Consider the following 51,264-nt stretch of genomic DNA (forward strand, 5'->3'; position numbering starts at 1 on the left):
GATGCGCCCCCGAGCGGCGAAAGCGACACCGCAGGGCTGGCGGTCGCCGGAAGTTCCGCGCCAACCATGCCGATCGCGAGCGCTGCGACCATCACGCCCCCGACGCCCAATCCGGTCAACCGTGCGACGGGCTGCGCACCGATGCGTGCGAACACCTGCGCTTCGATCCCGTCCAGCGATGCCGGCACGGGTGCGCCCGCGAGCCTCGCCAATGTTCTGTCTAGATCGTCCATGCTGTCCACTCCGCGCCTCTACCACTTGTTACGCAGCGATGCCCATCACCCCTCGACTTCCGTCATGAGGGGCGAGCGGCCGGGCCGCGTAGAACAGGCACGAACCTGATCGGAGTATTCCCATGCGTCGCGTCTTCCTTCCTACCGCTGTCGTCCTTCTCGGCCTTGCCGGAGCCGCCCAGGCCCATCCCAAACTCGTATCCGCATCCCCGGCACCGAATGCGATGGTCGCGAAGCCCGCCAATGTCACACTGCGCTTCAGCGAGAAGCTGATGCCCAAGTTTTCCGGTGCGGATCTGATGATGACCGGGCATGGCGGCATGACGCACGCACCAATGAAAGTCGTCGGGACCGCAACTGTCGGCTCGGACGGTCGCACCCTCGTCGTCACGCCCAAGTCGCCGCTCGGCGCGGGTAGCTATAAGCTTGCCTGGCATGTGGTCTCGACCGACACACACCGCATCACCGGAAACTACGCCTTCACGGTGAAGTAAGGTGGAAGCCGACTGGCCGCTGATCGCGGTTCGCTTCGCGCTTTACGTGACGCTGAGCGGGCTGTTCGGCCTCTCGGCATTCGGCCTCTACGGGTTGAAGGTCGGTGAGCGCGGCAACGCGCTTGCCTTCCGCCCTTGGCTGTTCGGGACCGGGCTTCTCGCCCTGCTATTCTCCGGCATAGCGGTCGCGCTGCTCGCAGCCGCGATGGCAGGTGCACCTCCGTGGCCGATCGATCGGGAAGCAGTCGGAATGCTGCTCTCTGACTCCGCAACGGGCACGGCATGGAAAGTACGCATGATCGCGCTCTTGGTGGCGTCTATCGCTGCCCTAATAGCGGCGCGGCGCACGATGCCGCTTGGCTTGGTCGCCATCTTTTCCGGCGTCGCTCTCGCAACGCTCGCCTGGACGGGGCACGGGGCGATGGACGAAGGCGCGACCGGGTGGGTGCATCTGGCGGCCGATATCCTCCATCTCCTGAGCGCTGGTGCGTGGGTGGGAGCGCTGCTCGGGCTTGGGCTGCTGGTGACACGACCAGCGCGGCGCACCGATGCCGCCCACCTCGCACTGACCTATCGAGCGCTGCACGGGTTCGGTCTGACCGGCACGATTGTCGTCGGTACGATCGTCATCACCGGCCTCATCAACGCTTGGCTGTTGGTTGGCCTTGGCAATCTCCCGACCCTCGGCACGACGGTCTACGGCAGGCTCTTGATCGCCAAGCTTGTGCTGTTGGGTGGGATGCTCGGACTCGCTTCGCTTAACCGCTTCCGCTTTACACCGGCATTCGAACGATCGGTGTCAGCAGGCGATTATAAAGGCGCGCTGCGAACCTTGCGAACAAGTCTTGCAGTCGAGGCTTCGTGCGTGGTCGCGATCCTCGTGCTGGTAGGTTGGCTCGGCACGCTCGAACCCCCTGCGTCGGCCATGTAGCTATTGGTTTGAGGGCAATCGAGCTTTGCGACGTAATTTAATTAGGTGCCGTGAGTCGTTGGAAGGGGGGCTTGACCCTGACACGGTGTCAGACCCTACATGCTCTCGGGTTGAAGGAGTTTTTCTATGAACGACCCTGATTTCCACGCCCATTTGGCCGGGGGCTGCGGGTGCTCGAACAAGCAAGCTGATAAAGCTGCTGCGATCGAGCGCGAGGCGGGCGCGTCCTGCTGCTCGTCCTCCAAATCTCCGGCTGTTCCACAAGCTGCCAAGGAAGGATGCTGCTCAGGGAAAGCGGGCGGAGAACCTTCTGCCACAGTGACCGACCCGGTATGCGGCATGACCGTTGATCTGGCAAAAACAGCGCACCATGCCGAGCATGCCGGGCACGAGTATCATTTCTGTAGTGCAGGGTGTCGAACCAAGTTCGTCGCTGACCCTGATGCCTACCTTGGGGCCAAGCCAAAGCCCGAGCCGGTGGCAACCCCGGGAGCGATGTGGACGTGCCCCATGCACCCTGAGATTCGTCGGGAAGGGCCGGGAACGTGCCCCATTTGCGGCATGGCCCTCGAACCGGAAGAGCCGTCGCTCGATGACGGTCCCAATCCAGAACTAGTCGATTTCACCCGGCGTTTGTGGGTAGCAGGAGCGCTCACCGTTCCGCTGCTCATTGTTTCGATGTTCGCCGAGATGTTTGGGCTCCATGTTGTTAGCCCTACCGCTTCGCCTTGGGTCCAACTCGCACTCACTGCGCCAATTGTGCTGTGGGCGGGATGGCCGTTTTTCGAGCGGGGGTGGATGTCGCTTCGCACCCGCCATCTGAATATGTTCACGCTGATCGCGATCGGCGTCGGTGCGGCATTCCTCTACAGCCTGGTCGCAACACTCGCGCCCAGCATCTTCCCTGCGACGTTCCGGATGCACGGGGGCATGGTCCCAGTCTATTACGAAGCTGCCGGCGTCGTCGTGACACTGGTGTTGCTCGGACAGGTTCTCGAATTGCGCGCCAGAGCGGCGACTGGCCGCGCGATACGCGCCCTCATGGACCTCGCTCCCAAGACAGCGCGACGGTTGCGGTCTGACGGGTCAGAGGAAGAAGTCAGCCTTGCCGACGTGGCAACCGGAGATCGGTTGCGGGTCCGCCCCGGCGATGCGATCCCGGTCGATGGCGTGGTGGTCGAGGGTCGCTCCTCGGTCGATGAATCCATGCTCACCGGCGAGCCGGCCCCCGTCCTCAAGGAAGTCGATGCCGCAGTCACGGGGGGGACGGTGAACGGCACGGGCAGCCTCGTTATGGAAGCCGGCGCGGTCGGTTCGGACACGATGCTGGCGCGCATCGTCCGCATGGTCGCGGAAGCGCAGCGCAGCCGTGCCCCGATCCAGGCGGTCGCCGACCGGGTATCGGGCTGGTTCGTACCTTTGGTCGTGCTGATCTCGGTCGCGACCTTCGTGGTGTGGTCGCTGGTCGGTCCCGAGCCACGCATGGGTCACGCCCTTCTTAATGCGATCGCCGTGCTGGTGATCGCCTGCCCGTGCGCGCTCGGGCTCGCGACCCCTATGTCGATTATGGTTGGCACCGGCCGCGGCGCGCAGGCCGGCGTGCTCGTCAAGAATGCCGAAAGCCTACAGGCACTCGATAAGGTCGATACGCTGGTCATCGACAAGACGGGCACGCTAACGGAAGGCAAGCCGTCGCTGGTCGCGATCGAGGCAACCGGCACCGTTGGAGAGAACGACATGCTCGCGCTCGCTGCGGCTGTCGAAGGACAGTCCGAACACCCGCTAGCCCACGCGATCGTCGTCGCCGCCAAGGAACGCGGATTGCAACTCGCCACGGTCGCAGACTTCGCTTCGCAGACCGGCATGGGTGTCAGTGCCACGGTTGGCGGCCGATCGGTGGTGATCGGCAATGCCGCACAAATGAGCCGGGTCGGTGCCGATCCCCAGTCACTCGACGCTTCGGCCGATCGCCATCGGAGCGAGGGAGCCGGCGTCATCCTGATCGCGATCGACGGCGCACTCGCGGGCTTGCTCGCGGTTGCTGACCCGGTGCGCCCTTCGGCGCGCGACGCCATCGCGGCTCTTCGCAAGGAAGGTCTGCGCGTTATCATGCTGACGGGCGACAATCGCGGGACGGCCGATGCGGTTGCGCGCGCCGTGGGCGGCCTGGACGATGTACGCGCCGATCTGCGACCGGAAGATAAGGCGCGGATCATCGGCGAATTGAAAGCTGATGGTGCCAAGGTTGCAATGGCCGGCGACGGTATCAACGACGCCCCGGCGCTGGCCGCTGCCGACGTTGGGCTCGCGATGGGGACGGGAACCGACGTAGCGATAGAAAGCGCGGGCATGACGCTCACACGCGGCGATCTTTCGGCGATCGTGCGCGCGCGCAAGCTCGCCCGTGCGACGATGCGGAACATTCGGCAGAACCTGTTCTTCTCATTCCTGTTCAACGGGGTCGGCGTGCCCGTCGCGGCCGGCGTGCTCTACCCCGTTGCCGGCATCCTTCTGTCACCAATGCTGGCTGGCGCTGCGATGGCCCTCTCTTCCTTCACCGTCGTGCTCAACGCGCTGCGTCTGAACACGGTGAAACTATGAACATCGGGGCGGCGTCGGAGGCCAGCGGCGTCTCGCAACGCATGATCCGCCACTACGAGAAGATCGACCTTGTGCCCGCACCGCTCCGGCGCGGGAGCTACCGGGATTATTCGGAAGTGGACATTCATCGGCTGCGGTTCATCGCCAACGCGCGAGACCTTGGGTTTCCAATCGAGGAGATCCGCACGCTACTCGGCTTGTGGTCGGATCGGGATCGGTCGAGCGCCGAAGTTAAGGCGCTGGCGAAAGCGCGCGCTGCCGAGCTGGGCCGCAAGGCGCGCGCGTTGAAAGCTATGCAATTGGCGCTGATCGACTTGGTTGAGCGCTGTCACGGCGATGATCGCCCGGAGTGCCCAATTATCGAAAGCCTCGCTGAATAATCCGATCGAGCGCGGCGCTTAGCGTGCCGCGCTCTACCGCCTGTGGGCGTTCGCAAGCGGTTCTAGTGTTCTCCCTTCTCGTGTGAAAACGGCTTTTGGGAAAGATCTATCGTTCCCAAAAGACCATCGTTTTCGAGGAAGCTTTGTGTCAAAACCGAACGGTTTTGACACCGCCACCCTGCCCTAGCGTTTTCAAGGGTTTGCAGGTGTCACAACCCCGTGCCAGAATAAATGCATGGAAATCGGCTATGCCCGCGTGTCCCGAGGTGACTCCCAGGACATAGACCCGCAGCTTCGCGCGCTCCGCGATGCTGGGTGCGATGCGATCTATAGCGAGGAGGCATCGGGTGGGCAGGCCGACCGCCGCGAGCTGGCGCGCGCGATCGGTGCGTTGGAGGCCGGCGACGTACTGGTGGTGTGGAAACTCGACCGGCTGTCCCGATCCCTCCGCGACCTTTTGTTCACGCTGGAAGCGATCACCGCAGCCGGTGCGGGTTTCCGGTCGCTGACCGAGGCGATTGACACCACCACCGCACCCGGCCGGCTGATGACGCAGATGCTTGGCGCGTTCGCCGAGTTCGAGCGCGCCATGATCCGCGAGCGGACCATGAACGGGCTGGCGCACGCGCGCAGCGCCGGGCGGCGCCTTGGACGCCGGCCAAGCCTAACAGGGCCGCAGCGCGCTGAGATCATCGCCAAGGTGGAATCCGGCCAGGGCTCCCCCGCCCAGCTCGCGAGCCTGTTCCGCGTATCGCGCTCGACAGTGCAGCGCGTGTTACGCGATTATAGAGCGCGTCAGGAAACGGCCGACGCAGTTTTGCTGAGCATGCAGGCAAGCTAAGGCATGGCCGCAGCTCCACCCCACTACCCTGGTTTAACGCTTGGGCCGCTGCCTGTCGGACGCATCAACGCCCGGCTGGGAACTAACCTCGTGCCCGGCTCGGTCACGGTGAGCAAAGCAGCGCATGCTCATATCGCGATCGATCATCCATTGGAGTACGCGGACATAATGGCCGCCCTTCCTGGTCTAATCGCCAATCCAGCGTTCATCGGCCAAGACCCCAAGCACCCGCACGCTTTTTACTTGCTGGACGCGCTGCAAACAGCAGTCGGCTCTTTTGCGATGGTTGCGATCGGCTTCAGCTTGTCACCCGGCGGCACCTATCAGGTAAAGAGCGCTTATGGCTTAAAGGCGTATCAGTTCACCAGTCGCGTGAAGGCGGGTCGTGTGGTGGCGTTATAACGAAAAAGGGGAGAGCGTGAGCCCTCCCCAAAGCGATTTGAGCACGTTGCCAACCGTGATCTCTCGGCCGAAGCCTCTACCTTACCCCAAAGAGTCTGGTGTGTGGGGCGGCGCTTCCCACCTCTCAAATCGCTAATTTCAATTCGCTTTATACGATCTAACTAGTGGACCTTCTCGCGATATTCAACCTGGCATCGGGAGAATGCCGGATGTGGGCTTCTAAGCAGACCATGACGTGGACAGGTTGCGGAAGCCTTAGTGAGAGCGAAGTCCCTGATCATACCGTCGCGTTGTCTGTTTTGCCCACCTATCTTGAAATCGAGCCCCGCGGGCGAAATCTTGATCAGGCGAATAGGTCACCGATCGCACGCAGGCGAAAGGCATTGAGCCAGCGGCGTCGGCGATGTTCGCTCGCATCATGACGCATGTGGCACCGCTGACAAAGCGCGGCGAGATTGTGCGGCCTGTTGTCGCCAGGATCATGGTTCAGATGCGCGCTGGCGAGGATTACGCGCGTAACATGTAGTGCGCTAGGCGGAGCGATGCCGACGAACCCCGGTTGCACTAAGGCAAGGTCCGCAGGACTGGCTAGGCGGCGAACTCTCCTGCCCTGCCCATCCCGCCAACGGCGCGCATCTTCGTCCCACCACACGCCGTTGCCGAGATGTAGCACGTCGCAACCGTGCGGACGCTGACAATGCTCGCAGCGACCCTTGGCGCGACCGAAGCGAATAAGGGCGGACAACTCGCGCCAATCGATCGGATATAGCCAGCGATGTTCGCGCGCGATTGGCATACCATTCTATGAGTCAGCCGGGAGCGAAACGAAAGCAGAAACCACTTTGATTCAGTAATATCATTAGTGCTAAGCGATTAAGCGATTAAGCGATTAAGCGATTAAGCGATTAAGCGATTTCATCGCGCTTGCGTTAATGTGGGTCCTCAACCTACCTCTCTTGAGACCGCGTAATTTGCCCTGGCACGGATCTACTCAGCAGGTGGCGGCAAACGCGCAATGGTTCGCTCGCCGCTCTTGGGATCACGCCGGCATGCCCAAACGAGCGTAGCAGTCGCGCCGATGATCGCGGCAATCCCGCCGCACGCGCCAGCGAAGCCGGCAGCATCGACCGCTACCTGGATCACAGTGCAGGTTCCAGCGTAGAACCGAGTCGCATTGGCCGATCAAACCGCCCCTCTAGAGCATCGTGACGGAGCTGGTCGAATGCTTGCTGATATTGTTCGATGATGATGCGCCGCCTCTTCCACGACAGCCGACGACCAGGTGTGTCCGCTTCAACCCGCAGTCGAGCAACCTCTCGATAAGCTGGCGTTTGCCGATGCAACGTCAGGGGAACGTAGAAGTCGGCACGCTCAAACAGATACTCGCGTTCCTCACCAACTAGCGTTCGCGCCGCATCCAGCGCCGATCGTGTTAGCCGGGCTTCGTCGTCTGGTTCCGCAACCGGGTAATAACCGGACGGATCGAGCGGAATGATAGGTTCGGCATCGGTCGCGGCGCTGTCAAATAGCCAGGGCTCATACCAGACTGCTCCGATTTGCTTAAGCAGATCGAGCCTTTCCCAGAACGGCTTCCAGGCAACGGAACTGTCCTTGGCCTTCGCGCGGTGGAAAGACGCCCACTCTCCACCTCCACCGCGATAGCTGCCCCGCGTAATACCCCATACGCCATGCGCGCCAACGTCAGCCAGCTTCCGCGCGTTAGGCTCATCGTTTTGACTAAGGCCGCCTCGGAGGTGTTCGAGCGGTATGCCGTGAGTAGCATCGAGAGAGATCAGCCCGTAAAGATCGATCAGCATCCTAAGTGCCATTGCGTCGCCAGTCTCGCGAACGCGTCGGAGCATGGAGGCTTCGCCCGATAAGCCTGTAACTAGAGCAACCGGTAGAAAGACTGGCTCTGCGTCAATTGCCAGTGGCGGCAGTTCGTATTGCGGCATCATTCGTGAGGAAGCGTCAGTGCGCTTGACGAGACCCGAGGCCACGAGCTCGCCTATAGCGTGCTTGGCCCGCGGCTTCCCCAGCCCCGTATATTCCTCACACGCCTTAGCTGACCATTTAGTGAGGCGATGATCGCTACCCGTGCCGGCCAAGAGAACAAGATAAGCGATCACCAGATTAAGCCGATTGGTCGTCGGCATCGACCAGAGCTGATCCTTAACCTCATGCCCGAGCGCGAAAAAGTTGCTTCCCCGCCCCTTTCCACGAACCCGCTTTTCGGCCTCACTGTCGTCCATAGCTACAGTTCCCGAGTCTAACATAATGCGGCCTTAGCATGTCAAAACGCACCCATCAAGGTCATCAAGGAAATTAAGGAAAACAAGGGTTTCAAGGTGTTCAAGAACACCGGACCATATCAAGGAAATCTCATCGCCGATCGGTCGCGCGGTACGTCACGCGATGAAGTGTGTACGCTGTTTCAAGCGCCTCGCGAGGAGAGAGTGTCGTGCGTGATACCGGCGGTGCTATGCCAGCCAAAAGCCGCCAACGCAGATGTTCAAACCTAAGCGCGTACCTTGGGGATGTAGGGTCAATATCATTTGCATGCTGGAACTTCAGACGCCCCGCTATGACCGATCGAGGGGCCAAGTTAGTGAGGTTAGGCTAAGCGATTAATGCTATTTACGACTAAGCGGTTAAGCGGCATAAGTAGCTCAGCCGATTAGTAGGGGTAGCAGCGATGAAAGTATGGGCCGTGATCGCGCAAAAAGGCGGTCAATCCAAGACCACCCTTTCTACAGGGTTTGCCGTCGAAGCCGCGCGCGAAGGCGCGTCAGTCGTGATCTTGGATGCCGACGATCGTCAGGGATCAGCGCTCTACTGGTCGGAGCGTCGCGACGACGACGACGTGACGGTGAAGGACAGCAGCGTCGCCGGCCTGCCGCTTCACGTCTCGCGCGGACGCGGTAGCGGCAAGATCGACCTTATCATCATCGACACGCCGGCGAACTCCAAAGATATTGCGATGCTTGCGGCCGAGCAGGCAGATTTCGTCATCATCCCCGTCGCGCCGCGCGGGCTGGACGTTCATTCGGTGTTGCAGACCGTCAAGCAAGTGCAGCAGGCCGGCACTCCCTTCGCCGTCATTCTGACCCAGGTTCCGCACCAGGGCGGGGAGGGGCAGGAGGCCCATGCCGGGTTCGCGGCCAAGGGCGTGACGATGTTCGACAGCCGCCTTCACTTCCGCAAGGACTTCTACAAGGCGACGCCGCTTGGACGTACCGCAGCGGAAACGGAACCGGACAGCAAGGCGGCGGCAGAACTGCGCGCAGCCTATGACGAAGCTAAGCGACTAAGCGGCTTTACGACTAAGCCAGTAAGCGAGGCGGCATAATGGCGAAGAAGCCTTCCGCGCTTGCCGGCATCTTCGATGAGGAGGTCGAGGAACTAGCGCCGAATCCCGCTCTCGCTCCTCAGTCAGCACCCGAGCCGCAGCGGGCGGCAGCGCCACGCCGATCGCGGCGTTCGGCCGACACGCCAGCATCGCCAGCGCCGGAACGGCGCAGCAGCCACCCGGGCAAGAAGCCGGTGCTGATCCACATTCCCGAGGACATGCACCGCGCGCTTCGCCAGCTCAGCGTGGAGGAGGGCGGGGAACCCCTCACCGTCATCACCGAGCGCTTGCTCCGCCAGTATTTGGTCAAGCGGGGCCACACTAGGTTCGCCCCGTGAGCAAGCGGCGTGATCCCAATCCCGAGTTCGACCTGTTCATCCCGGCGCTTGGGGACCTCCCGCTCAAGGACCAGCGGGAAGTTATGGAGCGTCCGTTTTTCTCGTTGCAGAAGCGCAAGCGCCTCAAGCCCATCGAGTATCGCAGCCCCGATGGCGAGGCGTGGGTGCGCGTGCAGGCGATCCCCGACTACGGAATGGCGACGATTTGGGATGCCGACATTCTGATATGGGCGGCATCTACCCTTAATCGCATGAAGCAGCAGGGCTTGAACGACTTGCCGCGCACGCTGACCACGACGCCTTATGACCTGTTGCGAGCTATCAAACGCGGCACTGGCGGCAGGGATTATCAAGAGTTGCAGGCGGCGCTGCTTAGGCTCCAGACGACCTCCATCACCACCTCAATCCGCGCGACCAAGCGCCGGCAGAAGGCCGGCTTCAACTGGCTCGATAGCTGGACCTTCGACACCGACGCCGAGACCGAGCAGCCACGGGGCATGACGCTGACCCTTTCGGATTGGGTTTATGAGGGGATCGTCAACGAGAAGTCGTTGCTCACCATGCACCCTGACTATTTCCTCCTGTCCGGAGGTTTAGAGCGGGCGCTGTATCGCATCGCGCGCAAACATGCAGGCACGCAGCGCGGGGGGTGGTTGTGCCGGGTCGAGGTGCTTCGCGACAAGACAGGCAGTGATGCCCAGCCCAAAGAGTTCAATCGGATGCTTCGGCGCGTGATCGAGGCTGACCAGCTGCCTGATTATACGATGGACGCAGCTGAAACGACCGACAAAAGCCCGGCTGTGCTGTTCAGGCTCCGCGGTGAGGCCGAAGCATTAGCACTGGCCGAGAAGATGCGCGTGGAGGAGGAGCGGCGAGCCCGCCTTGACGCCGATCGTCGGCGTACGGAAGAGGTGGACGCCCGAATGGACCGGCTGGCCGGCCGTCGCTAACTATCGGGGTTTCACCCACCAAAGCCCACAACTATCGGGGTTTCACACACCTGCTGGTTTGCCGGGCAGAGTCGGGCAAGCTCCGGCCAGCGTCATGCAGCGTTCGCGCTGTGGATAACTGGCACGGAAGAGCCGTTCAAGCCATGCCAGAGTCGGGGTTTCACACACCTTTTCGTCGGGGGATCACCCACCGCACTATCGGGGTTTCACACACCGAATCACGGGGTTTCACCCACCGCCTATATCGGTAAGGTACTGAAAACAGGGCAGAAACTAGGGTCTTTTTGACCCTTAACCTTTTTAAGATTCCTATTTAACAGAATCACTTAATGTCACTGCACCGTTCGACGAACCAAAGGACGGCTTATGGAATCGGCCTAACGGCCGATGCTCTTTCCTTTCGTGCCGCCTTCGGCGTCACAGAAGCGGCGCAAGCGCCGCTAGCTAGGCGAGAAAGAAGTGAGGCAAGTGGCGATGGAACCGCTCGCTATAGTCGCTTAGAGGCGTTGTGAGCGCAGGGAGCAGGCTTTCAGGCTGTTCGGGGCGTTGAGCGCCGCGATTGGCCCCACCGGGCTTGAATCAGGCCGGATCAAACAGGCCGACGAACTCGCGTTGATCGTAATAACGGATTTTCTCGACCGCGAGCGGATGTTCACCCTGGCGCAGCAGCAGGAGTTGATCGGGCCGCATCCGCATGATTTCGTCTGGCGTGGCGAGCCGGCGGGCCGAAACGTGCCCGCTGACGCTCTCCGAAGGCCCGGCGCGATTTTCGCCCCAGCCCGTACCGCGTGACGTGCTGACGGTATCGTATTCGATCGTCGTGTCGCCGATCGTGCGCGAGAGCATGTCGGCGGTCGCATGATCGTTGACCCCGAACGTCTGGATCACGCCGGCGTTGGACATGAACGTGCCGGCGCGTTCGCCATAGGTGGCTTTGAGCTGATGCATGTCCTGAAGGATCGGCCAGAGCTGAAGGCCGTAGCCCGCCATCAGCCCCATCGCGCGCTCGACCGGTTCAAGGCGGCCGAGCGCGGCGAACTCATCGAGCAGGAACAGCACGGGCCGGGCAGGGCGGGCGGTGGAGCGCGCCATGTCGGTGACGGCCTGGCTCACCAGCAGCCGCAGCCATCGGGCATAGGCGCCGAGCCGTTCGAGCATGATCGATGCGCTGACGACGCCGGTGCGGATCGAGGTTCCCAATCGCAACACGTCGTCCCAGTGCGCGGCGATCAGTCCTCGGGTGAGATGCTCGGCAACATGGCGTTCGGCATCGAGCAACGCCTGGGCGACCATCCGCTCGACGGAACTGATGCCCGGCACAATGATGCGCCGTCGCCGGCACTCATCCAGCAGCACCCGCGCGAGCCGGGGCCCGCTGGTGGTCGTTAGCGCGATCGGCAGGAGCCATTCCTGCAATGTTGTTCGCAGCGGCCGACTGAGCGGCGTGAAACCGAACGCGTCGCGCAGCGCATCGAGCTGTTCGTACCGGGTCGGGCCGCGCGTCGCGTAGTCGGCCAGCACATCGGGTTCGACCTGCAATTGCTCGGCAACGAATGCGAGCGGGGTATCGGGAATCAGTTCCCCGGGGCGAAGCAGGCGGCCGGGATAGCGCAGCGCGCAAAGCTAGATCGCGAAACCGAGCCGGTTATGCGGCCGTCTCCGGCGCACGATGACAGCCAGATCGTCCTGGCTCAATGTCCAGTGCTAGACGAGCAGGGTTTCGTCGTCGGGAAGCGCAAGCAACGCCGCGCGTTGCTCATCCGACTGGACGGCGCGACGCGGCATCGAATCAGACTTTGGCCGGTGCGGTCCAGCCGATCCGCGACAGCGTTCCGAGCAGGGTCGAGCGCGGCACCTTGAAGGTCCGGCAGACGGACGCCTTGCTCGCCCCACCATCCAGCGCGGCGGTGATCCGCTCGAGCGTTTCGGCGTCGATCATCGGCGGGCGACCGCCCTGGCGTCCCCGGCGTTTGGCAGCGGCCAGTCCCGCCATCACCCGTTCGCGAGTCAGCGCACGCTCATATTGCGCCAATGCGCCGAACAGCGAGAACAGCAACTCGCCGTGCGGCGTGGTCGTATCCATCTGCTCGGTCAGCGACCGGAACGCGATGCCGCGCGCCTTCAGGTCGGTGACGATCGTCAGCAGGTGCGGCAGCGAGCGCCCGAGCCGGTCGAGCTTCCACACGATCAGCGTGTCGCCCGCGTTCAGATAGTCGAGGCAGGCTTTCAGGCCCGGTCGATCGTCGCGCGCGCCGGATGCCTTGTCGGTATGGAGATTCCGATGATCGACGCCGGCTGCGACTAGCGCGTCCCGCTGGAGATCGACCGTTTGGCGATCGTCAGCCGACGATACCCGCATATATCCGACGAGCATGTACGACAAACCATCAAAAGCATGTTGTCGCACACTTTATCAAAGCGACAGGGTTTGTCGATCGTTATGGGCCGAGGCGCGTGTGGTTCGGCGAAGGCCCAGGTCAGGGGTGTCGGCTATCATGTGTTTTCCGACACTGGCGGGGCTAGTCGGCGCTTAAAAACGGCAGGGCCGTTCACGCCCACACCCGGACGCTCGGGTTAGTAATTCGGAGTCCCGGTAGTAGTCATTCGTTCAGTGGGATTATGGGGAACTTTCCAGACATGAGTTGCAATCGGGGCGCTCGGGATTGGTAAAGCTGTCTAGTTACGGCCAATGGGCAAGCGCGGTAAAATGGATCGCAAAAGCGATTACGCTGATATAATCTGGCATCGGAGGTAAATGCAGAAATGGAAAGTAGCCGTCAGCTGGAGAGCATCGCCCTCGCAATTGCTCCGATGCTAGCGACTTCTGTATCCGAAGTATGGATCGTGGCAGAAGTTCATGACGACTGGATACAGAGGCGCTACGATGTCGTGTGCAACGGTAAGCTTGTTGAGGGGGTGGAAGGTGAGAGAACCATGAACCGATCCGTCAATGATGCTCTATCCGCCCTAAGGCGTGACATGCTTAAAGAGAGTCAGGAAGATTGGCATCATTGCACCTATGTTTTGAGGTCTGACGGAATCTTCAAAATGGAGTTCGATCGTAGCAGACCGCCGAGCGTGTGAATGTAACGATAGATACTCCTGTAAAAGGAGGCAGCGCCACAGAATGTCGGCCATCGCCAGCACCTTCCCGAAAGCCGCCGTTCCGCTTTCCTGCCCAACCCGGACATTCCCGAAATTCGATCCAGACCGTGCGAAAACTCACCGCCGCCCCCGATACAGACGTGATGCTCGAAACATAACGTCGCCAGATATGGCTGCGACGCAAGATAGCCAATCACCTGGCAACCGACACGCAGCTATATTAGTACGCTACATTCGGGGTTGGAGTTTTCGCACGGTCTGGATCGTTTTCGAGAAAGGTTTCGTGCCGCAACCAGCCGGTTTTGACACCTGTGAAGGCGGGGGATCTGCTAACCTCGATAACTTATTCGGCATGATCCTTTTTAACATTCGATGTGCTGAAAGCGTGTGGGTATCGTTGATCATCCATGGCCAACGAACGACTGTCATTGACCCGTGATTTCAACGGCCCATTCGTTCACGGTGCGGACCGGTTGGAGCATAGCGCCAAGCAGCAAGCAGATAGCGCCGATCGGCGCACGGAGCTTGCTGCCGATCGAACAGTCATGGCAGCGGAGCGCACCTACGCAGCCTGGGTCCGTACCGGGCTTGCCGCTCTAGCCGCAGGAATTGGCGCCCGCGCATTGCTTGAGAACATCGTGCCCGGCTGGCTTGCCGGTGCGACCGCAACCGTCCTGATCCTGTTCAGCGGCTTCTGCTTCGTTGCAGCGGTCTGGCGTGAAATGATTCCTATCGCCCCACCGCGGCCCGACACTCAGCGACTGCCGGCTTGGTTGCTGATCTCTGTGAACGGCTTCCTAGCGATTGCCGTCTTGGCGGCACTCGTCGGGATTTGGCTGCAATAACCGGCGTGACTATCGCCATTTTACGGATTCTGCTTGCATGACCACGCCGCAACTTATGTCGATTGGCCTGCTGATTGGCATGATGGGCCTCTTTCTTTGGGGCCGATTTCGCTATGATGTCACGGCCATCATCGCCCTGCTTGCCGGGCTGTCGCTGGGATTGGTGAAGCCCAAAGCGGCATTTACTGGCTTTTCCGATGACATCGTTATCATCGTTGGATCGGCGCTGGTGATCTCATCGGCAATGCAGCGTTCCGGCCTAATCGAGAGCGCGCTCGGGATACTGGCGCGGCGCGTGACACGCGTCCGGTCGCAACTCGTGGTGCTGACTACGGCAGTCGGGGTATCGTCCGGGCTCGTAAAGAACGTCGGTGCCTTGGCTATGCTGATGCCGGCAGCCGTGCAGACGGCGAAGAAATCGGACACTAGCCCCTCGGTGTTCCTGATGCCGATGTCGTTCGCTTCGCTCCTTGGCGGGTTGATGACCCTCGTTGGTACGTCGCCGAATATTATTGTCAGCAGAGTACGAGAGCAGATGACCGGTGAGCCGTTCGGCATGTTCGATTATCTGCCAACGGGGCTGGGCCTGCTTGTGGTCGGCCTCATTTTCCTGCGTTTCGGCTACCGCCTCCTGCCCAGGGAACGCCGCGCAGCGCCGACCATGGGCGAAGCTCTAAACATCACGGACTATGTCACTGAGGCGACCATCCAAGACGGATCGCCCGCTGTCGGCGAAACGGTTGAGTCCTTCATCGACCGTCATGATAATGAGGTGACGATCGCCAATGTTGTCCGTGACGATGTGCGCACGAGCATTACGGCCGAGTTCCTTCTGGCTGCCGGCGACACGCTGATCTTGGGCGGTGACCCGGATACGCTTGAGCGTGTCATTGCGGGTGACCACCTAGCACTTGCCGGACAGCATCGTGACCTACCGGAAGGCAGCGAAGATGATGAGGTTGGCGTCATTGAGGCGGTCATCACCACCGGCTCCGTGTTGGTCCGCCAGTCCGCTGGACGACTGCGGCTTCAGCAACGCTATGGCGTCAATCTCATCGCGGTATCGCGCGCCGGCAAACGGCTGACCAAGCAGCTCAGCGAGACCGTCTTGCGCGCCGGCGATGTCATTGTTCTTCAAGGACCCCTCACACTCTTGCCGGAACGCATGCGTGACCTCGGTACGCTGCCGCTGGCAGAGCGTGCCCTGCGTCTGGGAAGTTCGAAGCGTCGCTTCCTACCACTTATCATCCTCGCGGTGGCGATGACCGTAACCGCGACCGGCTATGTGCCTGTGGCCGTCGCCTTCTTCGCCGCTGCCGGTCTAATGATGGCGACCGGAGCGCTACCGCTGCGAGATGCCTATGATGGCGTCGAATGGCCAATTCTCATCATGCTGGGCGCGCTCATTCCGGTCAGTGAAACCCTGCGCACCACCGGCGCGTCGGATGTACTCGCGACCTCGCTTGCCCATCTGGCGGCCTCCTTGCCGCCATGGGGCGCGGTCGCCCTGATCCTCGTAGCGGCGATGGCTGTGACGCCGTTTCTCAACAATGCCGCGACGGTCTTGGTGATGGCGCCAATCGCGGCGGTGTTCGCGCATGACCTCGGATATCGCCCCGAAGCCTTCCTCATCGGGACCGCTATCGGGGCAGGATGCGATTTCCTGACGCCGATTGGGCATCAGTGTAACACCTTGGTTTTTGGTCCTGGGGGCTACCGCTTCAGCGATTACGCCCGGCTGGGCGCACCACTATCGGTTCTGGTGGTCTTGGTTGGTACGCCTCTAGTGATGTGGACTTGGCCACTGCACTGATCGCCGGGTACTGTTGATGGGCAGCATGGCCAAGCCGCAGGCGTTCGAAGATACTGAATGGCGTCCGTGGCGAGGAAGCGTACCGGGCGGCTCGGAAGGTTGTGGCACCGCAGATGTAGCAGGCGTAGGCGGCTTCATGCGTTTTTTCCACTCGCGGGCAGCCATGCCCGTTCTCATCGTCCTACTGCTTGCAACAATCACGGCAGCTGGACTGGCGACGTCTTGGACGCTGTCGATTGTGATGTGGCTTTCGAGCGCCGTTCTCGCCGCAGCCCTGTTTGCAACCTTGATGCAGGACGCCGACTGACATGGCTTCAGCGCCACTGATCGATAGCGCAGCTAGTCCACCTGGATCTGGTCGGGTGGCGCCATCGTGGCTCCGTAAAGCTTTTCGATCCAGCGAAGCTGCACTCATCGTGCTGGCCATCATGATCGGCAGTGCAGCCGGATTGCTCAGTGTCGTCCAGGGTACGCTCGCACAGGCGATGCAGCATCTGCTTTATGCCTTGTCGCCGGATGAAAGGCTGAGTGCGGCCACGACGATCCCTTACCTTGCTCTACTTGCCCTGCCGGCTGGTGGAGCCGTCCTCGCACTCTTCTCTTGGGTTACTCATGCTCGCCGGCGCCGGATGGTCGACGCTGTAGAGGCGAACGCCCTTCATGGTGGTCGCATGTCATGGTCCGACAGCCTCGTTATCTCCGGGCAAACGATCCTTTCCAACGGCTTCGGTGCGTCTGTGGGGCTTGAGGCGGCGTATGCGCAGTTGGGAGGGCTCGTCGCCTCGCTCAGCGGCAACTGGTTTGCGTTACGCAGGTCCGATCTGCGCATCTTGGTCGGCGCCGGAACGGGCGCCGCCATCGCAGGTGCATTCGGGGCTCCATTAGCTGGGGCCTTCTATGCCTTTGAGATCGTAATCGGGGCCTATACGATATCAGCGCTGGCACCTGTCGCTGCGGCGTGCCTGGCGAGTGTCCTTGTGGCGCAGGCGTTTGGTGCTCAACCGTATCTGGTTGCGGCTAATGCAGGCGAACAGATCGAGACGTTCCACTACCTTCTCTACGCCGGTCTTGGGGCCTGTGCCGCTGGCGCTGGTATACTGCTGATGCGGGCTGTTGCGGAGATGGAAGCAGCTACACGCAAACTGCCGATACCCTCGATTTGCCGGCCGATATTGGGCGGTCTTCTGCTCATCCCTCTGGCGATGCTCACGCCGCAAATTCTCTCTGCTGGTCACGGCGCCCTCCACCTCAATCTTGAAGCCGAGGTATCGCTGCGCTTCCTCGCCGCCATCTTCGTCGTCAAGTGCGCGGCCTCCATCATCTCACTTGGCTTTGGCTTCCGCGGTGGCCTGTTCTTCGCATCCTTGTTCTTGGGCAGCCTGCTGGGTCACCTGTTTGCTGGTTCACTCGAATGGATTGTCGGATCGCCTGTGATCGACCCGCACAATGCGGCCCTGGTGGGGATGGCCGCATTAGCGGTCGCCGTAGTTGGCGGGCCGATGACGATGGCGATGCTAGTCCTTGAGGCGACCCACGACTTCTCCCTTGCCGGCGCGGCCATTGCAGCATCGCTGGTCTCGTCCACCATCGTCCGCGAGCTGTTCGGCTATTCCTTTTCTACGTGGCGCCTGCATCTCCGGGGCGAAACCATCAAAAGCGCCCGCGATGTCGGCTGGGTCAGAACGCTTACAGCGGGCAAGATGATGCGACGTGTCGAAAGGGCTACGCCGTGCAACACGACGATCGCCGAGTTTCGTCGGGCGTTTCCGCTTGGTTCCACAAGTCGGGTCCTACTAGTCGATGACCACGAAAATTATGGCGGTATCGTACAGACTGCCAGTGCATTTGCCGAAGAGGTCGATCAGAAGGCACCGATCGGGTCGCTGGCGATCCACACGGGTCTCGCCCTTACGCCGGATTCAGACATCAGAAGCGTCATGACTACGTTCGATACCGAAGGTGCGGACGAACTGGCGGTAGTTGGAAGCGACGGGGCAGTTCTCGGCATCCTCTCCGAGAGCTATGCGCGACGCCGCTACGCAGAGGAATTGGACAAGGCGCAACGTGAGTTGTTTGGAGAAAGCTGACCAGCCGGCACGCAGCAAACGCTTCGTCCTACCGGTCTCGCTTAAGCCGGGCTTCGATTTTGACCCAGAACATGCCGCATCGCAGACCCATTCCGGCGAGTTGGGCGCCATGTACTGACATCAGCTCCGCACCGCGGCGAAACTGTTCAACCGGCACGGATATGGCGACGAACAGCCCGGCGTAGAGCAGCTGCGACATGATCGAGTGGATCACGACGGCGACCCCCAGCACTATCAGGCGGGCAGGCACGGAAGGCCGATGCGGCGCCGGATCGGGGCCTGTAATGAGCTAGGCGTAAAGGCATCCTGCTGCGACGAAATGGAAGTGCACCAGGTAGTGGAGCGCACCTGCCCTCTCTAAAGCAGCCAGTCCGCTTTCCTTCCCATTGTCGGCATTCAGCGGCCCGATATGTAGAAAACCCAGTCGTAATCACCATTGTGCGACAAACAAGTGCTTTCCGACACTCTCGAGACGTCGTGTCGACCTAGCCCAGCGTCATGCCGAATATACCGGACACGGACAGCGGGGCGCAGGTTTCACCGGAATCCTCATTTTTGCACCTGAACGACAGCGCCCGGCATCATCGGGTCGCCCGGAGCAATGACGAGGTAACGGCGCATGTCGCCTTTCGCGTCGCTGACGATCTGGCGGAGCGGTCCGAGCGTGTTTACTATCGCGCCGCCCGCCGGATTGGTCATGAACTTCGCCAGAGGCTGGATCACGCCGCTGCCGTCAGCGTGGGAGGATAATCCAAGGACATAGGGCATCTTTGGGCTGAGGCCCGCAACCGCCGCCTGCAAAATCTGGACCTGGCCTTGATCGAACAGCGTGACCTGGCTGCGCCCAGTCCCGGATAGAGTCAGCTGGATCTTCATGCCGGCCTGCGCGAGCGGCACCAGGTTTGCACGGCCATCGCCTACCGGCACCGCGCCGGGAACATATGCCACGCCTTGCGGCCCCTGACCGATTGGAATCGTCGCGATGACGGTGTTGCTTGCTGTGTCGATCGCCGCGACCGCATCGGCGTTCTCCAGCCCGACATACATCCGCGTGCCGTCGCCCGACGGCCATAGGCCGTGCGGGAGCGCGCCGACCGGGATGCTCGCCACCTGCACGAAGTCAGTGGTGCGGAACACCTTCACGACATTCTCGGTGCCGACCGTCACAAAGGCGAACTGGCCATTCTTATTGCGGGCGATATTGACGTGGTTGGTGATCGCGCCGGTATCGAACGTCTTGAGCACTGCGAAGGGTGGCTTGGCGTCGAACACCATGACCTTGCCGACGTCCTTGAGCGTGAAGCTCGAACAGACGTAACCGTATTTCCCGTTTGGCGAAAAGATCGTCATGCCGGGGCCATTAGGAACGGGGATGCGCGTGGTCGGCGCGAAGGTCTTGCCGTCGAGCACCTGGATATAATCCTCGCCGCGCACCGCGACCCAGACTTCGCGACCGTCGGGGCGGAAAAACGCCTCATGCGGCGAGCGCCCGACATAGGTCGTGTGCTTCACGGCATTGGTCGCGGTATCGATGAACGTCACCGAGTTCGAACCGATCGAGATCGCCGCCAGCGTCTTACGATCGGGCGAGAAGCCCATGCCGTGGACAAGCAGCTGCCCCTTGTAGAGCGGGCTGAGGTTGGCGGGGGTCTGGTCGCCGAGCTTGATGACGCCGAGCAGCGTGTTGGTTGATGGGTCGATCACCGACACGGTGTTGGAGAACTGGTCCGACGTGTAGAACCGGTCCTGCGCGCTGACAGGGATGTCGGGGGTCGCATTGGGCACTTGCTGGGCAAACGCAGGGCCTGAAAAGCACAAGGCGGTGCAGGCGGTTAGGGTGAAACGCTTCATGGACGGTCTCCGTGATGGGGGTGACCAGTCGCGGTCGGTCCGGTGTGACGTGACAACGCGCCGCCTTCGGATAGGATGCCCTGCATCACCGCGATTTCCTGACGCTGTTCGACGATGATCCCTTGCGCAAGCCGGCGCAGGCGTTCGTCCTTGCCGTAACGCAGCTCGATCTCAGCCATGTCGATCGCACCTTGATGATGCGGGATCATCATCCTTGCGAAGTCGCGATCGGGATCGTTTGAATAGCCAGTCATCATCGCGCCGTGCATCCGCGTCATCGCCGCATCCATCGCGGACGCGAAGCCGTCCGTTTGCGCGATAGCAGCGGTCGATACGGACAAGCCTATCGCCATCAGCAAGGTCATGCGTGATCTCATCGTCCTGTCCCTAGTTTTCCTGTTTACGACACGCGAGCGATGATGCCGATAATCGTTGCTAGCACGGCCATGCAGGCCGGGAGAAAGAGCATCTGTATAGCCGCTTCGCGCCCTGTGATCGTGCCCGTCAAGATATCGACCGGGCCCTTGATGAACTCCGAGAACGAACGGAGGGGTTCGCCGGGGGCGGGAGTATCGCTGAGTACGATGCCGCCAGCAATCAGACCGAAATACAGGATCATGAAGACCGACACGACCGTCAGGACGAGCGCCGTAGCTGCATCACGTGCGAAGAAGGTCCAGAAAGTCAGCAACATTGCTGCATACACGCCGACGAGCAAGCCCAACGTGGCAGGATGGACGCCGCGCGATGCGATGCCTGGAGCCGTTCTTTCCAGCTCGTCATAATTGCCTGCATCCGGCACGATTGCGAGATGTCGACGCACAGGCTTAGGAGCAACGAGTGTCTCGGTAGCGAGATCGTAGATCGGCTGTGTTGCCATGAGGAAGTCTCCGCGCGTCTCGATGAATGCCGAGCGTGACAGGATAGATGATTGCGGCGGGGCGGTCGGTCCAACGCATAACCACGGTCATTCCAATCATTTAACAGGAACGGTCGGCGATCTATAATCGCGTTTTCGTATTGAAATCATCGCGACCATGCGTTGGACGCGAGGGACATATCGGTCGATCTAGCGGCATCGGACCGGCACGATCACCCGCCGGGTCCGTGATAAGGATCAAACGATGAAAGCTGCGATCGTTCTGGTTGCCGCGATGTTGGCCTCCGTAGCGCCAGTCCCGGCGATCGCTCAGGCCTATTGGGCTGCACCTGCGGCGGACGACTTTCCCTACGATATCAAGGCGGTTCAGGCACCGTGGTCGAAGGCTGATATCGACCTCAGCCATCATGACCGGATCTATGTGTCTGACCCTACATCGACGAAGATCGTTGTCATCGATCCTGCAGCGGGCAACGAACTGGGACGGATCGACCTCGCCAAAAGCGCGATAGCTGAGCCCAGCTTTTCCAGCCCCAAAGTCCAGCACCTGGCTGCAACGCGTGACGGGCGGACCCTGGCGGTATCGGCATTAGCGCAGCACAGTGTGACGCTCGTAGATCTGGCCACGAACACGGAACGAGGCCGGACCGTGTTCCAGACGTCGCCTACCGCCGTCGCGTTTACGCCCAATGGGCACGAACTCTGGGTTTCGCTCGGCGATGAACATGCCATCGCGGTCGTGGATCCTAAGACAGCGCGGGAGATCACCCGCGTACCAGCAAGTGGCGGAGCGGGCGCGACCATCCTGTCGCCAAACGGACGCTATGCCTTTGTATCGCTTACTGAAAGGCCGTCCATCCTGGTTGTCGACGTCGAGCATCGGCGCGTCGTCGGACACGTTGCCAGCAACGGTGCAGGTGCGGGAGCAATCGCGGTCTCGCCAGATGGCAAACAGATCTGGGCAACACGCCGCGAGAGCGGCACGACCACGGTCTTTGCTGCCAAACCGCCGTTTGCGGTACGCGAAGTGATAAACACTGGTCCAGCAACGGGCGCGGTCAACTTCGCCCAGCGCGCAGACGATTCCTTTGCCTATGTCAGCGTTGGCGGCGATCAACCTGCAATCAAGGTCTATAGAACCGACAGCCTGGAGGCTGTGGCAACCGTCCCGCTACAAGCGGCTCCGAGTGCGGTTTGGCCGTCGGGCGATGGTACGAGGATCTATGCCAGCCTGGCCGGAACCAACAAGGTCGCTGGGATCGACACGCTGACGTACACCACCGCGTCGACGATCCCGATCAGTACGGATGCGCAAAGCCTGATCTACGTTCCTGGTGCCGTGCGATCAGGAAAAGGTCTCGCCAATCTGGTGCCATCCGGGCGCGATGCGGCGCTTGCCCTGGCGGCGCGTTGATCGGTCTTACACCGTCTGTAATCTTCCAACGAAAGCCCTTTCCAAAATGACCAAGCCCCCCGTCAGGATCGCGATCAGCGGTGCCGCAGGACAAATTTGCTATTCGCTGCTCTTCCGGGTCGCGCAGGGTGACGTGTTCGGACCGGACCAGCCCGTTATCCTTCAACTGCTCGACGTGCCGCAGGCGATGGACGCAGTACGCGGCGTGGTCATGGAACTGGAGGATTGCGCGTTCCCGCTGCTGGCAGATGTGATCATTACTGATGATCCGATGGTGGCTTTCAAGGACATCGATGCGGCCATGCTGGTCGGGTCTCGTCCCCGCTCGAAGGGCATGGAGCGCCGTGATTTGCTCGCTGCCAACGCAGCGATCTTCAAGACGCAGGGCGCAGCGCTGGACGCAGTGGCCAAACGCGACGCCAAGATCCTGGTCGTCGGCAATCCCGCCAACACAAATGCCTGGATCCTTGCGCAAAGCGCACCGGGTTTTCCTGCCGAAAACATCACGTCGATGATCCGCCTCGATCACAACCGCGCGCAAGGACAGCTTGCGGCCAAGGCGGGTGTCGGTGTCGATGCGATTACGAAGCTCGTCGTCTGGGGAAACCATTCGCCAACGATGTTTGCCGACTGGGGGAATGCCGAACTCGATGGCCAAAAGCTTGCCGACCGTATCGGAGACGAGCCTTGGTACCGCGAAACGTTGATCCCCACCGTTGCGCAGCGCGGAACCGCGATCATCGAAGCACGGGGTGCGTCCTCGGCCGCGTCGGCCGCAAATGCAGCGATCGACCATCTGCGCGACTGGGTGCACGGCGCAGGCGATAATTGGGTGTCGATGGGCGTGGTGTCAGATGGCTCCTACGGTATCCCGCAAGGACTGGTGTGCGGCGTGCCGGTGCACTGCATGAGCGGTGGGTATGCGCTTATCGAAGGCCTTACCTTCGATCCGTTCCAGCGATCGATGCTCGATCGCACGATTGCCGAACTGGTCGATGAACGTGAGGCGGTTATCGACATTCTGAAATGACCAATCGGTATATCTGATTGGAATGACCGTAATCTTTGGTTGGTTCGATTGATCTCCTTTCCCTATCATTGGGGCAAGGAGATCGGGCATGACCCTCGAACAACTCAGGATTTTCGTCGGTGTCGCAGAGCGCGAGCACATGACGCGCGCTGCCGAAGCGCTCAATGTGACGCAGTCGGCCGCAAGCGCTGCCATCGCCGCGCTAGAAGCTCGGCACGGCGTGCCGCTGTTCCACCGGGTCGGCCGCGGGATCGAACTGTCCGAAGCGGGCCGCATGTTTCTGATCGACGCGCGCGCCGTCCTTGGCCGTGCGGCGAGCGCGGAACTTGCACTGGCCGAATATGCCGGGCTGGAGCGCGGCACACTGCGGCTGGTCGCAAGCCAGACGATCGCGGGCTATTGGCTGCCCCGCCAGCTAGCGGCGTTCCATGCGCGCTACCCCGCGATCACGATCGAACTGGCGATCGACAACACGGAAGGGGCCGCGGCGCGCGTGCTCGACGGCGCAGTCGAGCTCGGCTTCGTCGAAGGTGTGATCGACGAGCCCGCGCTCGCGCATTGGACGGTCGCGAACGACCGCATGGTGCTGGTTAGCAACCGCGCTGCCGACACGATCGACGAGGACTGGATCCGCGCCGCGCGCTGGATTATCCGCGAGCAGGGATCGGGCACGCGCTCGTCGTTCGAGGAGGTGTTGCGCCAGCGCGGCGTCGATCCGTCGGACCTCACCACCGCGCTGACCCTGCCGTCGAACGAGGCGGTCCGCAGCGCGGTCGAGGCTGGCGCAGGCGTCGCGGTCCTGTCGCAGCATGTCGTCGCACCTGCAATCGCGGCCGGAACGTTGCACGATCTGCCGCTCGGTCTGCCGCGGCGTCCGTTCTACGCGCTGAGGCACAAAGAGCGCTATCGTACCCGGGCGGCCGATGCGCTGACCGATCTCATCAAGGAGACTGGCAAGTGACCGCCGATTTGAAACCCGTTCTCGATGGCCTGAAGCCGCTCAGCCGGCTCGACTCTCCACGCGAGATGATCCGGCAGTTCACCCCCAACTGGTTCGCCGCGACGATGGGCACCGGCATCCTCGCGCTGGCCTTGCCGCAGGTTCCGGGGGTCGGCGCATCGCTGCACCCGGTCGGCGAGGCACTGTGGTATTTCAACATCGCGCTCTTCACGCTGTTCGCCGGGCTCTACACCGCGCGCTGGACCATGTTCGGGCACGAGGCGCGGCGGATCTTCGGGCACAACACCGTATCGATGTTCATCGGTACGATCCCGATGGGCCTCGCGACGATCATCAACGGGTTCCTGGCGTTCGGCCTGCCGCGGTTCGGCGCCGGCGTGATCCCGATCGCCGAGACATTGTGGTGGATCGACGTCGCGATGTCGCTCGCCTGCGGTGTAGCGATCCCCTACCTCATGTTTACCCGGCACGAACATTCGCTCGACGGCATGACCGCGGTGTGGCTCCTGCCAGTGGTCGCGGCCGAGGTCGCAGGCGCGAGCGGAGGCCTGCTCGCACCGCATCTGGCGGACGCCCATCATCAGTTCGTTGTGCTGGCGACCTCCTATGTCCTGTGGGCCTATTCGGTGCCGGTCGCGTTCGGCATTCTTGCGATCCTGATCCTGCGGATGGCTCTCCACAAGCTGCCGCACGAGAGCATGGCCGCCTCGAGCTGGCTCGCGCTCGGTCCGATCGGCACCGGTGCGCTCGGGATGCTGGTGCTCGGTAGCGACGCGCCCGCGATCCTCGCCGCCAACGGCCTCGGCCAGATCGGCGCAGTGGCGCAAGGAATCGGCACGATCGCCGGGCTGTTGCTCTGGGGCTTCGGCCTGTGGTGGCTGGCGCTCGCGACGCTGATCACGATCCGCTACTGGCGCGCGGGCATTCCGTTCAACCTTGGGTGGTGGGGCTATACCTTCCCGCTCGGCGTCTACACGGTCGCGACCTTCAAGCTCAGCACGACGCTCCAGCTCGGCTTTTTCGGGATCGTCGGCACCGTCCTCACGATCGCACTCGCCGCGATGTGGCTGCTGGTCGGCGCCAAGACGGTCGCAGGCGGCTGGCGCGGAAACCTGTTCGTGTCGCCCTGCATCGCCCAAGCCAATTAAAGGGCCGAACTGATCGTCCTGCCGGATCGAACCGGCGCATCCGATCGACCCGTACCGGGCAGACCGGCGGACAGGTCGCGCATACAGATCATGACAGAAACGGGAGAATGTTGGTGGACAGCCTGGATATGAAACTGGCGCAGGAGACGAACCGCCGTCGCTTTCTCGCAGAGGCTGCGATCGGCAGCGGCGCGCTGATCGCCGCACCCGCGCTGGCGCAGAGCATGGTCGACCTGCATCTGCCGGGTGGCCCATCGGAACGGCCGATGACCAGTGCGTTCCCCGGCAAGGGCAGCATGATCCTCCAGCGGATCCACCCGCCGCTGCTGGAAACGCCGATGAGCGTGTTCAATGGCGACGTCTTTACGCCGAACGACCAGTTCTTCGTCCGCTGGCACTGGGCCGACATTCCGACCGCGATCGATGTCGAGGCATTCCGGATCAAGGTGCACGGCGCGGTCACGCGGCCGCTGTCGATCTCGCTCGCGCAACTGCTGAAGCTGCCGCGCGTCGAGCTGGCGGCAATCAACCAATGCTCGGGTAATTCGCGTGCGCTGTTCCAGCCGCCCGTCGCGGGCGCGCAGTGGCGCCACGGGGCCATGGGCAACGCCAAATGGCTAGGCGTGCGCCTGCGCGACGTGCTCGACATCGCCGGCGTAAAGCCGGGCGCGGTCGCGGTACGGTTCGGTGCGCTCGACCAGCCGGTGGTTGCGGGCGCACCGGATTTCGCCAAGTCGCTGTCGATCGACCACGCACGCGACGGCGAAGTGATGCTGGCGTTCGGAATGAACGGCGAGCAGATGCCGCTCCTCAACGGCTTCCCGGTCCGGCTGATCGTACCCGGCTGGTATTCGACCTATTGGGTCAAGATGCTGAACGACATCGAGGTGCTCGCCGCACCCGACGACGGTTACTGGATGGCCAAGGCTTACAAAATCCCTGACACTCCAGGCGCGAACGTGCGGCCTGGCCAGAAGGATTTCCCGGCCGTCCCGATCAACAGGATGATCCCGCGCAGTTGGGTCACGAGCCTCGACGAAGGGCAGGCGATCGCGTTCGACCGGTCGATCCCGCTGGGCGGCATTGCGATGGGAGGCGACTGCGGCGTCGCCAAGGTCGACGTGTCGACCGACAACGGCAAGAGCTGGTACAAGACAACGCTCGGCCCCGATCACGGCAAATACAGTTTCCGCCGCTGGGATGCGCAGGTGCCGCTCAGCCATGCGGGCCCGACCAGGCTGATGTCGCGCTGCTGGAACACCGCCGGCGTTGCGCAGCCGATGACACCGATCTGGAACCCGGGCGGGTTCATGCGCGGCAACATTGAAACCACCAACATCGTCGTCGGCTGAGGAGCGCTCCCCCATGAAAACGCCTTCCATCGGCACGCTGTCGTTCGGGTTCGTCGGCGCGACCGTCGTTCTGCTTCTTGCGATCGGTGCCCCGAACAGCCGCATCGCCCCGCCGCCTGCCGCCCCGACCGCACCACCGCCGCCAAGCGTTTCGGCGCGCGGCTTCTCGCTGGCGTCCACCTCGGTCGATCTCCCGACCGACGAAGGGCAATATCCCGCCGGCCCGCATGCCGACGTCATCAATGCGAACTGCACCTCGTGTCATTCGGCGAGCATGGCGCTGAACCAGCCGCCACTCTCCTCCGATCAGTGGACCGCGGAGGTCACCAAGATGCGCGAGGTCTATAAGGCGCCTGTGGCCCAGGCCGACGTACCGGCGATCGTCGCTTATCTGACTGCCATGAGCGCAAAGCAGCCGGGCGCCGCGAAGGGCAAGGCGCAAGACCCCGATCCGAAGGCTTCGCCCGACGTATCGGGGGGATCAGGCTAAGCCATCAACTCACGACACGCGGTTCTGGGCGCGAAGTGCTGTGCGGCGTGTACGTGTCTCGCGCAGTGTTGCATTGGGCGCGAGGCCGTTCGCGGGCACCTTGGGTATCGCAACGCGCTGCGACAGGTAGATGCCGTTGTGGCCCGAGCAGAGATAGGCCACGAAACAGGCGACGGCGATCGGCACCGCATAGCCGGCGCCAAACAGTTCAATCCCCATGAAGGTGCAGGCGAGCGGGGTATTGGCAGCCCCGGCAAAGACCGCGACAAAGCCGATCGCGGCGAACAGGCCCGTCGGCACGCCCAAGAAAGGCGCCAGCGCGTTACCGAGCGCTGCGCCGATGAAGAACAACGGCGTGACTTCACCGCCTTTGAAACCTGCGCCGAGCGTGACGACGGTAAACAGGAGCTTGATCGCCCAACTCCACGGATGCGTGTCCGGTCCGAAGAAGCTGGCGATGGTAAGGCTGTCGTGCCTCGCTGCCAGGACACCCAGGCCCAGATAGTCGCGCGTGCCGAACAGGAAGACGAGTGAGATAACGAAGACCCCGCCGATCACTGGACGTAGCGGACCATAGGGAACGATCCGCTTGAGCCATCCCCCGACCAGGTGGTTGGCTTCGGCGAAGGCCAGACCGACCAGTCCGAATATGATCCCCGCAACACCTGCCTTCGTCACGAGCAGCGCATCGACCGGTATCGACGCGCCGATCGGGTAGACGCCGTGATGGATACCCCAGGCGAGGCACGTCCAATCGCCGACTAGCGCTGCAACGAGGCAAGGCACTAGCGCGGAGTATTCGACGCGGCCGATCGCCAGCACTTCGAGCGCGAAGACCGCGCCTGCGATCGGCGTGCCGAAGACCGCGCCGAACCCGGCTGCGATCCCCGTCATCAACAGGATGCGCGTGCCGCCCGCATCGAGGTGGAGCGCGCGGCCGAAACCGCTGGCAAGGCTTCCGCCTAATTGGACTGCGGTGCCTTCACGTCCGGCCGAGCCACCGAAAAGATGCGTCACCACTGTGCCGAAGAAGATGAGCGGCGCCATCCGCAGCGGCACACCGCCGCCCGGCTCGTGGATCTGCTCGACGATCAGGTTGTTGCCGCCCTCCACCGAGCGCCCGGTGAGATGGTAGAGCAATCCGACCACGAACCCGCCCACCGGCAGCAGATAGAGCAGCCAGGGCGATGCGAACCGCAGTCGCGTAACGGTATCAAGACTCAACAGGAACGCCGCACATAGCGTCCCGACGAGTGCCGCCATGGGCAGCAAGATCAGCGCCCAGCGCAGGACAGAGATCGCATGGTCGTGACGATCGCGCATGAATGCCGCGACGTTCAGCGTGCCGACGAGATTGCGAAAGGTAGCGCGCACAATTCCTCCTTGCTGCCCGAAGGCGCCAAGTAGGAATCATCAGCTCTTATCAGAGCGGTTCGGCCAAATTGCCCGGCAGAAATCCATTGCCAAAGTCGATCTATGAGACGTTTGCCCCAACCGTCAATGGGCATGTTGGTCGGGCAAATGCTCGGACCGGCCGGTCGTTAGCGTCTATCTGAGCCCGTTATATGTACCGACTCCGGTTACGTTGCATGCGGGACCAATCGGTTTCGGCCCGCGCGTCGTTCTCGAGCTGCGTCGCAAGGAGCTATACCGCACGAAAGCCGCCGATGCGCTGCTGGAGCTGATCGGCTCGCAGCGCGGTTGGCGTCGCTGCGCTACGAGCGTGCCGTCCAGATGCCGACGAGCGCGGCCAGCGACACGAGCATGAGAAACCCGTTCATCACCACGAGCAACGCCGCGGGCAGGCGCTTTATGTCCGGTCGTGGCGGCGGGGCGCCGGCACCCATCTCTCGCCACACCGCGGCGACGAAGCAAAAGGCGCTGAACAGGATCAGCATCGTCCCGGTCGCCGTCGCCAGCCACGGGAACACGACGTCCTTGAGCAGCGCGCGCGCGCCGATCCCGGAAGCGAGCGCCGCCAGGCCGGTACGCACCCAGGCGGCATAGGTGCGTTCGCCGGCGAGGATTGTGCGGTCTGCAGCAAGCTCCGTGCGACGATCAGCGCTGTCCACCTGCTGGACTGCGCTGTCCTTTAGCGAGCTCGCGCTCTCCGCGAGCTTCGCATGGGCCCGATCGGCGTTGTGCGGCGCGTCCATCAGCCAGCGGTGACGGTGATGCGATGCCAAGCCGTCGAGAGATAGCCGGCGAAGTTCCAGATCGCTTCGGGCCGTTCGGGCTGCATCTGCCCGGCACCGTCGACGGCGCGCACGACCAGGACGTGGAGCCCGGGCGAGAGATCGACCGTGACGTGCCACTGCGTCCAGCTCCAGGGTGAATCCGGTTGGCTGGTCAGTTCCGCCTGCAGCCAGTCGGTGCCGTCATTGACGGAGACCTCGACGCGCGAGACCGCTCGGCCGAAGGCGACCGCATAGCCCGCGATTTCGCATGCGCCGGCGCCGATATGCGCGCCGTCCACGGGGGCGCAGATCGCAGCGTTGAGCGGCATCTCCTCGATCGTCAGGCCCCGGTCCCAATCCGCGTCCTCCTTCGCTACCGACGCCGGAAAGAGCTTGTAGTCCTTGGCCTGGATCGGCGCATCGGACGGGCGATCGCGCACCTCGATGCGCGTCAGCCACTTGGCGCTACGAACGCCCGCATAGCCCGGCACGACGAGCCGCAGCGGTGCGCCATGTTCGGGGGCCAGCACCTCGCCGTTCATGCCCCAGGCGATGAGCACGTCCGGCTCTAGCGCCTTGGCGATCGAGATCGAGGCACCGAACGGCGCCGTCTCACCATCGACATCCACGTCGTCGGCCCCCGTAGTGCCGACGAACGACGCGCCATCTTGGATGCCGGCCGCGGCGAGTACGTCGCACAGTGCGACGCCGGTCCAAGCCGCATTGCCGATCGCGCCCACGTCCCAGGGATCGCCCGAAGTCTTTTCCACGTCTTGAAGATGTGCCCGACGATTGCCGGCGCACTGCATGGTCGCGGTCACTGTCCGGGTCGCAAATGCCGTTTGAAGTTCGGCGACCGTGTAGGAGCGCGGGCGGTCGACCAAGCCGTCCAGCGCTATACGATGATCGTCGGCCAGCTCCGGCGTAGGTCCGTGACTGCGGATGTAGAAATTCGCCTGCGGCGTCAGGAAGGACGTGATCAGTTTATCCGGAGGCGTTTCCGCATTGAGCGGCTCCGGACAGCGGAGGATCAGATTCTGTTCGGCGCGATCGGATGCGGTCATGCAAGCGGCCTACCATGATGAAATCAATAGCGAAATCGATCGTTTTGCTAGGCGATGTCACCCAGACTCTTTCGATAGCTTATCCCTTTCTAGACGGCGGTGGAGCGATCACTATGCCGTCGCGCGAAGGCGCCGAGCGCCAGACAGCCTTTCCCGTAGATCGTCGCGATGTGGCTGGACTTGCTACGACGGCTTTGTCCCAAAAGTCGTCGCTAGGTACTAGGGATGACGGAAAACCCTGTCGCCATCGCAGATGCGCGACAAACGGGTGTTTTCGGACACCCAAGCAGACCTGTCGGCGCTTAGCGTATATCTGGGTCCATTCTATGTACCGACCCCGGTTTGTGGTTTCATGCAGTAAAGGGGAAGAAGTGCATGAGTGACGATCACGAACCGGACGCCGCAGCGGAGGCGTTTGAAGGTGTCCGCGGTGAGCTTGCGCTGTTGCGCCGCGCCGTCGAGCGGCTGTCCGCGGAGCGCGCCGAGGTGCCGGAGATACCCGATTACAGCGAGACGCTGGGGAAAATGGCGAAGGCGCTCAACGCGACCATGCAAAATGTCGGCGTGCTGGCGAAAACGGCCGAGGACAATGTCGCGCCGCGCTATGTCGCCGACCGGATCGTCGCGGCTGGCGGCCATGCCCGCGACGAGGATCGGCGCATGATCGCGACCGCCGGTGAGAAGATGGACAAGGCGACGACCGCTTTGCACGGTATCGGCGGTTCTGCCCGCCGTGCGGACGAGCAGCGCCGTACCTTGTGGCAGGTCGGTGCGGGAGCGTGCCTGGGCGGGGCGCTGCTATGGACGATCGTGCCGGGGATCATCGCGCGCGAGCTCCCGGGGAAGTGGCAGGTGCCCGAGTGGATGGCAGCGCGCACGCTTGACCTACCGAAATGGGAAGCCGGGCAGCGCCTCATGCGAGCTGCTGGGCCGGATGCTTTCGCCAACATCGCGGCAGCCGATCGGATCATCACCGCAAATCGCAAGGCTGTGCAAGCCTGCTACAAGATAGCTGTGAGGACTAAGAAGACGGTGCGCTGTACCATCGAGATCAGTCGGGATGACGTGGCGGCAAGAAGTGCGATCGTCAGCTCCACGGATTGAAGTGCCCAAGCGGTGCAAGCCGATCATTCCACCGGACAGCAGCGATGCGCTATGCGGAAGGGGCAAGTGCTTCGATGATCCGGCAGTCGGCGACGGTGTTGCGGCTACAGGAATCTATTAGCGCGTCGAGTTCACCAGCAAGCGCGGTGAGGTCTGCAATTTTGCGTCTAATCGCGTCGCGGTGTTGGTTGGCAACGACATCGACGGCGATGCAGGACTGATCGCGCCGATCGGCAAGCCCCATAAGCTCGCGCACCTGATCGATTGAAAAGCCAAGATCACGCGCGCGACGGATGAAGGACAGGCGGCGTAGATGCGCGCCCTCATAGGTCCGATAGTTCCCCGCCGATCGCTCAGGAGCCGGCAGCAAGCCAATCTGCTCATAGTAGCGGATCGTCTCGACTTTCGTGCCGGTCGCACCAGCCAGTTTTCCGATCGTCAGTTTCTCAGACACAGCGCTTGACCCTCTAGCGACTAGAGGGTGCATATAGGCTGTCAGATCGATTCTATCGAGGTGGCGAATATGGCCTGCACAAGCTGCGCGTCCGACAAGGCGGACACTCTCAACGACCCTAAGTGGCGGCGCGCGCTATGGATTGCGCTCGCCATCAATGGCGGCATGTTCGTTATCGAGATCGTTGCCGGCATCACGGGTGGATCGAAGGCGCTGCAAGCCGACGCGCTCGACTTTTTTGGGGATACTGCGAACTACGCAATCAGCCTTGGCGTTGCCGGAATGGCGATAGCCTGGCGCGCACGCGCTGCGATGTTGAAGGGGGCGACGCTTGCTTTGCTAGGCGTCTATGTCTTGTTCGCGGCGGGATGGGGGGCGCTCCACGACGCAACGCCCCATGCCGAAATTATGGGCGTGGTCGGCATCGCCGCGTTGATCGCGAACCTTGTAGTCGCGGTCATGCTGTACCGCTTTCGAAGCGGTGATGCGAACATGCGGTCAGTGTGGATTTGCTCGCGTAACGACGCGATTGGCAACATCGCCGTCGTACTGGCCGCAGGCGGAGTGTTCGGCCTCAACAGCGCGTGGCCTGATCTCGCCGTCGCCACCTTGATGGCTGTGTTGGGAATATCGGGCGGTGTTCAGATCATGCGGCAGGCACGCGCCGAAATGCGTAGCGAGCCCTCACCCGCCCCCGCTACTTACCAGCAGTCGTTACATGGCAGTCGGTAAGCTGCTAAGGCGCGGGCCGATGCACCGCCTCTCCGCCCTGTTCCTCAGTTTCATGCTCGTGCTTATGCTCGGGCTTGGATCAGTCGCGCATGCGACCGAAGGCGTGACGTGCGTTGATACCACAGCGGTCAGCTCCCTCGATCATTGCGACGGCGATGCCGACCAAGTGCCGGCAGACGCCGACAAGGCTTATCCTCACCATCATGGTGGTTGCCACGGCCATCATGTCGGCGTGCCGATCGCGTCCGATTCAACCGGACCAGCCAGCAGCGTTCGTATGACTGCATCGATGTGGCGCAATGCGCCCAAGGCCCCGGTAGCGTCGGACCCAGCCCTACGTCCTCCCCAAGCCTGACCAACGCCTAATTCCGCCGGGAAAGCCCGTGCGGATGCCCAAGGTTCGTCAGGAGTCCGTTACCCATGCACCGTTTTATTGCGGCCTTATTGGCCGTGGCGTCGTGCGCGTCGATCGCACAGGCGCAGTCAGCCGATCCAACATCGACCAGTCCCCCGCTCACCCTTGAGCAGGCGCTTTCGCTTGCCGGAGCCAGCGCCCCCAGCCTTGAGGCTGCCACGGCTGGCGTCCGGGCAGCACAAGCAGGCCGCACGGTTGCCGGCTACCGCCCGAACCCGTCGATCGTCGCCGAGACCGAGAACATTGCCGGCAGCGGCCAATATCGCGGTCTTCGAAGCGCCGAGACAACGGCAGGTCTGGCACTACCGATCGAGTTGGGTGGCAAACGATCGGCACGGATCGCTGTCGCAGATGCGATTGGTAATCGAGCGAGGATAGGCACGGCGTTGGCCGAGGCTGATCTACGGCTTGCCATCACGCAGCTCTACATCGAGGCGACCGCAGCGGAACGCCGACTGGTGACCGCGCGCGAGCAGGCCGGTATCGCCCGCGAAGCATCGCGCGCAGCCGGCGTCCGCGTTCAAGCGGGGCGAGCATCACCGCTCGAACAGCAGCGCGCCGATGTATTGCGGATCAACGTGGAGACGGCTGTGGAGCGCGCAGAGCGGCTTGCCGAGGTCGCCCGAAGCAATCTTGCCCGACGGATCGGCCAACCCCTCACGGGACCGTTGGACTTGGTGTGGTTCGGCCGTGTCGAGGGCTTTGGTCCAGCGCGGCCGATCGAGACCGCCGGGACGCTGGCATTGGCGGCGACACGCGCGGACGTGACAACGGCAGAGGCACAGGTGCGGCTTGCTAGGTCGCAGCGCATTCCCGACGTGACACTCAGCGCCAGCGCACGACGGCTTGAGGCTACGAACGACGTGGCAGCGGTGTTCGGGCTGTCGATCCCGTTCCCACTGTTCAACAACGGCAAGGCGGCAGTGGCGCAGGCGCGGGCGCAGACTGATCAGGCGCAGGCGCTACGTCGCGCGGCCGAGCTGGATACCGCGCAGGATATCGCAAGCGCACAGGCGAACGTCGCGAATGCCGCGACGACCGCTCGCAACGCCAGCGGGCCGGCATTGGCNGGCGCAGGCGCTACGTCGCGCGGCCGAGCTGGATACCGCGCAGGATATCGCAAGCGCACAGGCGAACGTCGCGAATGCCGCGACGACCGCTCGCAACGCCAGCGGGCCGGCATTGGCGTCGGCAAGCGAAGCCGCTCGGATCGCCCGGATCGGCTACCGGGAGGGCAAGTTCGGTCAGCTCGATTTGCTCGATGCCGAACGTACCCTGTCCGAAACACGAACCGCCGCGATCGATGCGCTCGCCACCTATCACGACGCCAAGGCACGCCTCGAACGGCTCGTTGCCGCAGCGCCCTCGMCCGAGGAAACGCGAGTTGACGACCATCCCTGCCGAGGCGGTGTACAGCTTGGTNGTACCCTGTCCGAAACACGAACCGCCGCGATCGATGCGCTCGCCACCTATCACGACGCCAAGGCACGCCTCGAACGGCTCGTTGCCGCAGCGCCCTCGACCGAGGAAACCAATCAATGACGAAGACCATCATGCGGGCGCTCGCACCTGTGACCCTGGCTGTCCTCCTTGCCGGATGCGGCGGGGGTGGCAACGGCGAGGCCGGTGAGAAAGCCGGAGCCGAGAAGACCGAAGGTGCCGAGGCCAGCGAAGCCAAGGAGGGTCCAAAGGATATCGTCACCCTGTCCGCGCAGCAGATTGCGGATGCCGGGATAGAGGTTACGCGTCCTACAGTAGGCGGCGTGGCCGGAGCGATCGAGCTATCGGCAACGATCGAGGGCGATCCTCAGGGTGTGCAGAGGCGGCGTGGCCGGAGCGATCGAGCTATCGGCAACGATCGAGGGCGATCCTCAGGGTGTGCAGGTTGTGTCCACCTCCGTAGGCGGTCGGCTCGTTTCCCTCACCAGCAATCTCGGGCAGTCAGTCAGCCGGGGAGACCCGCTGGCTATCATCGAAAGCCGGGAAGCGGCATCACTGAAAGCGGAGGTAGAAGCCGCGCGCGCGCGTTCCGCACTCGCCCAATCAAACCTTCGCCGCGAACAGCGCCTGTTCGCTGAACGTGTTTCGCCAGAGCAGGATCTGGTCGCAGCGCGGACGGCAGCGACGGAGGCCAGCATTGCCCTTCGCCTCGCGCAGCAGCAATTGTCAGCGACGGGCAGCGGAGGCGGCGCGCTCAACCGCATCGCGGTTCGCTCGCCGATCGCCGGCCAGGTCATCGCGAGATCCGCTACACTCGGGCAGGCGGTCGCGGCCGATGCAGAGCTGTTCCGCGTCGCCAACCTGTCGAAGGTCACTGTAACCACCTCACTCGTCCCCACCGATGCCGGTCGGGTGAAACCCGGCGTGCGTGTCGAAGTGACGGCACCGGGGCGGCGTCAGGAGGGGCGCGTCACGTTCGTATCCCCCATTCTGGACGAGACGACCCGATTGGTGCCGGTGATCGCTACCCTCGACAACGCCGGCAGCACATGGCGCGTCGGCGAAACGGTCAACGTATCGATCCTCGTTCCTGCGACCGGGGACCGCACCGTCGCCGTGCCATCGGCCGCAGTGCAGATGATCGAGGACAAGTCGTTCGTGTTCGTCCGCACTGCGACAGGATTCCGGGCAATTCCCGTGACGCTTGGTCGCACCAACGGCGGGCAAGTCACCGTAACGGCAGGCCTTACCGGCTCGGAGCGCATCGCTTCCACCAACAGCTTCACGCTCAAGGCCGAACTCGGCAAGGGTGCAGGCGGGGATGAGGACTGAGCCATGATCGGTCGCATCGTCACCCTCTCCGTCGAGAAGCGCTGGCTCGTCCTGCTTCTCACCATCGCGGCTGCATTGCTCGGGATTGGCGCGCTGCGTCAGCTTCCGATCGACGCCGTACCCGACATCACCAATAACCAGGTGCAGATCAATGTCGTTGCTCCTGCCCTCTCCCCCGATCAGATCGAGAAGCAGGTTGCGTTCACGGTCGAAACCGCGCTCGCGGGCATTCCTGGCCTTGAATATACCCGCTCGCTAAGTCGCAATGGCTTTGCCCAGATCACAGCGGTTTTCGGTGAAAAGACCGATATCTACTTTGCGCGAGCGCAGGTCGCGGAACGTCTGCGAACCGCTGAGGAAGACCTTCCCGAAGGTGTGAACCCCGAGATGGGGCCGATCGCTACGGGCCTCGGCGATATCTTCATGTGGACGGTCGAATATCGCGAGCTGGACCAAGTTCACCACCGCAACGGCGAACCCGGCTTGCAGCGCGATGCCAGCTATATCACCCCCGAGGGGGATCACCTTGTCAGCGACGCCGACAAGGCGACCTATCTGCGCACCGTACAGGATTGGATCGTCACGCCGCAGCTCAAAAGCACGGCCGGGCTTGCTGGCGTCGACTCCCTTGGTGGCTACACCAAGGAATATCTCGTTATTCCGGACATACAGCGCATGGCGGCAATGCGGCTAACGCTTCAGGATCTCACCACCGCCCTTCAGCGCAGCAATACCAGCGCGGGCGCTGGCGTGGTCAACCGCAACGGAGAAGGGCTGGCGGTTCGATCGGATGGGCGTGTTCGCAACGCCGACGAGCTGGCACGTACCGTCGTTGCCACCCGCGAGAGCGTTCCGATCCTGCTTAACCAGATCGCGACCGTTCGCACCGGGCAGGCGCTACGCATGGGATCGGCGTCAGAAAACGGCCATGAAGTTGTCGTCGGCACCGCGGTTATGCGGATCGGGGAGAATAGCCGCACGGTATCGACCGGCGTTGCCGAACGGCTGACGCAGATCGGCCGCTCTTTGCCGGTCGATGTTGTCGTGAAGCCGGTCATGAACCGGACCGAGCTGGTGAACTCCACAATTTCGACGGTTGCCCGCAACCTCGCCGAAGGTGCGGTGCTGGTAATCGTCGTTCTGTTTGCGCTGCTTGGCAATTTCCGCGCGGCGCTGATCGCGGCCTGCGTCATTCCGATCACGATGCTGCTGACCAGCATCGGCATGTTGGAGGCGGGCGTTTCCGCAAATCTGATGAGCCTTGGTGCGCTCGACTTTGGTCTGATCGTAGATGGCGCGGTCATTATTGTGGAGAACGCATTACGGCGTTTGGGCGAGGCGCAGCATGGTCGTGATGACGTGCTGACCATCGAGCAACGTCTCGGGATTGTCGCGGCGTCGGCGCGCGAGATGATCCGGCCATCGGTGTACGGGCAGGCTATCATCATCCTTGTCTATGCGCCGTTGCTCACCTTCACGGGTGTCGAAGGCAAGATGTTCGAGCCGATGGCGCTCACGGTCATCATCGCTCTGGTGTTCGCCTTCATCCTATCGCTGACCTTCATACCGGCAGCGATTGCGATCTGTCTCAGCAAGCGGGTCGAGGAGAAGGAAAGCCGCGTCGTCACCTTCCTCCGGAAACGTTATGAGCCGGGACTTGATGCGGCAATGCGCCGACCCACCCTCACCATCGGCGTCGCGATCGGTGCGCTGGCACTCGCCGGGGCCGCTTTTACGACATTGGGGCAGGAGTTCTTGCCGCAGCTCGATGAGGGCAACATCCTCGTGCAGGCGGTCCGCATCCCGGGCACATCGGTCGATCAGAGCCAGGCGATGCANCATGACGTTCTTTGAGGAAGATGACGTGGACGAGGAATATCGAGAAGGAGTCGACAGAGACAAGAAGTTGGCTAGACGAGGAAGCCGCAGCTTGCGCTCGGCATCCTGTACTGCGGTCTTCCGGTGCTCGCGCTGAGCCGCTTTTACGACATTGGGGCAGGAGTTCTTGCCGCAGCTCGATGAGGGCAACATCCTCGTGCAGGCGGTCCGCATCCCGGGCACATCGGTCGATCAGAGCCAGGCGATGCAATTCCAGGTGGAAAAGGCACTCGCCAAGGCCCCTGAGGTCCGCTTCGCCTTCTCGCGCACCGGCACGTCCGAAATCGCATCGGACCCGATGCCGCCTAACGCGACCGACACCTTCGTCATCCTGAAGCCGAAGAAGGAGTGGCCCGACCCCGGCCTGTCCAAGGAAGAGCTGGAGCGCGACCGACGCGATCAGGTCCGTTCTTCGTCAGCACGAACGTCAAGTTCTAGGCGAACCCGTCCCCCTCCCCACGCAAGGGAAGGGGGACAGCGCCGGTCGGCATGAAAAAGGGCGGGGTGCGCACCGGCACGTCCGAAATCGCATCGGACCCGATGCCGCCTAACGCGACCGACACCTTCGTCATCCTGAAGCCGAAGAAGGAGTGGCCCGACCCCGGCCTGTCCAAGGAAGAGCTGGTCGAGCGGCTGGAAAAGCGGCTCTCCACTCTGCCCGGCAACGCCTATGAGATCACTCAGCCGATCCAGATGCGGTTCAACGAGCTGATTGCAGGCGTGCGCGGCGACATCGCGATCAAGGTCTTTGGCGACGACTTTGGCGAGATGAACGCGACCGCAGATCGGATAGCCGGCATCCTTCGAAAGACGCGGGGTGCAGCAGACGTGCGGGTTGAACAAACCGAAGGCTTGCCGATGCTCGATATCCGGCCGAACCGCACTGCCATGTCCCGCGTCGGGGTGACGGCGGGTGACGTGCAGGACACGGTTGCCGCAGCCATTGGCGGCCGACAGGCTGGCGTGATCTTTGAAGGCGATCGTCGCTTCCCCGTCGTGATCCGGATGGCCGAAAGCTCACGATCCGATCTGACGGCGGTTGCTCAGGTGCCGGTGCCGACCGGCAGTGGCGGCTTCGTACCGCTATCGACAGTGGCGGATATCGCCGTGGTCGATGGTCCCAACCAGATCAGCCGCGAGAACGGCAAGCGGCGTGTCGTGGTGCAGGCCAACGTGCGCGATCGAGACGTGGCCGGTGTCGTGGCTGATGCCCGGTCAGCCATCGACGCTCAGGTGAAATTNAACGGCAAGCGGCGTGTCGTGGTGCAGGCCAACGTGCGCGATCGAGACGTGGCCGGTGTCGTGGCTGATGCCCGGTCAGCCATCGACGCTCAGGTGAAATTGCCGCCTGGCACGTATCTCGAATGGGGCGGTCAGTTCGAGAACCTGGCATCTGCCCGCGATAGGCTTAGCGTTGTGGTGCCGATCTGCTTCGTGGTCATCATGTTCCTGCTCTACGGCGCGCTTGGCTCCGTCAGGGATGCGTTGATCGTGTTTACCGGCGTTCCGCTGGCGCTGGTCGGAGGCATCCTTGCGCTGGTGCTAAGAGGCATGCCGTTCTCCATTTCAGCGGCAGTCGGCTTCATCGCGCTATCAGGTGTCGCGGTTCTCAACGGGCTGGTCATGGTGTCGTCCATCCATGATCTGATGCGGCAAGGCATGGGTCGTGCGGTAGCGGCGCATCAAGGCGCTCTGGCGCGGCTCCGGCCAGTTGCGATGACGGCGCTCGTTGCGTCGCTTGGCTTCGTGCCGATGGCACTTGGTCATGGTGCTGGAGCCGAGGTGCAAAAGCCGCTGGCGACCGTCGTCATTGGTGGCCTGATATCCGCAACCTTGCTCACCTTGTTCGTGCTGCCGACGCTCTACGCTCGTTTCGGACGGCGCGAGCTGCCAGCCCCATCAGGGGGACACATCGAACTGCCNGGCCTGATATCCGCAACCTTGCTCACCTTGTTCGTGCTGCCGACGCTCTACGCTCGTTTCGGACGGCGCGAGCTGCCAGCCCCATCAGGGGGACACATCGAACTGCCGCCTTTGAGTCATGACAGCGTGAGGGCTTAAGCTATGCAGGCCGTTGCCTTCACGCTCATTCCCGTCGTCGCCGTACTGATCGGCTCGCTATTCGCGGTATCGAGACGGCCAAGTGATGCCTTCGTAAGCGCYATGCAGCACTTGGCGGCAGGCGTCGTGTTCGCCGCAGCGGCAGCCGAGATCCTGCCCCAGGTGATGCACGAAGGTTCACCGATCGCGACATTCACAGGCGGCGCGCTTGGCATTCTCGTGATGCTGTCGCTCAAAGCCCTTGAGGGTCGCGCCAGTGGCGTGATGCACGAAGGTTCACCGATCGCGACATTCACAGGCGGCGCGCTTGGCATTCTCGTGATGCTGTCGCTCAAAGCCCTTGAGGGTCGCGCCAGTGGACCGATCGCCATGCTCGGTGCGGTCGCGGTCGACATCCTGATCGACGGGCTTGTTCTCGGGTTGGCGTTCGTCGCTGGCGGGAAGGCTGGCATGTTGCTGACGATCGCGTTGACGTTGGAGGTGCTGTTTCTCGGACTGACCGTGACGACCGAGCTGGGCGAGACGATCAAGTCCAAGGCGCGGATCATCGCGATTACGATGGGGATCGCGTTGTTGCTGCCGATCGGTGCGGCGATAGCGACTCCCGTTGCGACGTTTCCGCCCGTCGTCATCGCCGGGTTTCTCAGTTTCGGTTTGATGGCGCTGCTCTACCTTGTGACGGAAGAGCTATTGGTGGAGGCGCACGAGAAGCCCGATACCCCGCTTATCAGCGCCATGTTTTTCATCGGCTTTTTGGGATTGCTCCTGATCGAGGAGTTTTTGGGCTGACCGCTCGACGTGGAACGTCTTGGACCGATGATGATGACGTCGAGCTTCGTCGGCGTATCGAGGCCAGGCAGACTCTGGCGGTAATCGCACGCGAGATGGGCCGAACGATGGATGCGGTTCGGGGAAGAGCCTCAACCCTACGGGTAACTCTCCGCTCGTCACAGCGACCATGGCGCGACGGCGTGCCGCGGCGGGTAGATGTAGACTAGGAAAATAGGGGCGGCTGCCCGCCCCTATCCAGCTTTTAGCCGTGCTTCATGCCGCCCTTGGCATGATCGCAGCAGTCCGCGGCCTTGGCTTTTGCGCCATCCTTGCAGCAGTCCGCACCGTCCTTGCAGCACGCCATGTCGGCGCAGCAATTGGCGACAGCGGCGAATGCGCCAGTCGACAGGGTGAGGGCGAAGGCAGCGCTGATGAGCTTGAACTTGGTCATGATATTCTCCGAAATTTACGTGTGATGGTGTTCGACGTCACACGGTTTGCGGAGGGGGCGTGGCCGGAGCGTATGCCATGCCCAAAAGGCCCGTCTGTGGAGCTGGCCAAGGCGATAGATGGGAGGACGGAACCAGCCCGATATGCTCGACGGTTTCGCCGGCAACCGCAACGCACGGTATGGCGCAGGCCGACGCAGGTGCCTTTTTGATGGGAGCGCCTGCTGATTTGCTGGCGCAGTCCATCATCGCGGACGCAGCCGGAGGCGCGGCCATCGCCATCGTCTCGCAGAGCGGGCCAAGCCGGACCAGCAACATCACTGCCAGGACGAAAAACGCCATGGAACGCAATATCTTGGAGAATGGGCGAGCCCGGCGTTTCATTGGATGCATCTAGAAGCACACTCAGTGATGCACAATGTCGGAGGAGCGGTTCGCCACACTAAGAGAACTTTACTCGCCTTTCCGGTACGTTGGCGAGGTTGCGATGCTCGAAAGGTCCGTGGCGCTATCGATCGGCACATCTGCCTCCTTTCGCTCGGAATAGCGATCAACAAGCTGCGTGGTGTGCGGGCGTAGAAGGACCGTGAAGCGCACCAGCTCCTCCATCACATCCACGATCCGATCATAGTAGGCCGAAGGCTTCATTCGGTCGCTTTCGTCGAACTCCGCAAACGCCTTCGCGACGCTCGATTGGTTTGGGATCGTCACCATTCGCATCCAACGGCCGAGGACGCGCAGGGTGTTCACGCTGTTGAACGACTGCGATCCGGCCGACACCTGCATGACGGCAAGCGTGCGGCCCTGCGTCGGGCGCATCCCACCCATCGACAGCGGCAGGTGATCGACTTGCAGCTTCATGATGCCGGTGATCTGGCCGTGGCGCTCGGGGCTGCACCACACATGCCCCTCCGACCACATCGACAGTTCGCGTAGCTCGTGGACGGCCAGGTGATCGTCCCCCGTCACCTGATCGGGCAGCGGCAACGTCGAAGGATCGAAGATTCGCGTTTCGCAGCCGAAGAATTGCAGCAGGCGAGCGGCTTCCTCAACGCACAACCGCGAAAAGGACCGCTCCCGCAAAGAGCCGTAGAGCAACAGTATGCGCGGAGGTGGATCACCAGCGCCCAGCCCAAGGGCAGGACGATCGAGCGCATAGCGCCGATCAAGGGCGGGTAGATGATCGGGGTCAGAGAGGGCGCGAAGCGGCATCAGGCGGTCCTTGGGCCAAGCAGAATGATACAGGTGCCGATCAGGCAGAGTGTCGCTCCACCAGCGTCCCAGCGGTCGGGCCTCACCCCTTCGACAGCCCACAGCCAGATCAGCGATGCACAGATGTAGACGCCGCCATAGGCTGCATAGGCCCGCCCTGCTGCATCGTTGTCCACGCGTGTCAGCAGCCAGGCGAACAGCACAAGCGATACCACGCCCGGAGCCAGCCACAGGGGCGATTTGCCCAGCCGCAACCATGCCCAAAAGGCAAAGCAGCCTGCGATTTCCGCGAGCGACGCGGCCAGATATACGAGTGCCGTCATCCCATGCTGATCCTGATCGCGAGTGCCGCGAGCGTTACCAGCAGCACCGGAATCGTTAGCGTCGCGCCGACCTTGAAGTAATAGCCCCAGCCGATCCGAATGCCCTTTTGCCCGAGGACGTGCAGCCAGAGCAGCGTCGCGAGCGAGCCAATCGGTGTGATTTTCGGGCCAAGGTCGCACCCGATCACGTTGGCGTAAATCATGGCTTCCTTGATCGCGCCCGTGGCGTGCGTCGCGTCGATCGACAGCGCACCCACCAGAACGGTCGGCATGTTGTTCATCACCGACGACAGCAGCGCGGCAATGATCCCGGTGCCGAACGCCGCACCCCAAACGCCGCCTTGCGCGGTGCGATCGAGCAGGCCGGCAAGATGGTCGGTCAGTCCGGCATTCCGCAGGCCATAGACGACCAGGTACATGCCGAGCGAGAAGATCACGACCTGCCACGGCGCGCCGGCCAGCACCTTGCGCGTCTGGATGACATGGCCGCGCGCGGCGATGACCAGCAAGAGCACGGCACCGGCAGCAGCGACGGCGCTGACCGGCACGCCGATAGGTTCGAGCAAGAAGAAGCCGGCGAGCAGCAGGGCGAGGACGACCCAGCCCGCCTTGAATGTGGCATGGTCACGGATCGCATCAGCGGGCGCGCGGAGCTGCGCCACATCGTAGCTGGCGGGTATGTCGCGCCGGAAGAACAGCAGCAGCACGACCAGCGTCGCGGCGATCGACGCCAGATCGACCGGCACCATCACCGAGGCATAATCGGCAAAGCCGATCCGGAAGAAGTCGGCCGACACGATGTTGACGAGGTTGGAGACGATCAGCGGCAGGCTTGCGGTATCGGCAATGAACCCCGCCGCCATGACGAACGCCAGCGTCGCCTTGTCCTTGTATCCCAGGGCCCTCAGCATCGCGATGACGATCGGCGTCAGGATCAGCGCGGCGCCGTCATTGGCGAACAGCGCCGACACCGCCGCCCCGAGCAGGACGATCAGCACGAACAGCCGACGACCATGCCCCCCGCCCCAGCGCGCAACGTGGAGCGCCGCCCATTCGAAGAACCCGGCTTCATCGAGCAACAGGCTGACGATGATGATCGCGACGAACGTCGCGGTCGCGTTCCAGACGATGCCCCACACCACCGGCACGTCAGAGAGCGAAACGACCCCGACGAGTAGCGCGACGGCCGCGCCGCCTAGCGCGCTCCAGCCGATGCCCAGGCCCTTGGGCTGCCAGATGACGAGCGCGATCGTGACGACGAAGATAGCGAACGCGAGCAGCATCAGGCGATGCGCTGGCCCGAAGCATCCACAACCTGTTCGCCGTCTTCCTTGGCAAACGCGCCCTGTTGGGCATCAGGCAGCAGATCGAGGACCGCTTCGGACGGTCGGCACAGCTTCACGCCGAGCGGCGAGACGACCAGCGGCCGGTTAATGAGGACCGGATGCGCCATCATCGCGTCCACCAGCGTGTCGTCTGACAGCGCATCGTCACCAAGGCCCAGCTCCGCATAGGGCGTCCCCTTCTCGCGTAGCAGATCGCGGGGCGTGATCCCGGCGCGGTCGATCAGCTCGACCAGCAACACGCGCGAGGGTGGGGTTTTCAGATATTCGATGACGTGCGGCTCGATGCCAGCATTGCGGATCATCGCCAGCGTGTTGCGCGACGTGCCGCACTCGGGGTTGTGATAGATCACGATATCGACGGCCACGGGGCGTCCTTTCAGCAGCAGGGGGTGAGTTCGGCCAGGAGCGGCGCACACAGTTCAGGCGAGCCGGCACAGCAATCCTTGACGAGGAACAGCGTTAGCGCGCGCAGCCCGTCTAGATCGGCACGGTAAATAATCGACCGGCTATGCCGTTCCGAGCGCACGATGCCGGCGCGCGCGAGAATGCCGAGGTGCGCGGACATGGTGTTCTGCGGCACGTCGAGCTGACGGGCAATTTCACCCGCCGCCATGCCGTCCGGTTCGTGGCGAACCAGCAGGCGAAACACGTCGAGGCGTGTGCCTTGCGCGAGCGCACCAAGCGCAATGATAGCCGAATCGTTATCCATGCATCCGGCATAGCGGATATGTTAAGTTATGAAAGCTCTCACGATCTTCAAACCACTATCGATTCCGACAACGCCCTGCACCGACATGAAAGCGGCAGGCGTAAAGACCATGCCGGCCACGACATGTCGGGCATGAAAAGTAAATGGGAGGGAGGCGTCCGCGCCTCCCTCTTTTAATGGCGGGCGAACACCTTGCGTCCGGTTGGTCCGAACGCGATCACCTCATAGGGCTGTGCGTTCATGCCCGGCATTTCCATGCCAGGTGATCCCACCGGCATACCCGGCACGGCAAGCCCGTTTACGCCTTTGGGATGCTGGGCAAGCACCCGTTTCATGTCGGCAATCGGTACATGGCCCTCAAATGCCATACCGTCGACTACCGCGGTGTGACATGAACTGAGGTCGGCGGGGACACCCATCTTGCGCTGAAGCACATCGCGGTGAGCGTCATCGATGATCTGCACGTTGCGCCCGAACTGCTGACGGACCTGCTTGGCCCACTGCTCGCAACAGCCGCACCCTGGATCGCGGTGCATGGCAATGCTGTTCGCCGCTAAGGCCACAGCCGGGGTCATCATCGCTGCGGCGACGATCGCACTCCGGATCGTAAACTTCATTGCTAAACTCCTTTGGTGAAGCCCCGCCCGGGGGCGGGGTTCCTGCCAGCGGCCTTATTGGGCGCGCTTGCCATGCGACTTGAGCCAGCCCTGAAGCTCGGCGATGTCCTTTTCCTGCTTCGTAATGGTCATCTGCGCCATCCGCTTCGTGTCGGCATCCTTCGCGTCCCGAAGCGCCACGCGCGACATGGTAACGGCTCCACGATGATGTTCGATCATCTTGCGGGTCCACATCTCCGATGCGTCTCTTCGCGTCCCGAAGCGCCACGCGCGACATGGTAACGGCTCCACGATGATGTTCGATCATCTTGCGGGTCCACATCTCCGATGCGTCTCCCTGCTTCGCGGCCATCATCTTCTGATGCATGTCCATCTCGGATGCGGCGTAAGGATTGCCCGGATCATTCATCATCTTGGAATGATCCATTCCCTGCATCTGGCTATGATCCATGCCCGCCATGCTGCTCTGTGCGGCAAGCGGACTGGCGGCGAGCGCTGCGGCTAACATGCCGATCGTGGTAATGGTCTTCATAGTCGTTCTCCCGAGGTATCCCCCACCTAGAGAGAGTTACGCGGCAACGTCGTGCACCCCTTGGACTTTTCTTTGCCTGCGGCGCGGCCAGCGCATGTAGAGCAGCACCACGCCTGCCACCGCAAGGGCTAGCCCCCCAGCTGCAAATGCCATCATCCAAGGGGTGTTGAAGTTCTCATGGTTTTTCCAGTCCATGATGTGGAGGCCCCAGAAAAAATCATAGAGCCGCCACGTACCCGTTCGGACACCGACAATCCTACCGTTCTCCGGTGACACGAACACGCGCGTCGTCTCGGCGTCCTCGAACTCCACACGCCAGACCGGCAGTTTGCCACGAAACTCCGTGCTCGCTGTTCGAGCAAACATGACGGACGCAACAGGGACACCGGGGCCGCGATATGCCGCGCGTGCAACTCGTAGCGCAAAGGGCGCATCGATACGCTGCATCGGCAAACCGGTCCGGGCGTCGTGCATCCGGACCGTGCCGTTAGCCATCGTCAACTCGGCGACGGGTTGTCCGAACAAGGTCGTGTAGCGCAGTTCGCGCACCGGGCCGGGGGCAGCGCCCAACACCGATGCCGGGGAAGCAAACTCCTGAGCCGGATCGATCGTCGCCGTGTTCTCGCGTGCAACGAGGTGTTCTCCTCGTACCCGCTCGATCGGCAGGATGCTCATCAACAAGCCGCTGGAGAACCAGAGCAGTAGCTGCACCCCGATAATCAGTGCCAGCCAGCGATGAAGCTTGCTGGCACCGACATGAAGGCGGAGCCTGCCGCTCCTCAGAACCAGGTCCTCACGCCGGCAACGAAGCTGAAGCCGCCCGTGTCATCACCGCGTGCTCTCGTGAAGCGTGCCGTGTCGCCGAATTGCCTTTCCCACGACACGCCGATGTAGGGCGCAAACTCACGCGACTTTTCGTAGCGCAGCCTGAGCCCGAGTTCGAGGTCCGTAAGCCCCGATCCGATGCCGTCCTGGCGCACGTCTTGGGCTGCAAAGTTGGCTTCCACGCGAGGCTGAAGGACGAAGAATTGTGTCACTCGCTCGTCGTACCATGCCTCGGCTCGGCCAAGCACGTCGCCCTTGTCAGAAAGGAACAGTGCCCCCTCGACGTCGAACCAATAGGGCGCAAGCCCCTCGATCCCGACCGTCGCGTAGGTGCGAGAAGGGTTCGGCTTGAAGTCGTAGCGGACGCCCGCCTGAAGGTTCCAATAGGGATCGAGCGCACGGCTGTAGAGCGCCTGCACCTCGGCCGCTTCGAGCGGTTTGCCAAATGTGCCCTCGCCTTCGCTCTTCAGGGTGAGACGGTTGATGTCTCCCCCGATCCAAGCCTCGCCATCCCATCGATAGCCGTCCCCGCCTTTGCGCGCCTGATACTCGGCAAGGTTGAAGAGCACTTGGTAGTAGGTCATTCCGCCATGCTCGCGGCGCAGGTCGCGGTTGGCATCGCTCATGGCTGCCTCGCCGTAATAGCGAGACGCTGCCAGCACCGGAGATGGTGCAGGCGCGGGCGCATTGCCCGGCTTCAGGTCTGTACCGACAGGCACGGTCGCCATTCCCGGCATTGAAGACATGTCATGCTGCGTTGGCTGGCCGGGTGCCATATCCATGCCGGGCATCGCCGACATATCATGGCCGGTGTGCTCGCCTGTTGCGGTAGCCGGAGCAGGGTTCATGCCTGACATTTGGGACATGTCGTGGCCGGCGTGCGGATCGGCCGCGTTCGCACCGCTCATGTCCATGCCGGGCATCGTGTGTTCGGCATGTGGATCGGCTGCAGGCTTGGAGGGACGCTTTGCCGGGACCTTCCTAGTCGCTGCCTTCTTGGCAGGGGCCCGCTTTGTGGCCGGTCTCGATCTAGCGGTCGGTTTTTTCGCCGGCATTTTCATGCCCGGCATGCTCATGCCCGGCATCATTGAATGGTCCATCGTCTGCGCCGTGGCAGGTGCCGTGGCGACCAGCGCGCCGATCCCGGCGAGAAGCAGCGCCTTCATGCCGCCTCTCCCTTCGCCGAACGGACCTGGACGACCTGCATCATGCCCGCGTGCATGTGGTAGAGCATGTGGCAGTGGAATGCCCAATCGCCCTCGTTGGCGGTCACGTCCCAACTGACCTTGCCCCCCGGTTGGACCATGACGGTATGCTTTCTCGGGCTGTACGCGCCGTGCCCCGTCACCAATTCGAAGAAGTGGCCGTGCAAGTGGATCGGGTGGCCCATCATCGTGTCGTTGACCAGCGTGACGCGGACGCGCTCGCCAGCAAGAAATGGGATCGGTGCCTTCACCTCGGACAGCTTTTCACCGTCGAGCGCCCACATGTAGCGTTCCATGTTGCCGGTAAGGTGGATCTGCACCTCGCGCGACGGCGCGCGCAGATCGGGATTGCGATCGACCGCGACCAGATCGCGGTAATTCAGCACACGATGCCCGACATTCTCCAGACCCTGACCGGGGTCGCCGGTACGATCCATCGGCATCGGCGAGATGGTCTGGACACCCGGCCCCTTCTTCACGCCCGGCGCTTTCGAAAAGTCGCGCATGTTCATGTCCATGCCCGCCATGCCGCCCATTGCCATACCACCTGCGGCGTCGGGCGCACCTGCCATGCCTGGCATCGTAGCACCCGACTGCATCGCGCCGTGATCCATCCCGGCCATTCCGCCCGCGCCGGCACCGGCAGCACCGTGGTCCATCTGCGCGTGGTCCATCGCAGCGGCGGGCTTTTCAGCCGTGGCCATTGATCCGTGATCCATTCCAGGCATGCCACTATGGTCCATGCCCTGCATCGAACCGCCGCCCGACATATCCATGTTCATGTCCATCCCCATGTCCTTCATGGTGGCGACAGGGCGCTTGCGAAGTGGAGGGACTTCAGCGGCCATGCCTTCGCGGGGGCTTAGCGTTGCGCGCGCCATGCCGGACCTGTCCACGCTCTCACCGACCAGCGTGTAGGCGCGCTCGTCCGATGGAGTGACGATCACGTCGTAGGTCTCGGCCACGCCGATCTGGAACTCGTCGACCTCAACGGGACGGACGTTGAGGCCGTCCGCCTGGACAACGCTCAGCTTCAACCCCGGAATCCGGACGTTGAAGGTCGTCATCGCGGACGCATTGATGACACGCAGCCGCACCCGCTCGCCCGGCCTGAACAGCCCCGTCCAATTGTCCTGCGGCCCATGCCCGTTGACGAGATAGGTGTAGTTTGAACCCGTCACGTCGGCGACGTCGGTCGGGTCCATCCGCATCTTGCCCCAATCGAGGCGATCCTTGAGCGGCTGGTCCTCGCCCTTGAGCAGGCCGGCGAGCGTCTGCTGCTGCCGGTTGAAATAGCCCGACTGCTTCTTGAGCTTCATGAAGATGCGATGCGGGTGGAGCTGGCTGTGGTCGGACAGCACGATAACGTGCTCGCGATCCGACTGGATCGGGTCAACGCCCTTGGGGTCGATCACGATGGGGCCGTAGAGCCCCATCTGCTCCTGCAACCCGGAATGGCTGTGATACCAATAGGTGCCGGCCTGCACGATCGGGAACTCGTAGGTGAAGGTCGTGCGCTTATCGATGCCGGGGAAGGCAACGCCCGGCACGCCGTCCATCTGGAACGGCACGATCAGGCCGTGCCAGTGCAACGAGGTCTGCTCATCAAGACCGTTCTCGACATGCAGCCGCACGGTCTGACCTTCCCGCAGCCGGATCAGCGGTGCGGGCACAGTGCCGTTAATGCCGATGGCGTGGCTCTGCCGTCCGTCGATCATCATCATCTGGTGCGCGACCCGGAGCCGGATTTCATCACCCGATACAGTAGGCAGCGGCTTCACAATACCAGCGGAAACAGGCTGCGCCCATGCCGGCATATATGCCGACAGCGCAACACCGCCTCCTGCAAGAGTGGCACCGCGCAGCAATTGGCGGCGGTCTAGAACGCGCGACATGGTAGCTCCTTGGGATTGAGCCGCTGCCGGCCCGTCTCACCTCTTACGCGTCCCGTGCGCCTACCCCTTGGTTCTCTTTCAAATTTTCGGCGAGGCGCGCGCGAGCCCGATATAGCCTGGTTTCGACCGCCTTCTGGCTGATCCCCAATACATCGGCCGTTTCCGCCTGGCTCAAACCCTCGATCGTGCGGAGCACCAACGGTTCTTTGAGATTCATCGGCAAGGTCGCGATGGCGCGCGTCACTTTGGCAAGTTCCTGCCGATCGGCTGCTGCGTCATCGATTGCTACCTGATCGTCCGCGATCGTCTCGGCCTGTTCGTCGAGCGGTGCGGCAAAGGAGAAAAACCGACGGACCGCGCGCTTCCTTGCCCAATCCCGGCATTTGTTGACGGCGATCGTAGAAAGCCATGCTTTCATCGCCCGCTGTGTATCGTAGCGCGGCATCGCCTGATGCGCCGCGACAAACGTCTCTTGAACCAAATCGAGCGCTTCGTCGGCCTCGCCGACAAAGGCGCGCGCGAGCCGGAATATAGGCTCACGATAGCGACGCATGATTTCGGAGAATGCCGCTTGTCGGCCAGCGATGCTGAGCGTCGCCAGTTCGCCGTCGGACAGGGTGGTCCAATCGAGGCTCACCCTTGGTCGTCGGTGAGCGCCTTCACCACCGCAGCATCGAATTGGGGGGTCTGATCCGGGCGCAAAAGCTGCCGCATGGCGAAGATATGCGCCAACGTTGCCTTCTGTAACTCGCCCATCGCCGCATGACTCTGATCGACCGCGGCGGTCACCTTGGGGCCGTTGCCATGCTCGGTCTCAATGGCCTCGGCTAGCCGTGCATTGTCCGCGCGCATTTCCAATTCCAGCGCGTGGCGTTGCACCGCGAACCGGTCCTCTAGGCTTTTCAGCCGGGCCTGCTGATTGCCATCAAGCGCCAGCTTATGGTGCAGGACCTCGTGCAAGGCGGTGCCCGGTTGCTTAGGCTGGGGCAGCAACACGCGCGCAAGAAATACGCCTGCGATAGCCGCGAGGAAGGCCAGTACAACGCAGACGATAAGCCGCTTGGTCGATGTCATGGCTCACCAATCAGCAAGACCGATGGCGCCAGTGGTGATGCGCCCCCGAGCGGCGAAAGCGACACCGCAGGGCTGGCGGTCGCCGGAAGTTCCGCGCCAACCATGCCGATCGCGAGCGCTGCGACCATCACGCCCCCGACGCCCAATCCGGTCA

General features: G+C 62.6%; 49 protein-coding genes, 8 pseudogenes and 1 riboswitch. Of the genes and pseudogenes, 30 read left to right on the forward strand and 27 right to left on the reverse strand.

The features are described from left to right. Positions 1–233, reverse strand: a 233-nt coding sequence (locus tag ASE79_RS19835; RefSeq protein ID WP_056421062.1) for a hypothetical protein, incomplete at its 3' end; no start/stop codon positions are given. A gap of 122 nt (positions 234–355) precedes the next feature. Between ASE79_RS19835 and copC the strand changes: the two genes are divergently transcribed. The 6 genes from copC (at position 356) to ASE79_RS21185 (ending at position 5,882) form a co-directional block, all read left to right on the forward strand. Next, positions 356–727 carry a copper homeostasis periplasmic binding protein CopC gene (gene copC / locus ASE79_RS19840; RefSeq protein ID WP_055763339.1) on the forward strand — a complete coding sequence of 124 codons (372 nt, stop codon included), beginning with the start codon at positions 356–358 and terminating at the stop codon, positions 725–727. A gap of 1 nt (position 728) precedes the next feature. Then, complete coding sequence (copD, locus tag ASE79_RS19845; protein ID WP_055763342.1) at positions 729–1,658, forward strand: copper homeostasis membrane protein CopD; 930 nt, start codon at positions 729–731, stop codon at positions 1,656–1,658. Between the two features lie 126 nt (positions 1,659–1,784). Continuing rightward, a complete protein-coding gene (locus ASE79_RS19850) occupies positions 1,785–4,259 on the forward strand; it encodes a heavy metal translocating P-type ATPase (RefSeq protein WP_082445487.1) in 2,475 nt (824 codons plus the stop codon). Continuing rightward, complete coding sequence (locus ASE79_RS19855) at positions 4,256–4,639, forward strand: MerR family DNA-binding protein (RefSeq protein WP_055763348.1); 384 nt, start codon at positions 4,256–4,258, stop codon at positions 4,637–4,639. Before ASE79_RS19850 ends, ASE79_RS19855 begins: the two co-directional genes overlap by 4 nt. Before the next feature lie 235 nt (positions 4,640–4,874). Beyond that, positions 4,875–5,480: a recombinase family protein gene (locus tag ASE79_RS19860; protein ID WP_056421012.1), complete on the forward strand. Its 606-nt coding sequence runs from the start codon at positions 4,875–4,877 to the stop codon at positions 5,478–5,480. A 3-nt stretch (positions 5,481–5,483) separates the two neighbouring features. Further along, the gene (locus ASE79_RS21185; protein WP_133032464.1) at positions 5,484–5,882 is read left to right on the forward strand and encodes a hypothetical protein; all 399 of its coding nucleotides are present in this window, start codon (positions 5,484–5,486) and stop codon (positions 5,880–5,882) included. A gap of 343 nt (positions 5,883–6,225) precedes the next feature. Here the strand turns inward: ASE79_RS21185 and ASE79_RS22095 are convergent, their stop codons facing one another. Beyond that, positions 6,226–6,678 (reverse strand): hypothetical protein, encoded by a 453-nt coding sequence (locus ASE79_RS22095; RefSeq protein ID WP_082445488.1) that lies wholly within the window; start codon positions 6,676–6,678, stop codon positions 6,226–6,228. Between the two features lie 343 nt (positions 6,679–7,021). Then, on the reverse strand, positions 7,022–8,134 hold the full coding sequence (locus ASE79_RS19870) for a hypothetical protein (RefSeq protein ID WP_056421017.1): 1,113 nt from the start codon (positions 8,132–8,134) through the stop codon (positions 7,022–7,024). Positions 8,135–8,577: 443 nt separating this feature from the next. On the opposite strand from ASE79_RS19870, the gene ASE79_RS19875 reads away from it, so the two are divergent. The 3 genes from ASE79_RS19875 to ASE79_RS19885 are packed head-to-tail and all read left to right on the forward strand — an operon-like array spanning position 8,578 to position 10,519. Continuing rightward, entirely contained in the window at positions 8,578–9,231 is a 654-nt protein-coding gene (locus ASE79_RS19875) for a ParA family protein (RefSeq protein ID WP_056421020.1), read from the forward strand. Further along, positions 9,231–9,569 carry a hypothetical protein gene (locus ASE79_RS19880; protein WP_056421022.1) on the forward strand — a complete coding sequence of 113 codons (339 nt, stop codon included), beginning with the start codon at positions 9,231–9,233 and terminating at the stop codon, positions 9,567–9,569. Before ASE79_RS19875 ends, ASE79_RS19880 begins: the two co-directional genes overlap by 1 nt. Next, on the forward strand, positions 9,566–10,519 hold the full coding sequence (locus ASE79_RS19885) for a replication initiator protein A (RefSeq protein WP_056421025.1): 954 nt from the start codon (positions 9,566–9,568) through the stop codon (positions 10,517–10,519). The genes ASE79_RS19880 and ASE79_RS19885 overlap by 4 nt, the downstream gene beginning before the upstream one ends. Before the next feature lie 579 nt (positions 10,520–11,098). Here the strand turns inward: ASE79_RS19885 and ASE79_RS22100 are convergent. The 3 genes and pseudogenes from ASE79_RS22100 to ASE79_RS19895 form a co-directional block, all read right to left on the reverse strand. Further along, positions 11,099–11,728: a type IV secretory system conjugative DNA transfer family protein gene (locus ASE79_RS22100; RefSeq protein WP_416354527.1), complete on the reverse strand. Its 630-nt coding sequence runs from the start codon at positions 11,726–11,728 to the stop codon at positions 11,099–11,101. A 15-nt stretch (positions 11,729–11,743) separates the two neighbouring features. After that, positions 11,744–12,304 (reverse strand): annotated as a pseudogene (locus ASE79_RS22105) (DUF4158 domain-containing protein); the annotation flags it as partial. A gap of 4 nt (positions 12,305–12,308) precedes the next feature. Continuing rightward, a complete protein-coding gene (locus tag ASE79_RS19895; RefSeq protein ID WP_037535053.1) occupies positions 12,309–12,893 on the reverse strand; it encodes a recombinase family protein in 585 nt (194 codons plus the stop codon). 1,138 nt (positions 12,894–14,031) lie between these two features. Between ASE79_RS19895 and ASE79_RS19905 the strand changes: the two genes are divergently transcribed. Genes ASE79_RS19905 through ASE79_RS19915 form a run of 4 tightly spaced genes read left to right on the forward strand, consistent with a single transcriptional unit; the run spans position 14,032 to position 18,369 of the window. Then, positions 14,032–14,469: a DUF202 domain-containing protein gene (locus tag ASE79_RS19905; RefSeq protein ID WP_056019268.1), complete on the forward strand. Its 438-nt coding sequence runs from the start codon at positions 14,032–14,034 to the stop codon at positions 14,467–14,469. Positions 14,470–14,506: 37 nt separating this feature from the next. Further along, positions 14,507–16,282, forward strand: coding sequence for an SLC13 family permease (locus ASE79_RS19910; RefSeq protein ID WP_056019265.1), 1,776 nt, complete (start codon positions 14,507–14,509; stop codon positions 16,280–16,282). A 25-nt stretch (positions 16,283–16,307) separates the two neighbouring features. Then, positions 16,308–16,589 carry a hypothetical protein gene (locus ASE79_RS21190; protein WP_132833781.1) on the forward strand — a complete coding sequence of 94 codons (282 nt, stop codon included), beginning with the start codon at positions 16,308–16,310 and terminating at the stop codon, positions 16,587–16,589. Position 16,590: 1 nt separating this feature from the next. After that, positions 16,591–18,369, forward strand: coding sequence for a chloride channel protein (locus tag ASE79_RS19915; protein ID WP_082445489.1), 1,779 nt, complete (start codon positions 16,591–16,593; stop codon positions 18,367–18,369). 28 nt (positions 18,370–18,397) lie between these two features. On the opposite strand, the gene ASE79_RS19920 is transcribed toward ASE79_RS19915, so the two are convergent. The 4 genes from ASE79_RS19920 to ASE79_RS19935 form a co-directional block, all read right to left on the reverse strand. Next, entirely contained in the window at positions 18,398–18,619 is a 222-nt protein-coding gene (locus ASE79_RS19920) for a hypothetical protein (protein ID WP_056019259.1), read from the reverse strand. 299 nt (positions 18,620–18,918) lie between these two features. After that, positions 18,919–20,220, reverse strand: a complete 1,302-nt coding sequence (locus ASE79_RS19925; RefSeq protein WP_056421029.1) for a YncE family protein — start codon at positions 20,218–20,220, stop codon at positions 18,919–18,921. Continuing rightward, positions 20,217–20,597: a DUF305 domain-containing protein gene (locus ASE79_RS19930; protein WP_244647482.1), complete on the reverse strand. Its 381-nt coding sequence runs from the start codon at positions 20,595–20,597 to the stop codon at positions 20,217–20,219. Before ASE79_RS19930 ends, ASE79_RS19925 begins: the two co-directional genes overlap by 4 nt. Positions 20,598–20,620: 23 nt before the next feature. Further along, a complete protein-coding gene (locus tag ASE79_RS19935) occupies positions 20,621–21,100 on the reverse strand; it encodes a hypothetical protein (protein WP_043150680.1) in 480 nt (159 codons plus the stop codon). Positions 21,101–21,344: 244 nt separating this feature from the next. Here ASE79_RS19935 and ASE79_RS19940 point away from each other — a divergent pair, with 244 nt between their 5' ends. The 6 genes from ASE79_RS19940 (at position 21,345) to ASE79_RS19965 (ending at position 27,495) form a co-directional block, all read left to right on the forward strand. Further along, the gene (locus tag ASE79_RS19940; RefSeq protein ID WP_056421035.1) at positions 21,345–22,514 is read left to right on the forward strand and encodes a YncE family protein; all 1,170 of its coding nucleotides are present in this window, start codon (positions 21,345–21,347) and stop codon (positions 22,512–22,514) included. A 46-nt stretch (positions 22,515–22,560) separates the two neighbouring features. Further along, positions 22,561–23,544 (forward strand): malate dehydrogenase, encoded by a 984-nt coding sequence (locus tag ASE79_RS19945; protein ID WP_056421038.1) that lies wholly within the window; start codon positions 22,561–22,563, stop codon positions 23,542–23,544. 88 nt (positions 23,545–23,632) lie between these two features. Then, positions 23,633–24,505 carry a LysR family transcriptional regulator gene (locus ASE79_RS19950; RefSeq protein WP_055843145.1) on the forward strand — a complete coding sequence of 291 codons (873 nt, stop codon included), beginning with the start codon at positions 23,633–23,635 and terminating at the stop codon, positions 24,503–24,505. Beyond that, positions 24,502–25,653, forward strand: a complete 1,152-nt coding sequence (locus tag ASE79_RS19955) for a TDT family transporter (protein ID WP_055843147.1) — start codon at positions 24,502–24,504, stop codon at positions 25,651–25,653. Before ASE79_RS19950 ends, ASE79_RS19955 begins: the two co-directional genes overlap by 4 nt. A gap of 107 nt (positions 25,654–25,760) precedes the next feature. Further along, positions 25,761–27,005: a molybdopterin-dependent oxidoreductase gene (locus ASE79_RS19960; protein ID WP_200910428.1), complete on the forward strand. Its 1,245-nt coding sequence runs from the start codon at positions 25,761–25,763 to the stop codon at positions 27,003–27,005. Positions 27,006–27,018: 13 nt separating this feature from the next. Next, entirely contained in the window at positions 27,019–27,495 is a 477-nt protein-coding gene (locus ASE79_RS19965) for a hypothetical protein (RefSeq protein ID WP_056421040.1), read from the forward strand. A 9-nt stretch (positions 27,496–27,504) separates the two neighbouring features. On the opposite strand, the gene ASE79_RS19970 is transcribed toward ASE79_RS19965, so the two are convergent. The 3 genes from ASE79_RS19970 to ASE79_RS19980 form a co-directional block, all read right to left on the reverse strand. Continuing rightward, on the reverse strand, positions 27,505–28,869 hold the full coding sequence (locus ASE79_RS19970) for a voltage-gated chloride channel family protein (protein WP_056421043.1): 1,365 nt from the start codon (positions 28,867–28,869) through the stop codon (positions 27,505–27,507). A gap of 23 nt (positions 28,870–28,892) precedes the next feature. Continuing rightward, positions 28,893–28,969: riboswitch (Fluoride riboswitch) on the reverse strand. A gap of 241 nt (positions 28,970–29,210) precedes the next feature. Beyond that, a complete protein-coding gene (locus ASE79_RS19975) occupies positions 29,211–29,651 on the reverse strand; it encodes a YidH family protein (RefSeq protein WP_056019523.1) in 441 nt (146 codons plus the stop codon). Next, positions 29,651–30,736: a sulfite oxidase gene (locus ASE79_RS19980; protein ID WP_043150693.1), complete on the reverse strand. Its 1,086-nt coding sequence runs from the start codon at positions 30,734–30,736 to the stop codon at positions 29,651–29,653. The genes ASE79_RS19975 and ASE79_RS19980 overlap by 1 nt, the downstream gene beginning before the upstream one ends. Positions 30,737–31,111: 375 nt before the next feature. Here ASE79_RS19980 and ASE79_RS19985 point away from each other — a divergent pair, with 375 nt between their 5' ends. After that, complete coding sequence (locus tag ASE79_RS19985) at positions 31,112–31,840, forward strand: DUF6118 family protein (protein WP_192143182.1); 729 nt, start codon at positions 31,112–31,114, stop codon at positions 31,838–31,840. Between the two features lie 49 nt (positions 31,841–31,889). On the opposite strand, the gene ASE79_RS20625 is transcribed toward ASE79_RS19985, so the two are convergent. Beyond that, positions 31,890–32,327: a MerR family transcriptional regulator gene (locus tag ASE79_RS20625; protein ID WP_056677700.1), complete on the reverse strand. Its 438-nt coding sequence runs from the start codon at positions 32,325–32,327 to the stop codon at positions 31,890–31,892. A 36-nt stretch (positions 32,328–32,363) separates the two neighbouring features. On the opposite strand from ASE79_RS20625, the gene ASE79_RS19990 reads away from it, so the two are divergent. The 9 genes and pseudogenes from ASE79_RS19990 (at position 32,364) to ASE79_RS20020 (ending at position 40,941) form a co-directional block, all read left to right on the forward strand. Beyond that, positions 32,364–33,026, forward strand: a complete 663-nt coding sequence (locus ASE79_RS19990) for a cation transporter (protein ID WP_056421045.1) — start codon at positions 32,364–32,366, stop codon at positions 33,024–33,026. A gap of 420 nt (positions 33,027–33,446) precedes the next feature. Next, the coding region (locus ASE79_RS20630; protein ID WP_156359801.1) for a TolC family protein at positions 33,447–34,510 on the forward strand (1,064 nt) is incomplete at its 3' end. Position 34,511: 1 nt separating this feature from the next. Beyond that, positions 34,512–34,863, forward strand: a pseudogene (locus ASE79_RS22110) (TolC family protein); the annotation flags it as partial. Between the two features lie 116 nt (positions 34,864–34,979). After that, positions 34,980–36,213: pseudogene (locus ASE79_RS20000) on the forward strand (efflux RND transporter periplasmic adaptor subunit). Between the two features lie 3 nt (positions 36,214–36,216). Next, a pseudogene (locus tag ASE79_RS20005) lies at positions 36,217–38,051 on the forward strand (efflux RND transporter permease subunit); the annotation flags it as partial. 140 nt (positions 38,052–38,191) lie between these two features. Further along, positions 38,192–38,356, forward strand: a pseudogene (locus ASE79_RS22115) (efflux RND transporter permease subunit); the annotation flags it as partial. 245 nt (positions 38,357–38,601) lie between these two features. Then, a pseudogene (locus ASE79_RS21835) lies at positions 38,602–39,332 on the forward strand (efflux RND transporter permease subunit); the annotation flags it as partial. Between the two features lies 1 nt (position 39,333). Further along, positions 39,334–40,013 (forward strand): annotated as a pseudogene (locus tag ASE79_RS21840) (efflux RND transporter permease subunit); the annotation flags it as partial. A 142-nt stretch (positions 40,014–40,155) separates the two neighbouring features. Next, positions 40,156–40,941, forward strand: a complete 786-nt coding sequence (locus tag ASE79_RS20020) for a ZIP family metal transporter (RefSeq protein ID WP_056421053.1) — start codon at positions 40,156–40,158, stop codon at positions 40,939–40,941. A gap of 244 nt (positions 40,942–41,185) precedes the next feature. Here the strand turns inward: ASE79_RS20020 and ASE79_RS20025 are convergent, their stop codons facing one another. Next, the gene (locus ASE79_RS20025) at positions 41,186–41,374 is read right to left on the reverse strand and encodes a hypothetical protein (protein WP_041394287.1); all 189 of its coding nucleotides are present in this window, start codon (positions 41,372–41,374) and stop codon (positions 41,186–41,188) included. A 179-nt stretch (positions 41,375–41,553) separates the two neighbouring features. Between ASE79_RS20025 and ASE79_RS20030 the strand changes: the two genes are divergently transcribed. Beyond that, positions 41,554–41,769, forward strand: a complete 216-nt coding sequence (locus ASE79_RS20030) for a hypothetical protein (protein ID WP_055763301.1) — start codon at positions 41,554–41,556, stop codon at positions 41,767–41,769. 56 nt (positions 41,770–41,825) lie between these two features. On the opposite strand, the gene arsH is transcribed toward ASE79_RS20030, so the two are convergent. From arsH to ASE79_RS20090, 12 genes and pseudogenes are all read right to left on the reverse strand, one after another. After that, positions 41,826–42,584, reverse strand: a complete 759-nt coding sequence (arsH, locus tag ASE79_RS20035) for an arsenical resistance protein ArsH (protein WP_055763304.1) — start codon at positions 42,582–42,584, stop codon at positions 41,826–41,828. Continuing rightward, complete coding sequence (locus ASE79_RS20040; protein ID WP_056421056.1) at positions 42,584–42,907, reverse strand: YnfA family protein; 324 nt, start codon at positions 42,905–42,907, stop codon at positions 42,584–42,586. The genes arsH and ASE79_RS20040 overlap by 1 nt, the downstream gene beginning before the upstream one ends. Further along, a complete protein-coding gene (locus ASE79_RS20045; protein ID WP_055763311.1) occupies positions 42,904–44,190 on the reverse strand; it encodes an arsenic transporter in 1,287 nt (428 codons plus the stop codon). Before ASE79_RS20045 ends, ASE79_RS20040 begins: the two co-directional genes overlap by 4 nt. Further along, on the reverse strand, positions 44,190–44,618 hold the full coding sequence (arsC, locus tag ASE79_RS20050; RefSeq protein ID WP_082445493.1) for an arsenate reductase (glutaredoxin): 429 nt from the start codon (positions 44,616–44,618) through the stop codon (positions 44,190–44,192). The genes ASE79_RS20045 and arsC overlap by 1 nt, the downstream gene beginning before the upstream one ends. Positions 44,619–44,629: 11 nt before the next feature. Continuing rightward, positions 44,630–44,962: an ArsR/SmtB family transcription factor gene (locus ASE79_RS20055; RefSeq protein WP_055763316.1), complete on the reverse strand. Its 333-nt coding sequence runs from the start codon at positions 44,960–44,962 to the stop codon at positions 44,630–44,632. Between the two features lie 173 nt (positions 44,963–45,135). Next, on the reverse strand, positions 45,136–45,579 hold the full coding sequence (locus ASE79_RS20060; RefSeq protein WP_055763320.1) for a DUF411 domain-containing protein: 444 nt from the start codon (positions 45,577–45,579) through the stop codon (positions 45,136–45,138). 54 nt (positions 45,580–45,633) lie between these two features. Next, positions 45,634–46,111 (reverse strand): annotated as a pseudogene (locus tag ASE79_RS22120) (DUF305 domain-containing protein). A 36-nt stretch (positions 46,112–46,147) separates the two neighbouring features. Further along, a complete protein-coding gene (locus ASE79_RS20070) occupies positions 46,148–46,900 on the reverse strand; it encodes a PepSY domain-containing protein (protein ID WP_055763323.1) in 753 nt (250 codons plus the stop codon). Continuing rightward, positions 46,891–48,102 (reverse strand): copper resistance protein B, encoded by a 1,212-nt coding sequence (locus tag ASE79_RS20075; RefSeq protein WP_055763326.1) that lies wholly within the window; start codon positions 48,100–48,102, stop codon positions 46,891–46,893. Before ASE79_RS20075 ends, ASE79_RS20070 begins: the two co-directional genes overlap by 10 nt. Further along, positions 48,099–50,036, reverse strand: coding sequence for a copper resistance system multicopper oxidase (locus ASE79_RS20080; protein ID WP_056405756.1), 1,938 nt, complete (start codon positions 50,034–50,036; stop codon positions 48,099–48,101). Before ASE79_RS20080 ends, ASE79_RS20075 begins: the two co-directional genes overlap by 4 nt. A gap of 43 nt (positions 50,037–50,079) precedes the next feature. Beyond that, entirely contained in the window at positions 50,080–50,673 is a 594-nt protein-coding gene (locus ASE79_RS20085; protein WP_056421059.1) for an RNA polymerase sigma factor, read from the reverse strand. Further along, positions 50,670–51,110 (reverse strand): periplasmic heavy metal sensor, encoded by a 441-nt coding sequence (locus ASE79_RS20090; RefSeq protein WP_055763336.1) that lies wholly within the window; start codon positions 51,108–51,110, stop codon positions 50,670–50,672. The genes ASE79_RS20085 and ASE79_RS20090 overlap by 4 nt, the downstream gene beginning before the upstream one ends. Between the last annotated feature and the right edge of the window lie 154 nt (positions 51,111–51,264).

The organism is Sphingomonas sp. Leaf28, from assembly GCF_001421685.1.
GTDB classification, from domain to species: domain Bacteria; phylum Pseudomonadota; class Alphaproteobacteria; order Sphingomonadales; family Sphingomonadaceae; genus Sphingomonas; species Sphingomonas aurantiaca.

Bases quoted from the DNA above. Each gene is read 5' to 3' on its own strand.
- copC (WP_055763339.1), top strand. From the start codon at position 356: ATGCGTCGCGTCTTCCTTCCTACCGCTGTCGTCCTTCTCGGCCTTGCC.
- ASE79_RS19850 (WP_082445487.1), top strand. From the start codon at position 1,785: ATGAACGACCCTGATTTCCACGCCCATTTGGCCGGGGGCTGCGGGTGC.
- ASE79_RS19855 (WP_055763348.1), top strand. From the start codon at position 4,256: ATGAACATCGGGGCGGCGTCGGAGGCCAGCGGCGTCTCGCAACGCATG.
- ASE79_RS19860 (WP_056421012.1), top strand. From the start codon at position 4,875: ATGGAAATCGGCTATGCCCGCGTGTCCCGAGGTGACTCCCAGGACATA.
- ASE79_RS21185 (WP_133032464.1), top strand. From the start codon at position 5,484: ATGGCCGCAGCTCCACCCCACTACCCTGGTTTAACGCTTGGGCCGCTG.
- ASE79_RS22095 (WP_082445488.1), bottom strand. From the start codon at position 6,678: ATGCCAATCGCGCGCGAACATCGCTGGCTATATCCGATCGATTGGCGC.
- ASE79_RS19870 (WP_056421017.1), bottom strand. From the start codon at position 8,134: ATGGACGACAGTGAGGCCGAAAAGCGGGTTCGTGGAAAGGGGCGGGGA.
- ASE79_RS19875 (WP_056421020.1), top strand. From the start codon at position 8,578: ATGAAAGTATGGGCCGTGATCGCGCAAAAAGGCGGTCAATCCAAGACC.
- ASE79_RS19880 (WP_056421022.1), top strand. From the start codon at position 9,231: ATGGCGAAGAAGCCTTCCGCGCTTGCCGGCATCTTCGATGAGGAGGTC.
- ASE79_RS19895 (WP_037535053.1), bottom strand. From the start codon at position 12,893: ATGCTCGTCGGATATATGCGGGTATCGTCGGCTGACGATCGCCAAACG.
- ASE79_RS19905 (WP_056019268.1), top strand. From the start codon at position 14,032: ATGGCCAACGAACGACTGTCATTGACCCGTGATTTCAACGGCCCATTC.
- ASE79_RS19910 (WP_056019265.1), top strand. From the start codon at position 14,507: ATGACCACGCCGCAACTTATGTCGATTGGCCTGCTGATTGGCATGATG.
- ASE79_RS21190 (WP_132833781.1), top strand. From the start codon at position 16,308: ATGGCCAAGCCGCAGGCGTTCGAAGATACTGAATGGCGTCCGTGGCGA.
- ASE79_RS19915 (WP_082445489.1), top strand. From the start codon at position 16,591: ATGGCTTCAGCGCCACTGATCGATAGCGCAGCTAGTCCACCTGGATCT.
- ASE79_RS19925 (WP_056421029.1), bottom strand. From the start codon at position 20,220: ATGAAGCGTTTCACCCTAACCGCCTGCACCGCCTTGTGCTTTTCAGGC.
- ASE79_RS19930 (WP_244647482.1), bottom strand. From the start codon at position 20,597: ATGAGATCACGCATGACCTTGCTGATGGCGATAGGCTTGTCCGTATCG.
- ASE79_RS19935 (WP_043150680.1), bottom strand. From the start codon at position 21,100: ATGGCAACACAGCCGATCTACGATCTCGCTACCGAGACACTCGTTGCT.
- ASE79_RS19940 (WP_056421035.1), top strand. From the start codon at position 21,345: ATGAAAGCTGCGATCGTTCTGGTTGCCGCGATGTTGGCCTCCGTAGCG.
- ASE79_RS19945 (WP_056421038.1), top strand. From the start codon at position 22,561: ATGACCAAGCCCCCCGTCAGGATCGCGATCAGCGGTGCCGCAGGACAA.
- ASE79_RS19950 (WP_055843145.1), top strand. From the start codon at position 23,633: ATGACCCTCGAACAACTCAGGATTTTCGTCGGTGTCGCAGAGCGCGAG.
- ASE79_RS19960 (WP_200910428.1), top strand. From the start codon at position 25,761: ATGTTGGTGGACAGCCTGGATATGAAACTGGCGCAGGAGACGAACCGC.
- ASE79_RS19965 (WP_056421040.1), top strand. From the start codon at position 27,019: ATGAAAACGCCTTCCATCGGCACGCTGTCGTTCGGGTTCGTCGGCGCG.
- ASE79_RS19975 (WP_056019523.1), bottom strand. From the start codon at position 29,651: ATGGACGCGCCGCACAACGCCGATCGGGCCCATGCGAAGCTCGCGGAG.
- ASE79_RS19980 (WP_043150693.1), bottom strand. From the start codon at position 30,736: ATGACCGCATCCGATCGCGCCGAACAGAATCTGATCCTCCGCTGTCCG.
- ASE79_RS19985 (WP_192143182.1), top strand. From the start codon at position 31,112: ATGAGTGACGATCACGAACCGGACGCCGCAGCGGAGGCGTTTGAAGGT.
- ASE79_RS20625 (WP_056677700.1), bottom strand. From the start codon at position 32,327: ATGCACCCTCTAGTCGCTAGAGGGTCAAGCGCTGTGTCTGAGAAACTG.
- ASE79_RS19990 (WP_056421045.1), top strand. From the start codon at position 32,364: ATGGCCTGCACAAGCTGCGCGTCCGACAAGGCGGACACTCTCAACGAC.
- ASE79_RS20025 (WP_041394287.1), bottom strand. From the start codon at position 41,374: ATGACCAAGTTCAAGCTCATCAGCGCTGCCTTCGCCCTCACCCTGTCG.
- ASE79_RS20030 (WP_055763301.1), top strand. From the start codon at position 41,554: ATGGCGCAGGCCGACGCAGGTGCCTTTTTGATGGGAGCGCCTGCTGAT.
- arsH (WP_055763304.1), bottom strand. From the start codon at position 42,584: ATGCCGCTTCGCGCCCTCTCTGACCCCGATCATCTACCCGCCCTTGAT.
- ASE79_RS20040 (WP_056421056.1), bottom strand. From the start codon at position 42,907: ATGACGGCACTCGTATATCTGGCCGCGTCGCTCGCGGAAATCGCAGGC.
- ASE79_RS20045 (WP_055763311.1), bottom strand. From the start codon at position 44,190: ATGCTGCTCGCGTTCGCTATCTTCGTCGTCACGATCGCGCTCGTCATC.
- ASE79_RS20055 (WP_055763316.1), bottom strand. From the start codon at position 44,962: ATGGATAACGATTCGGCTATCATTGCGCTTGGTGCGCTCGCGCAAGGC.
- ASE79_RS20060 (WP_055763320.1), bottom strand. From the start codon at position 45,579: ATGAAGTTTACGATCCGGAGTGCGATCGTCGCCGCAGCGATGATGACC.
- ASE79_RS20075 (WP_055763326.1), bottom strand. From the start codon at position 48,102: ATGAAGGCGCTGCTTCTCGCCGGGATCGGCGCGCTGGTCGCCACGGCA.
- ASE79_RS20080 (WP_056405756.1), bottom strand. From the start codon at position 50,036: ATGTCGCGCGTTCTAGACCGCCGCCAATTGCTGCGCGGTGCCACTCTT.
- ASE79_RS20090 (WP_055763336.1), bottom strand. From the start codon at position 51,110: ATGACATCGACCAAGCGGCTTATCGTCTGCGTTGTACTGGCCTTCCTC.